Origin of the sequence: Lentzea californiensis, from assembly GCF_024648825.1 — a bacterium.
In the GTDB taxonomy this organism is placed as follows: domain Bacteria; phylum Actinomycetota; class Actinomycetes; order Mycobacteriales; family Pseudonocardiaceae; genus Lentzea; species Lentzea californiensis.
In genome coordinates this window covers 57,672-113,508 of record NZ_JANBBE010000003.1, presented here as the reverse complement: position 1 = coordinate 113,508, position 55,837 = coordinate 57,672, and the positions used below count along the sequence as shown (strand labels likewise).

At 69.8% G+C, this 55,837-nt stretch carries 56 protein-coding genes and 3 pseudogenes (2 of these 59 only partly in view); 22 read left to right on the top strand and 37 right to left on the bottom strand.

The genetic code is table 11. The features are described from left to right. Positions 1-274 carry the beginning of an FAD-dependent oxidoreductase gene (locus LX88_RS14810; protein ID WP_258948349.1) on the bottom strand. Its footprint begins 1,058 nt before the window's first position, so only the first 274 of its 1,332 coding nucleotides appear in the window; its start codon is at positions 272-274; the stop codon falls past the left edge of the window. Between the two features lie 99 nt (positions 275-373). Between LX88_RS14810 and LX88_RS14805 the strand changes: the two genes are divergently transcribed. Next, on the top strand, positions 374-1,210 hold the full coding sequence (locus tag LX88_RS14805) for a helix-turn-helix domain-containing GNAT family N-acetyltransferase (RefSeq protein WP_258948348.1): 837 nt from the start codon (positions 374-376) through the stop codon (positions 1,208-1,210). Between the two features lie 57 nt (positions 1,211-1,267). Beyond that, positions 1,268-2,299 (top strand): flavin-containing monooxygenase, encoded by a 1,032-nt coding sequence (locus tag LX88_RS14800; RefSeq protein WP_258948347.1) that lies wholly within the window; start codon positions 1,268-1,270, stop codon positions 2,297-2,299. Positions 2,300-2,314: 15 nt separating this feature from the next. On the opposite strand, the gene LX88_RS14795 is transcribed toward LX88_RS14800, so the two are convergent. Genes LX88_RS14795 through LX88_RS14785 form a run of 3 tightly spaced genes read right to left on the bottom strand, consistent with a single transcriptional unit; the run spans position 2,315 to position 5,384 of the window. After that, positions 2,315-2,944 (bottom strand): response regulator, encoded by a 630-nt coding sequence (locus LX88_RS14795; RefSeq protein ID WP_258948346.1) that lies wholly within the window; start codon positions 2,942-2,944, stop codon positions 2,315-2,317. Beyond that, positions 2,941-4,230 (bottom strand): sensor histidine kinase, encoded by a 1,290-nt coding sequence (locus LX88_RS14790; protein WP_307790319.1) that lies wholly within the window; start codon positions 4,228-4,230, stop codon positions 2,941-2,943. Before LX88_RS14790 ends, LX88_RS14795 begins: the two co-directional genes overlap by 4 nt. Positions 4,231-4,250: 20 nt before the next feature. Continuing rightward, the gene (locus tag LX88_RS14785; RefSeq protein ID WP_258948345.1) at positions 4,251-5,384 is read right to left on the bottom strand and encodes an acyltransferase family protein; all 1,134 of its coding nucleotides are present in this window, start codon (positions 5,382-5,384) and stop codon (positions 4,251-4,253) included. Between the two features lie 130 nt (positions 5,385-5,514). Between LX88_RS14785 and LX88_RS14780 the strand changes: the two genes are divergently transcribed. After that, positions 5,515-5,904: a MerR family transcriptional regulator gene (locus LX88_RS14780; protein ID WP_308203445.1), complete on the top strand. Its 390-nt coding sequence runs from the start codon at positions 5,515-5,517 to the stop codon at positions 5,902-5,904. Between the two features lie 6 nt (positions 5,905-5,910). Here the strand turns inward: LX88_RS14780 and LX88_RS14775 are convergent, their stop codons facing one another. Further along, entirely contained in the window at positions 5,911-6,828 is a 918-nt protein-coding gene (locus LX88_RS14775) for an NADP-dependent oxidoreductase (protein ID WP_258948344.1), read from the bottom strand. A gap of 88 nt (positions 6,829-6,916) precedes the next feature. Next, positions 6,917-7,354: an Lrp/AsnC family transcriptional regulator gene (locus LX88_RS14770; protein WP_090070429.1), complete on the bottom strand. Its 438-nt coding sequence runs from the start codon at positions 7,352-7,354 to the stop codon at positions 6,917-6,919. Between the two features lie 161 nt (positions 7,355-7,515). Between LX88_RS14770 and LX88_RS14765 the strand changes: the two genes are divergently transcribed. The 3 genes from LX88_RS14765 to LX88_RS14755 are packed head-to-tail and all read left to right on the top strand — an operon-like array spanning position 7,516 to position 10,822. After that, positions 7,516-8,592 carry a thiamine pyrophosphate-dependent dehydrogenase E1 component subunit alpha gene (locus tag LX88_RS14765; RefSeq protein WP_258948343.1) on the top strand — a complete coding sequence of 359 codons (1,077 nt, stop codon included), beginning with the start codon at positions 7,516-7,518 and terminating at the stop codon, positions 8,590-8,592. Further along, positions 8,592-9,581: an alpha-ketoacid dehydrogenase subunit beta gene (locus LX88_RS14760; protein WP_258948342.1), complete on the top strand. Its 990-nt coding sequence runs from the start codon at positions 8,592-8,594 to the stop codon at positions 9,579-9,581. Before LX88_RS14765 ends, LX88_RS14760 begins: the two co-directional genes overlap by 1 nt. Next, entirely contained in the window at positions 9,578-10,822 is a 1,245-nt protein-coding gene (locus LX88_RS14755; RefSeq protein WP_258948341.1) for a dihydrolipoamide acetyltransferase family protein, read from the top strand. The genes LX88_RS14760 and LX88_RS14755 overlap by 4 nt, the downstream gene beginning before the upstream one ends. Before the next feature lie 125 nt (positions 10,823-10,947). Here LX88_RS14755 and LX88_RS14750 read toward each other — a convergent pair whose 3' ends face one another. Beyond that, positions 10,948-11,508 (bottom strand): nucleotidyl cyclase domain-containing protein, encoded by a 561-nt coding sequence (locus LX88_RS14750; protein ID WP_258948340.1) that lies wholly within the window; start codon positions 11,506-11,508, stop codon positions 10,948-10,950. Between the two features lie 280 nt (positions 11,509-11,788). On the opposite strand from LX88_RS14750, the gene LX88_RS14745 reads away from it, so the two are divergent. Both LX88_RS14745 and LX88_RS14740 read left to right on the top strand, forming a co-directional pair. Further along, positions 11,789-12,865, top strand: coding sequence for a helix-turn-helix domain-containing protein (locus LX88_RS14745; protein WP_258948339.1), 1,077 nt, complete (start codon positions 11,789-11,791; stop codon positions 12,863-12,865). Continuing rightward, positions 12,862-13,995 carry a hypothetical protein gene (locus tag LX88_RS14740; protein ID WP_258948338.1) on the top strand — a complete coding sequence of 378 codons (1,134 nt, stop codon included), beginning with the start codon at positions 12,862-12,864 and terminating at the stop codon, positions 13,993-13,995. Before LX88_RS14745 ends, LX88_RS14740 begins: the two co-directional genes overlap by 4 nt. Here LX88_RS14740 and LX88_RS14735 read toward each other — a convergent pair. Further along, entirely contained in the window at positions 13,984-14,469 is a 486-nt protein-coding gene (locus LX88_RS14735; protein ID WP_258948337.1) for a GNAT family N-acetyltransferase, read from the bottom strand. The genes LX88_RS14740 and LX88_RS14735 overlap by 12 nt on opposite strands. A gap of 113 nt (positions 14,470-14,582) precedes the next feature. On the opposite strand from LX88_RS14735, the gene LX88_RS14730 reads away from it, so the two are divergent. After that, positions 14,583-15,695, top strand: coding sequence for a TIR domain-containing protein (locus LX88_RS14730; protein WP_258948336.1), 1,113 nt, complete (start codon positions 14,583-14,585; stop codon positions 15,693-15,695). A gap of 23 nt (positions 15,696-15,718) precedes the next feature. Then, positions 15,719-17,191, top strand: coding sequence for a 5'-methylthioadenosine/S-adenosylhomocysteine nucleosidase (locus LX88_RS14725; protein ID WP_308203444.1), 1,473 nt, complete (start codon positions 15,719-15,721; stop codon positions 17,189-17,191). 14 nt (positions 17,192-17,205) lie between these two features. Here LX88_RS14725 and LX88_RS14720 read toward each other — a convergent pair whose 3' ends face one another. Next, positions 17,206-17,973 carry an SDR family NAD(P)-dependent oxidoreductase gene (locus LX88_RS14720; protein ID WP_258948335.1) on the bottom strand — a complete coding sequence of 256 codons (768 nt, stop codon included), beginning with the start codon at positions 17,971-17,973 and terminating at the stop codon, positions 17,206-17,208. Between the two features lie 85 nt (positions 17,974-18,058). On the opposite strand from LX88_RS14720, the gene LX88_RS14715 reads away from it, so the two are divergent. Next, positions 18,059-18,901, top strand: coding sequence for a helix-turn-helix transcriptional regulator (locus tag LX88_RS14715; RefSeq protein WP_258948334.1), 843 nt, complete (start codon positions 18,059-18,061; stop codon positions 18,899-18,901). A gap of 41 nt (positions 18,902-18,942) precedes the next feature. Here the strand turns inward: LX88_RS14715 and LX88_RS14710 are convergent, their stop codons facing one another. From LX88_RS14710 to LX88_RS44590, 13 genes and pseudogenes are all read right to left on the bottom strand, one after another. Further along, positions 18,943-19,953, bottom strand: coding sequence for a hypothetical protein (locus LX88_RS14710; RefSeq protein WP_258948333.1), 1,011 nt, complete (start codon positions 19,951-19,953; stop codon positions 18,943-18,945). A 29-nt stretch (positions 19,954-19,982) separates the two neighbouring features. Then, entirely contained in the window at positions 19,983-20,537 is a 555-nt protein-coding gene (locus LX88_RS14705) for an RNA polymerase sigma factor (protein ID WP_258948332.1), read from the bottom strand. 123 nt (positions 20,538-20,660) lie between these two features. Further along, positions 20,661-21,353 (bottom strand): GntR family transcriptional regulator, encoded by a 693-nt coding sequence (locus tag LX88_RS14700; RefSeq protein ID WP_258948331.1) that lies wholly within the window; start codon positions 21,351-21,353, stop codon positions 20,661-20,663. Between the two features lie 77 nt (positions 21,354-21,430). Continuing rightward, positions 21,431-22,189: a DeoR/GlpR family DNA-binding transcription regulator gene (locus LX88_RS14695; protein WP_258948330.1), complete on the bottom strand. Its 759-nt coding sequence runs from the start codon at positions 22,187-22,189 to the stop codon at positions 21,431-21,433. 53 nt (positions 22,190-22,242) lie between these two features. Further along, the gene (locus LX88_RS14690; RefSeq protein ID WP_258948329.1) at positions 22,243-23,169 is read right to left on the bottom strand and encodes a carbohydrate kinase family protein; all 927 of its coding nucleotides are present in this window, start codon (positions 23,167-23,169) and stop codon (positions 22,243-22,245) included. Beyond that, the gene (gene melA, locus LX88_RS14685) at positions 23,169-24,455 is read right to left on the bottom strand and encodes an alpha-galactosidase (protein WP_258948328.1); all 1,287 of its coding nucleotides are present in this window, start codon (positions 24,453-24,455) and stop codon (positions 23,169-23,171) included. The genes LX88_RS14690 and melA overlap by 1 nt, the downstream gene beginning before the upstream one ends. A 3-nt stretch (positions 24,456-24,458) precedes the next feature. After that, positions 24,459-25,280 (bottom strand): class II fructose-bisphosphate aldolase, encoded by an 822-nt coding sequence (locus LX88_RS14680; protein ID WP_258948327.1) that lies wholly within the window; start codon positions 25,278-25,280, stop codon positions 24,459-24,461. A 3-nt stretch (positions 25,281-25,283) separates the two neighbouring features. Then, the gene (locus LX88_RS14675; protein WP_258948326.1) at positions 25,284-26,171 is read right to left on the bottom strand and encodes a 1-phosphofructokinase family hexose kinase; all 888 of its coding nucleotides are present in this window, start codon (positions 26,169-26,171) and stop codon (positions 25,284-25,286) included. Continuing rightward, positions 26,168-27,079, bottom strand: coding sequence for an SIS domain-containing protein (locus LX88_RS14670; protein WP_258948325.1), 912 nt, complete (start codon positions 27,077-27,079; stop codon positions 26,168-26,170). Before LX88_RS14670 ends, LX88_RS14675 begins: the two co-directional genes overlap by 4 nt. A gap of 23 nt (positions 27,080-27,102) precedes the next feature. Beyond that, positions 27,103-27,744, bottom strand: coding sequence for a carbohydrate ABC transporter permease (locus LX88_RS14665; RefSeq protein WP_504928583.1), 642 nt, complete (start codon positions 27,742-27,744; stop codon positions 27,103-27,105). Positions 27,745-27,905: 161 nt separating this feature from the next. Then, complete coding sequence (locus LX88_RS14660) at positions 27,906-28,793, bottom strand: carbohydrate ABC transporter permease (protein WP_258948323.1); 888 nt, start codon at positions 28,791-28,793, stop codon at positions 27,906-27,908. After that, entirely contained in the window at positions 28,790-29,020 is a 231-nt protein-coding gene (locus tag LX88_RS14655) for a hypothetical protein (protein WP_258948322.1), read from the bottom strand. The genes LX88_RS14660 and LX88_RS14655 overlap by 4 nt, the downstream gene beginning before the upstream one ends. An 86-nt stretch (positions 29,021-29,106) precedes the next feature. Further along, positions 29,107-29,997, bottom strand: a pseudogene (locus LX88_RS44590) (extracellular solute-binding protein); the annotation flags it as partial. A 233-nt stretch (positions 29,998-30,230) separates the two neighbouring features. Here LX88_RS44590 and LX88_RS14645 point away from each other — a divergent pair. Continuing rightward, on the top strand, positions 30,231-31,079 hold the full coding sequence (locus LX88_RS14645; protein ID WP_258948320.1) for an endo alpha-1,4 polygalactosaminidase: 849 nt from the start codon (positions 30,231-30,233) through the stop codon (positions 31,077-31,079). 46 nt (positions 31,080-31,125) lie between these two features. Here LX88_RS14645 and LX88_RS14640 read toward each other — a convergent pair whose 3' ends face one another. Next, positions 31,126-32,355, bottom strand: coding sequence for an extracellular catalytic domain type 2 short-chain-length polyhydroxyalkanoate depolymerase (locus LX88_RS14640; protein ID WP_258948319.1), 1,230 nt, complete (start codon positions 32,353-32,355; stop codon positions 31,126-31,128). Between the two features lie 295 nt (positions 32,356-32,650). Here LX88_RS14640 and LX88_RS14635 point away from each other — a divergent pair, with 295 nt between their 5' ends. The 4 genes from LX88_RS14635 (at position 32,651) to LX88_RS14620 (ending at position 36,945) form a co-directional block, all read left to right on the top strand. After that, entirely contained in the window at positions 32,651-33,481 is an 831-nt protein-coding gene (locus tag LX88_RS14635; protein WP_258948318.1) for a PhzF family phenazine biosynthesis protein, read from the top strand. 80 nt (positions 33,482-33,561) lie between these two features. Next, on the top strand, positions 33,562-35,022 hold the full coding sequence (locus LX88_RS14630) for a PP2C family protein-serine/threonine phosphatase (RefSeq protein ID WP_258948317.1): 1,461 nt from the start codon (positions 33,562-33,564) through the stop codon (positions 35,020-35,022). Between the two features lie 5 nt (positions 35,023-35,027). Beyond that, a complete protein-coding gene (locus LX88_RS14625; protein ID WP_258948719.1) occupies positions 35,028-36,044 on the top strand; it encodes a cobalamin B12-binding domain-containing protein in 1,017 nt (338 codons plus the stop codon). Between the two features lie 130 nt (positions 36,045-36,174). Then, on the top strand, positions 36,175-36,945 hold the full coding sequence (locus LX88_RS14620) for an MHYT domain-containing protein (RefSeq protein WP_258948316.1): 771 nt from the start codon (positions 36,175-36,177) through the stop codon (positions 36,943-36,945). 3 nt (positions 36,946-36,948) lie between these two features. On the opposite strand, the gene LX88_RS14615 is transcribed toward LX88_RS14620, so the two are convergent. Together LX88_RS14615 and LX88_RS14610 are read right to left on the bottom strand one after the other, a co-directional pair. Continuing rightward, positions 36,949-37,206 (bottom strand): Smr/MutS family protein, encoded by a 258-nt coding sequence (locus tag LX88_RS14615; protein WP_258948315.1) that lies wholly within the window; start codon positions 37,204-37,206, stop codon positions 36,949-36,951. After that, complete coding sequence (locus LX88_RS14610) at positions 37,203-38,399, bottom strand: MFS transporter (RefSeq protein ID WP_258948314.1); 1,197 nt, start codon at positions 38,397-38,399, stop codon at positions 37,203-37,205. The genes LX88_RS14615 and LX88_RS14610 overlap by 4 nt, the downstream gene beginning before the upstream one ends. 73 nt (positions 38,400-38,472) lie before the next feature. Here LX88_RS14610 and LX88_RS14605 point away from each other — a divergent pair, with 73 nt between their 5' ends. Further along, positions 38,473-38,913 carry a helix-turn-helix domain-containing protein gene (locus tag LX88_RS14605; protein ID WP_258948313.1) on the top strand — a complete coding sequence of 147 codons (441 nt, stop codon included), beginning with the start codon at positions 38,473-38,475 and terminating at the stop codon, positions 38,911-38,913. On the opposite strand, the gene LX88_RS14600 is transcribed toward LX88_RS14605, so the two are convergent. From LX88_RS14600 to LX88_RS14590, 3 genes are read right to left on the bottom strand one after another with little or no spacing between them, the layout of a single operon-like run. Continuing rightward, the gene (locus LX88_RS14600; protein ID WP_258948312.1) at positions 38,914-39,579 is read right to left on the bottom strand and encodes a DUF1345 domain-containing protein; all 666 of its coding nucleotides are present in this window, start codon (positions 39,577-39,579) and stop codon (positions 38,914-38,916) included. Further along, positions 39,572-39,913 carry an anti-sigma factor antagonist gene (locus LX88_RS14595; RefSeq protein ID WP_258948311.1) on the bottom strand — a complete coding sequence of 114 codons (342 nt, stop codon included), beginning with the start codon at positions 39,911-39,913 and terminating at the stop codon, positions 39,572-39,574. Before LX88_RS14595 ends, LX88_RS14600 begins: the two co-directional genes overlap by 8 nt. A 1-nt stretch (position 39,914) precedes the next feature. Next, positions 39,915-40,532, bottom strand: a complete 618-nt coding sequence (locus tag LX88_RS14590; RefSeq protein WP_258948310.1) for a DsbA family oxidoreductase — start codon at positions 40,530-40,532, stop codon at positions 39,915-39,917. 73 nt (positions 40,533-40,605) lie between these two features. Here LX88_RS14590 and LX88_RS14585 point away from each other — a divergent pair, with 73 nt between their 5' ends. Then, complete coding sequence (locus LX88_RS14585; RefSeq protein WP_258948309.1) at positions 40,606-41,619, top strand: GTP-binding protein; 1,014 nt, start codon at positions 40,606-40,608, stop codon at positions 41,617-41,619. Continuing rightward, positions 41,616-42,704: a GTP-binding protein gene (locus LX88_RS14580; RefSeq protein ID WP_258948308.1), complete on the top strand. Its 1,089-nt coding sequence runs from the start codon at positions 41,616-41,618 to the stop codon at positions 42,702-42,704. Before LX88_RS14585 ends, LX88_RS14580 begins: the two co-directional genes overlap by 4 nt. A 157-nt stretch (positions 42,705-42,861) precedes the next feature. Here LX88_RS14580 and LX88_RS14575 read toward each other — a convergent pair. Further along, positions 42,862-43,623 (bottom strand): annotated as a pseudogene (locus LX88_RS14575) (glycosyltransferase 87 family protein); the annotation flags it as partial. Positions 43,624-43,876: 253 nt separating this feature from the next. Here LX88_RS14575 and LX88_RS14570 point away from each other — a divergent pair. Continuing rightward, on the top strand, positions 43,877-46,240 hold the full coding sequence (locus tag LX88_RS14570) for an ATP-binding protein (protein ID WP_307790315.1): 2,364 nt from the start codon (positions 43,877-43,879) through the stop codon (positions 46,238-46,240). A gap of 8 nt (positions 46,241-46,248) precedes the next feature. Here LX88_RS14570 and LX88_RS14565 read toward each other — a convergent pair whose 3' ends face one another. Next, positions 46,249-46,434 (bottom strand): hypothetical protein, encoded by a 186-nt coding sequence (locus tag LX88_RS14565; protein ID WP_090070377.1) that lies wholly within the window; start codon positions 46,432-46,434, stop codon positions 46,249-46,251. Between the two features lie 210 nt (positions 46,435-46,644). On the opposite strand from LX88_RS14565, the gene LX88_RS14560 reads away from it, so the two are divergent. Continuing rightward, entirely contained in the window at positions 46,645-47,688 is a 1,044-nt protein-coding gene (locus tag LX88_RS14560) for a DUF1996 domain-containing protein (RefSeq protein ID WP_258948306.1), read from the top strand. Then, positions 47,664-48,236 (top strand): DUF305 domain-containing protein, encoded by a 573-nt coding sequence (locus LX88_RS14555; protein ID WP_258948305.1) that lies wholly within the window; start codon positions 47,664-47,666, stop codon positions 48,234-48,236. Before LX88_RS14560 ends, LX88_RS14555 begins: the two co-directional genes overlap by 25 nt. A gap of 43 nt (positions 48,237-48,279) precedes the next feature. On the opposite strand, the gene LX88_RS14550 is transcribed toward LX88_RS14555, so the two are convergent. From LX88_RS14550 to LX88_RS14520, 7 genes and pseudogenes are all read right to left on the bottom strand, one after another. Then, on the bottom strand, positions 48,280-48,570 hold the full coding sequence (locus LX88_RS14550; RefSeq protein ID WP_258948304.1) for a DUF4342 domain-containing protein: 291 nt from the start codon (positions 48,568-48,570) through the stop codon (positions 48,280-48,282). A 133-nt stretch (positions 48,571-48,703) separates the two neighbouring features. Then, on the bottom strand, positions 48,704-49,249 hold the full coding sequence (locus LX88_RS14545) for an RNA-guided endonuclease TnpB family protein (RefSeq protein WP_258948718.1): 546 nt from the start codon (positions 49,247-49,249) through the stop codon (positions 48,704-48,706). A 94-nt stretch (positions 49,250-49,343) separates the two neighbouring features. Beyond that, a pseudogene (tnpB, locus tag LX88_RS44585) lies at positions 49,344-50,072 on the bottom strand (IS607 family element RNA-guided endonuclease TnpB); the annotation flags it as partial. Positions 50,073-50,192: 120 nt separating this feature from the next. Further along, positions 50,193-51,593, bottom strand: a complete 1,401-nt coding sequence (locus LX88_RS14535) for a radical SAM protein (protein WP_258948302.1) — start codon at positions 51,591-51,593, stop codon at positions 50,193-50,195. Then, complete coding sequence (locus LX88_RS14530) at positions 51,593-54,103, bottom strand: glycosyltransferase (protein ID WP_258948301.1); 2,511 nt, start codon at positions 54,101-54,103, stop codon at positions 51,593-51,595. Before LX88_RS14530 ends, LX88_RS14535 begins: the two co-directional genes overlap by 1 nt. A gap of 130 nt (positions 54,104-54,233) precedes the next feature. Then, on the bottom strand, positions 54,234-55,139 hold the full coding sequence (locus tag LX88_RS14525) for a carbohydrate ABC transporter permease (protein WP_258948300.1): 906 nt from the start codon (positions 55,137-55,139) through the stop codon (positions 54,234-54,236). Then, on the bottom strand, positions 55,136-55,837 hold the 3' portion of the coding sequence (locus LX88_RS14520) for an ABC transporter permease subunit (protein ID WP_258948299.1). 594 nt of this gene lie beyond the right edge of the window; only the last 702 of its 1,296 coding nucleotides appear in the window; the start codon falls outside the window, past its right edge; the stop codon is at positions 55,136-55,138. The genes LX88_RS14525 and LX88_RS14520 overlap by 4 nt, the downstream gene beginning before the upstream one ends.

Sequence of the window (55,837 nt, the reverse complement as noted above, 5' to 3'; positions counted from 1 at the left end):
GCGTGAGGTACAGGTCGGCCCACTCCGCGCCGGTCGGGTAGACGTCGCCGTCCGGCCGCACCCACCCGGCCGGGACGAGCAGCCGCTCGGCGGCCGGGTCGACGAGCTCGCTCCACCGCGAGAACAGCCGCACGTAGTTCCACTGCGCCACAGCCGCACCCGCACGGTCACCCGCCTCCAGCACGAGCACCCGCTCACCCCGTTCGACCAGGTGTGCCGCCGCGGACAACCCCGCAGGCCCGGCACCCACCACGACGACTGGCAACTCACTCACGGCGCACCCCTTGTATCGACAGATTTCGAATCAACACCGCGGACTGTATCGACCGGGATCGATTGACGCAACCATCGATCTGTGTCGATACTTCGCCCCATGACGACGACAGCGGCCATGCCGTCCGTGCTGCCTGCCGAGGACGCCGCGACCTACGCGGACTGGTTCGCGTGCCTCGCCGAGCCGACCCGCGTGCGGCTGCTGCACGCCGTGGCGACCTCGGGCCGGGCGATGACCGTCGGTGAGCTGACGGAGCTGGCCGGCATCAGCCAGTCCACCTGCTCGCACCACGTGCGCAAGCTGGCCGAGGTCGGCTTCCTGCGGATGCACAAGGAAGGCACCGCCACCCACGTCAGCGTGAACCCGTCGTGCTGCACCGGCCTGCCGCACGCGGCCGACATCGTCATGGGCGTGCTCGCGCCCCGTCCGTGCTGCCCGGCGAACCTGCCGCTCGACGTGACCGTCCGTGCGATGCGCGACGACGACTGGGCCGCTGTGCGCCGCATCTACGCCGAGGGTATCGCCACCGGTGACGCGACGTTCGAAACCGAAGTGCCCCAACGCAGAGCCCTCGACGCCAAGTGGCTGCGCGAGCACCGCTGGATCGCCGAGGCCGACGGCGCGGTGGCGGGCTGGGCGGCCGCCACACCAGTGTCCACACGGGACTGCTACGCGGGCGTGGCCGAACATTCCGTCTACGTCGCAGCCGACTTCCGCAGCCGGGGCGTCGGCAAGACCTTGCTGCACGAGCTGGTCACCGCCGCCGACGCGGCAGGCCTGTGGACGTTGCAGACCTCGATCTTCCCCGAGAACCGCGCGAGCCTCGCCCTGCACCACGCGGCGGGCTTCCGCACCCTCGGCGTCCGCGAACGCATCGCGCAACACCACGGCGTGTGGCGCGACACCGTCTTCCTCGAACGCCGAGCCGCCAGCTAGCCCCTGACCATCCACAACCGTCGCCGGACACACGGCGACGGCTACTTCGAGGTGCCCATGAACAGCCACGACGCCATCGTCATCGGCGCCGGCCAGTCCGGTCTCGCCGCTGCCCACGCCCTTGTCGCACAAGGCCTGCGACCACTCGTGCTCGAAGCCGGCGACGAACCCGTCGGCTCCTGGCCGCACTACTACGACAGCCTGACCTTGTTCTCACCAGCCAGATACAGCGCCTTACCAGGCCTCAAGTTCCCAGGCGACCCCGAGCGCTATCCGCGCCGCGACGAAGTCGCGGCCTACCTCCGCGCCTACGCCGCACACCTCGACACCGACATCCGCACCGGCCACCGCGTCGCCGAGGTGGTGCGCGACAACGACTTCCGAGTAACCACGACGAACGGCAGCAGCTTCACCGCGCCGGTCGTGATCGCCGCCACCGGCGGCTTCGGCAACCCGCACCGGCCCGTCTTGCCCGGCCTCGACGACTTCCCCGGCACCGTCCTGCACGCCGCGCGGTACCGCTCCCCCGCACCGTTCCACGGCCAGCGCGTCGTCGTGGTCGGCGCCGGCAACTCCGCGGTCCAGATCGCGGCAGAGCTCGCCGAGCAGGCCCACGTCACCCTCGCGACCCGCAAGCCGGTGAAGTTCTCCGCCCAACGCCCGTTCGGCCGGGACCTGCACTTCTGGCTCGACCGCACGCGAGTCGACCATCTCCCGATCGGCCCGTGGCTGCCCGGCGGCTTCACCACCCCGGTGCTCGACACCGGCCGCTACCGCGCCGCCCTCGACCAGCACCGCCCGGACCGCCGGCCGATGTTCACCGCCCTGGAAGGATCGAAGGTCATCTGGCCGGACGAGCGGCGCGACCACGTCGACGCGATCGTCCTGGCCACCGGGTACCGCCCCGACCTGCCGTACCTCCGCGGACTCGGCACCGAGCACCACCGCGGCGTGTCCCGCCGGCACCCCGGTCTTGGCTTCGTCGGACTGGAATGGCAGCGCAGTCTCTCGTCGGCAACGCTGCGAGGCGTCGGCCGCGACGCCGCCCACGTGGTGCGCCGCCTGCTCAAACGCACGGAGAACAGCTGACGCCCGTAGCCGCCGTCAGTCCCGGGGCGTCAGGTAGCCGCGGGAGAACGCGGCGGCCACGGCGGCGGCCCGGTCGTTGACGCCGAGCTTCGCGTACACGTGCAGCAGGTGCGTTTTGACCGTCGTTTCGCTGATGTAGAGCCGTTTCGCCGCCTCGCGGTTCGTGGAGCCCTGGGCGATCAGCTCCAGCACCTCCCGTTCACGCGCTGACAGCGGCGCCGGGGCCGGTTTGCGCACCTGTCCCACGAGCCGGGTCGCGACGGCCGGGGAGAGCACCGCCTCCCCGCGTGCCGCGGCCTCCACCGCGCGGACGAGCTCCTCCCTCGGCGTCTCCTTGAGCAGGTAGCCGGTGGCGCCCGCCTGGATCGCCGGCAGCACGTGGCTGTCCGTGTCGTACGTGGTGAGCACCAGCACCCGTGACGGCACCCCGCGCTTCGCCAGCTCCCTGATGGCGGCGACACCGTCGGTCCCGGGCATCCGCAGGTCCATGAGGATCACGTCGGGACGGAGGCGCTCCGCGACCGCGACCGCTTCGGCACCGTCACCGGCCTCGCCGACCACCTCGAAGCGCGGATCGGCACCGAACATGCCCCGCAGGCCGTCCCGCACCACCGGGTGGTCGTCGACGATCAGCAGCGAGATCAACTCGTGCTCCCGGCGGGGATCGCCGGGACCGTCACCGTGATCGCGGTGCCCCCACCGGGCTCGGACTCGACGTCCAGCCGCCCCGCGAGGCGCTGCACCCGCTGCCGCATGCCGGCGAGCCCGAAGCCCCCGTCCAGGGAGCCGCCGGCGCGCTTGGTCCCGGGCAGGAACCCCACTCCGTCGTCCAGCACGTCGAGCGTCACCAGGTCCTCCATGTACGACAGGGTCAGGGCGACCCGACCGGCTCGTGCGTGCTTCGCGACGTTGGCGAGAGCCTCCTGCGCGGTGCGCAGCAGCGCCACCTCGACGTCAGTGTGCATCGGGCGGGCATCACCGGTCGTGGTCAGCACCGCCTCGACGCGGTGCACCTCCGACCAGCGCTTGGCCACGTCGCCGATCGCGTCCGGGAGAAGGGATTGCGCCAGTGCGGACGGTGCCACCGCGTGCATCGTCCGGCGGGCCTCGGTGAGGCTTTCGCGGGCCAGGTCCATCGCGTTCGCCATGTGCCGGCGTGACACCGCCGGTTCGCCCGGCGCCTGCTCGGCGGCCTGGAGCTGGGTGAGGATGCCGGCCAGGCCCTGGGCGAGGGTGTCGTGGATCTCCCGCGCCATCCGCTGCCGCTCGTCGAGCACGCCGGCCTCGCGGGCCCGCACCAGCAGTTCGGCGTGCAGGCGCACGTTCTCCGCCAGTGCGGTCTCCAGTTCGGCGTTGGCCTTGCGCAACTCGCCCAGCGCCCGCTTCTGCCCTTGGTTGCGCCGGTCGGACATCACGTCGGCGTAGAAGCCCGCCGTGGCCATCACCGTGGTGAGCACGCTGACGGCGGGCCACTTCCACCACTCGTCGGCGGTGATGTTGTCCGACCCGCCTATGTAGGAGACCGACGAGACCGCGGACGTGACGGCCACGCCGGCGTAGCGCCACCGGCCTTTCAGGTACTGGAAGGCGTGCACGTAGCCGATGAAGGCGAAGAATCCGAACCAGGGCGTGAGCAGCACCAGGCAGGCGGTCAACGCCACGAGCCCCGTGTAGTACAGGGCCATCAGCCGGCCGTTGCCGTGCGACTCCGGGTGGAACGTGTGGAACCACAGGACCCACGCGGTGAGCAGGGCCGCGAGCCCGAGCGCCTCCGGAAGGTGCACCGGCGCGTCCCAGAGCGACTGCAGCAGGGTGAGCACGACGCTGACCGCCAGCAACGGGTACGGGAGCACCTTCAGGACCGCGGTCTCCCTGCGCTGCCAGCGGTCGAACTCCTCGCGCAACTCGGCCTCGACACCCACGACCTGCATGATCGCACGCCCGCGCCCGGTTACACCGTTGCCCGTACGGCGGGCACGCGGCGCAGTGCGCCCGAGATCGCCCAGCTCCCGGCCGCGGCGATGACCAGGGTCAGCAGGAACTTCGGCACGGGTGCCGCGTCGAGTCGCAGCAGCAACGCCTCAGCTCCGACGATGACCGGCGCGTGCACGAGGTAGACGGCGAAGGCGTTGTCGGATAGGTAGCGGCTGAACCGCGACGTGCCGGCGACGAAGCGTTCGAAGACGCGGAGAAGGACCAGGACGACGCCGACCGCGAACAGCGACTCCGCCAGGGCCAGGGCCAGGTGGGCGAGGTCGTGACCGGCAAGTGCACCGGACGCCCCGAAACCCCGGTAGCCGCCCAGGGCCAGCGGCACGAGCGACACCACTACCAGGAGCACGCCGAACCAGCCCGATCTCCGCGGCAGCGTCGCGAGCCAGCGGTGGCGGTACGCCGCGACACCGGCGGCGAAGAGCAGCACGTACTGCGGCATGTAGGCGGGGCTGGGCAGTCCGAGCAACGGCTCTGTGGTGCCGTGGGGAACGAAGATCCGCCAGGCGTAGGTGAGCACGCTGAGGACGAGCGCGAAGGCGAGCACATCCCGCCGCCGCAACGGTCGTGGCCGCACCGGTTCCGCAGTCGGGCGCAGGTGCCGCAGCAGTGCGTACACGAGCGAGAAGATCAGCAGCACTTCGAGGAACCAGGCGGGCCCGACCTGCCAGGTGGTGAAGTAGTAGGCCGCGAAGGACGGCCGCGTCTCGGCCGGGAGGGTGACGTAGTCCGGCAGGACGAAGAACGGGCGCAGCAGCACGATGAACCCGAGGAACGGGATCCCGAGCCGCTTCAGGCGCTCGACCGCGAACTCGCGCGGCCCTCTTCGATCCACCGCGCCGGGCGCGAAGTACCCGGACAGCAAGAAGAAGAACCCCATGAAGAACGTCTGGTTGACCAAGAGCAACAGGTCCAGCGGCTCCGCCCCAGCTGACGGAACGGTGTCCTGCCACTTCGGCCAGGCGTCGAGATTGCTGTAGGGAACCGCGGAGTGGTGCACGACCACCAGAAAAGTCAGGAAGACGCGGAGGTTGTCGATGTAGGAGATGCGCGCCGGGCGCAAGGTGCTGATGACGTCAGGTTGTGCTCTCACAGCGAAAGCCTGCTGCCCGCGGGAGCGCGCCGGATCGACCACGCGGGCGGCAATCACCGCGGACGCGGTAGACCCCATCCATCCTCCGATCGGAGGACCCCTCCGCCGGCTTGCGGTTAGTCTGGGCGGGGTGACCACGACGTTTCTCGCCACCGCGATGAAGATCGGCGAACTGGCCCGGCGGACGGGAGTCAGCCCCCGATCCCTGCGCTACTACGAGCAGCAGGGCCTGCTGCACAGCACGCGGTCCTCCGGCGGGCAACGGCACTACGCCGCCACGGAGGTCGGGCGGGTCGAGATGATCCGCCGGTTGTTCGACGCGGGCCTGCACAGCAAGGTGATCGCCCGGTTGCTGCCGTGCGTGTACACCGACGACAAGGCCGTCGCCGAGGACGCCTTCACCACGATGCTGGGAGAACGCGACCGGCTGACCGCCGACATCACGCGGCTCGTCGAGGCCAGGGCCTCCCTCGACGAGCTGATCGAGATCAACACCCGGTATCGGACGGGTGCCGCGTGAACGCGGTCAGAGGCTGAGGTCGAGGACGACCTTGCCCGAGGCGTGCTGGGACTCGACGAGTGCCAGCGCCTCCTGCGCCTGGGCGAGCGAGTAGGTCCGCGTGATGTGCGGGTCGAGCCGCCCGGTGACCATGAGATCGGCGACGCGTTCGAGGCCTCGCCGGTCCACGCGGCGGTGGACCGATACGCCGCCGAGCTCGGTCACCGACGGGTCGCCGACCGAGATGAGCCGCGCTCCCAGCGGGGCGACCTCGCGCAGGGACTCGCCGCCGACGTTGTCGACCACGGCGTCGAAGCCGTTCGGGGCGTGCGCGCGGAGCCGGCCGGCGACGTCGCCCTCGGTGTAGTCGACGAAGGTCGCGGCGGTGGCCGTGACGAGGTCCCGCTTCGCCGTGCCGGCCGTGCCCGTCACGACCAGGTTCCGGTCGCGGGCGAGCTGGGCGAGCGCGATGCCGACGCCGCCGCCGATCCCGTTCACCAGCAGCGACGCCCCGGCGGGCAGGTCGAGCTGGTCGAGGACGTCCAGCGCGGTGGTGCCGGCGACGGGGATGGTCGCCGCCCAGGTGTCCGGCAGCGCGTCGGGGATGCGGGCGGTGGACTCGCCGAGCAGCAGAGTCGTCTCCGCGTACGTGCCCGCACCGGTCAGCGCGAACCCGGTGACCCGGTCGCCGACGGCCAGGCCGGTCACGCCGGCACCGACCTCCAGCACCGTGCCGGCCGCCTCCATTCCCAGGACCTGGGGAAAGGGCAGGTGGCCGTTGAGGGCTGCGGCGTGCCCGGACCGCAGCTTGTGGTCGAGCGGGTTGACTCCCGCGGCCGTGACGCGGACGAGGACCTCGGCGGGACCCGGCGAGGGAGTCGGCCGCTCGAAGAACCCCTGCACTTCGGTACCACCGAAAGCCTTGTACCCCAACGCCTTGCTCATGACGAACAGCTCCTTCACCGTGTGTTGCGAACGGTTCGACGCTATTCGTTGACACCGGCGTCAGCTTCCACCCGATGTGACGGGCGCCTCAGTTGTCGGCGTCCTCGAAGATCAGGAACGTCTTGGTCGACAGGACGCCCGGAATCGTCTGCAGCTGCTCGAGCACGACGCGCCGCAACGCGTTGTTCCCCTCCGCCCTGACGAGCAGCATCACGTCGAACTCGCCGCCCATGAGTGCCATGTGCCGCACCTCGGGGATCGCGCGGAGCTGCGTCTGCAGGTCGCGCCAGTTGTTCTGGCGCACCGTCATCGCCACGTAGGCCGACGTGGTGAGCCCGACCTTGACCGGGTCGACGCGCGCGGTGAAGCCGGTGATCACCCCGTCGGCCACCAGGCGTTCGAAACGGGCGTAGGCGTTCGCGCGCGAGATCGTCACGCGCTCGGCCAGGGCTCGTCCGGACAACCGGCCGTCCGCCTCCAGTTCACGCAGGATCCGGCGGTCGATCTCGTCCAGCTCCGCGTCCACGTGTCTCGCTTCCCAGGTCGAATGCGCGCGATGGCGAGCCAACTGGACCTGCTGAATCGGAGCAGTTGACCATTCGTCTCGCACTCGCGCGCGGATGTGGCCGAACGGCCACAACTCTAGGCAACATTCCGACCAACTGAAACTGCTCGCAGGAGGTGCGGATGAGTGCTGGTCAGCTCAAGGCGGCCATCACCCCGGCCCGGTGGCTGGACGAGTCCGGGCGGCTGGTCCGGGGCACGTCGGCGCCCGACGCCGAGGCGCTGCTGGTCGGGTACCGCAGGCTCGTTTTCGCGCGCAGGCTGAACGAACAGTGCGGGGCGCTGGTCCGTCAGGGACGGCTGGCCGTGTACCCGTCCTCACGCGGTCAGGAGGCCTGCCAGGTCGCGTGCGCGTCGGTGCTCGCGGACGGCGACTGGTTGTTCCCGACCTACCGCGACACCGCCGCGATCGCCGCCCGCGGGGTCGATCCGGTCGAGGTGCTCACCCTGCTGCGCGGGGACTGGCACTGCGGCTACGACCCGGTGCGGCACAAGGTCGCCCCGCAGGCGACGCCGCTGGCGACCCAGCTGCCGCACGCGGTCGGCGTCGGTCACGCGGCGCGTCTCAAGGGCGAGGACACGGTGGTGATGGCGCTGTGCGGAGACGGCGCGACCAGCGAGGGCGACTTCCACGAGGCCTGCAACTTCGCCGCCGTCTTCCGCTCCCCGGTGGTGTTCTTCGTGCAGAACAACAAGTACGCGATCTCGGTGCCGCTCGCCCGCCAGTCCGTCGCGCCGTCGCTCGCGGTCAAGGCGATCGGGTACGGCATGCCCGGCGTGCGCGTCGACGGCAACGACCTGCCGGCCCTCGAGAAGGTGCTCGGCGAGGCCGTCGCGCGGGCACGTGCGGGTGAGGGGCCGACGCTGGTCGAGGCCGACACCTATCGCATCGAGTCCCACACCAACGCCGACGACGCCAGCCGCTACCGCACCGACGACGAGGTCGCGGACTGGCTCCCGCGTGACCCGCTCCTGCGGGTGCGGACCTACCTGACCGCCGTCGGCGCGCTCGACGACGAACGGGAGCGGGAGATCACCGCCGCCGCTGAGGCGATGGCGGCAGCGGTCCGGACCGGCGTCGGCGCCGAGTCGACCGCCGACCCCGAGGAACTGTTCGCCCACCTCTACGCCACCCCCACGCCGCAGCTCGCCGGACAGCGCGCGGCTCTGCGGGCCGAGCTCGACTTCGAGGAGGCATGATGACGACCCCGAAGATGACCATGGCGCAGGCGATCAACACCGCGCTGCGGGACGCCATCGCCGAGGACGACTCCGTCGTGGTGTTCGGCGAGGACGTGGCCCAGCTGGGCGGGGTGTTCCGGGTGACCGACGGACTGCACCGCGACTTCGGTGAGAACCGGGTGTTCGACACCCCGCTGGCCGAGTCGGGAATCGTCGGCATGGCGGTGGGAATGGCCATGAACGGCATGCGCCCGGTCGTCGAGATGCAGTTCGACGCCTTCGCGTACCCGGCCTTCGAGCAGATCGTCAGCCACGTCGCGAAGATGGGCAACCGCACGCGCGGCAAGGTGCGGCTGCCCATCGTCATCCGCATCCCCTACGCCGGCGGGATCGGCGGTGTGGAGCACCACTGCGACTCGTCCGAGGCCTACTACGCGCACACGCCCGGCCTGACCGTCGTCGCGCCGGCCACCAACGCCGACGCCTACGGCCTGCTGCGCGCGGCGATCGCCAGCCCCGACCCGGTGATCTTCCTCGAACCCAAGAAGCACTACTTCTCGAAGGAGGAGGTCGACGTGTCGGCCGCCGTCCCGCCGATCGGGCGCGCGGTGGTCCGCCGTCCCGGCAAGGACGCCACGCTGATCGCCTACGGCCCCTCGGTGCCGGTGGCGCTGGCCGCCGCCGCGCAGGCCGCGACGGAGGGCCGGGACCTGGGCGTGGTCGACCTGCGGTCCATCGTCCCGTTCGACGACGAGACCGTGTGCGCCGAGGTCCGCCGGACCGGCCGGGCCGTGGTGGTCGCCGAGGCACCCGGTTTCGCCTCGGTGGCCTCCGAGATCGCGGCACGGGTGGGAGAACAGTGCTTCCACCACCTGGAGGCGCCGGTCCGCCGGGTCACCGGGTTCGACGTCCCCTATCCCCCGCCGAAGCTGGAGCACCACTTCCTGCCCGGTGTGGACCGCGTCCTGGACGCCGTCGACACGCTGCAGTGGGAGGACGCCGCATGAGCTCCCAGGTGTTCGCCCTGCCCGACCTCGGCGAGGGACTGACCGAGGCGGTGCTGGTCCGATGGCTGGTCAAGACCGGTGACGCGGTCGCCGTGGACGAGCCCGTCGCCGAGGTGGAGACGGCCAAGGCGATGGTCGAGGTGCCCTCACCGTTCGGCGGTGTGGTGGCGCGGCTGCACGGAAAGGAAGGCGCCACCCTCCAGGTGGGCTCCCCGCTGATCTCGGTCGACGCCGCACGGCTGGAGACCTACGCCGAGGAGGAGCGCGCCGGTTCCGGCAACGTCCTGATCGGCTACGGAACCTCCGAGGCGACCACGTCCCGCCGCCGGCGGAAAGCGGTTCCCCGCTCCGCCGTGACGCCGCCGGCGCGCAACGGGGAACGCCCCGCCGTGCAGTCGCCGATCGTGCGCCGCCTCGCCCGCGACAACGGCGTCGACCTCCAGGCTTTGACGGGCACCGGCCCGGACGGCCTGATCACGCGCCGCGACGTCGAGGCCGCCTTCGCCGCACCGGTGGCCGTCGCGAGCGACGTGGACCAGCGCACGGGCTTGCAGATCCGCACGCGCGTGCCGTTGACGGGCATGCGCAAGGCGGTCGCCACGACCTTGACCCGCAGCCGCACCGAGATCCCGGAAGCGACGACCTGGGTGGACGTCGACGCGACCGCACTGCTGGAACTCCGCGCCGAACTGAAGGAATCCGGCACGGCACCGGGAATCCTGGCCATGGTCGCCCGCTTCGTCGTGGCGGGGCTCGCCCGCTTCCCGGAGCTGAACTCGCGGGTCGACACCGAGCGGGGCGAGATCACACACCTCGACGGCGTCAACCTCGGCCTAGCGGCACAGACCGACCGCGGTCTCGTGGTCCCGGCGATCAAGGACGCGCACCGCCTGAGCATGCGCGGCCTCGGCACCGAGATCCGCAGGCTCACCACCGCCGCACGCGAGGGCACCGCCACCGCGGCCGAACTGAGCTCGGGTTCGTTCACGCTGAACAACTACGGCGTGCTCGGAGTCGACGGCAGTGCCGCGATCATCAACCACCCGGAGGTCGCGATCCTCGGCATGGGCCGGATCCTGCCCCGGCCCTGGGTGGTCGGCGATGACATCGTGGCGCGGCACATCGTGCAGCTGTCGCTCGTGTTCGACCACCGCGTGTGCGACGGCGGCACCGCGGGCGGCTTCCTGCGGTTCGTCGCCGACTGCGTCGAAGCTCCGGTGTCGGCGATGGCGGACCTGTAGTGGCGGAAGGCGGGGACGGTGATCGCCGTTCCCGCCCCCAGCATGGGGTTCGCCGGACTACCGCAGCATCGATGACGGCTGTCGTGGCCGGTGACTTTCGCCGCGATCGCGAGCAGGCCACAGGCCTACGCAGGCTCGCCGGGAACGTGCACCCAGCCCCGGCACTCGAGTCCGGCCACCCTGAGTGTGATCAGCGGAGCGAATGCACCCGCGTCGATGCCGTCATAGTCGTGCCTGATCACCGAGCGATGGATTTGTTCGGACACTACGAGAACAAGTGGTGAGGAAGTCTGCTGAGAGCGGATCCTGAAGGCAGGGGCGGCGAGCAGCCTGTTGGCGATCTCGATCTCTTCGCCGAACCATCCCGTGTCGTCGCACGCCACGTCTCCGGCGTGGATGGCGATCCCGAGCCGCAGCGGGTGGCGCTGGCCCGCGTTGTGCTCGTCGAGCAACTTCCTGAGCCTCGGCGCGAATCTGGTCAGCAGCCAGGTTTTCGGGAAGCGGTCGGCGGGATGGATGAGGACCATCGGCCCATCGACGCGATCGACGTAGCGGTCACGGAGATCCGTGGAGCTCCCGCTGTCCACCAACGCCTGTTCGACGAGGGCGTACGTGTCCCAGCGCCACTGGGCCTTCACTGAATCGCTGCAGGCCGCGGTGCCCTGGATGGCCGCCGCGACGATCACTCGCGGTATCGGGTGGATCGACTGGACCGACGACAGGGTACTCATGCTCCCCGCCTCCTGACTTCGTCAGCTGGGAGGGCACTTCAGAAAACTTCAGTTTGATCTAGCTATTAGGTCTATACTTCAGGGTAAGGCTCGCGTGAAGTCCTAGCAAGAGGCGAGACGTGTCGTCCCAGCTGACCGAGAGCGACTGAAGTCGGCTGTAATGCGGGGGTGGTGTGCCGCGATGAATCAGCGTTGCAGTACCTTGCACTGAAATTCAGCTGAAGGACGTGATGACGTGACCTCCGCTGAGGATCCGGCTGTGGAACTGGCACGGCGGCTGCGGTCACTGCGCAAGCAGGCCTGGCCCGGTAAGCGCATCACGCAGGAGTGGCTGGCCCAGGCGTTCGAGGTCAGCGTTCCGTTGATCTCCTCGTGGGAGCGACCGCGAGACCCGGCGCTGCCTCCCCAGCACCGCCTGGACGCCTACGCGACCTTCTTCGCGACCGTCCGCTCCGCCGAGCGGCAACCGTTCCGGCTGATCGACGAGCTGATGGAGGACGAGGAAGCACGCAGGGTCTCGTTGCTGGCCGAGCTCACCGAACTGCGCAACCGGGCGGCGGAAGCGACTCCGGCCGGGAGCACCGCACCGGCCACCGACAACCTCTGGCGATTTCCCGACGACGAGAACATCACGATCGTCTGTTCCGAACTGCCGCCGCGACTGTTCGCCGCGCTTCCCTTCACCGATCCCGAAGATCCCGACTACGTGGAGTCGTACCAGTACTCGGACCTCGACTCCCTGCTGGAGTTGCACGGGCACGTCCGCGCACTCAATCCCGGCAACAACGTGCAGATTCGCGGCGGATCGTTGTCGCTCCTGCCGGACGAGTACACGAGCCACCTGGTGTTGCTGGGCGGTGTCGACTGGAACCAGGTCACGGCCGAGGTGCTGCACCGCATCGACCTGCCGATCCGGCAGCAGGCCCGGCCTGAGGACTCCGACACGGGCGGGTTCGAGGTCGTGGGGAACGGTGTGCGCGAGACGTTCCGGCCGGTGCTGCGCGAGGTGGGAGGCCGACGGGTTCTCGAGGAGGACGTCGCACACTTCTACCGTTCGCCCAACCCGTTCAACAGGAAGCGCACCGTCACCATCTGCAACGGCCAGTTCTCCCGCGGAACCCTGGGCGTGGTGCGCGCCCTCACGGACGCCCGGTTCCGCGATCGCAACAACGCTCACGTGCTCAGCCGCTTCGCCGGCCACGACACGTTCAGCATCATCAGCCGCGTGCTGGTGCTGCAGGGATCTGTGGTGACGCCGGATTGGACCATCCCCGAAATCCTCCTGCACGAATGGCCAGTGACCACTACGTGACCAGAACCGCCCGAATCCGTTCCCGGCATCACCACGGCTCACACCGCGGTCTGCTGCACACCGCGCCGATGAACTCGCCCGAGGCCGACGTGGACGCGATCATCGTGCCGACCGCCCGCACCCCGCAGGCGTTGGAGCACGCCATCGCCCTCGCGGCAGAACTCAAGTGCACCGTCGTCGCGTTGTGCAGCAAGGATTCGTCAGCCGACGCGGTGGCCGAGCTCGCGGTCGGGGCCGATGCCGAACTGCTCGCCATCGACACGGGCAGGCTCACCGAAGGCCTGCTGCCGCGGTTCCAGACATGCGATCTGCTGGCGGCGACGGAGTTCAGCCGGCACACCGACACCAGCCACAAACGCAATCTCGGTCTGGAGATCGCACGGCTGACAGGCTGGGAGAAGATCGTCTTCCTCGACGACGACATCGAGATCCCAGACCCGTCAGACCTCCGCAGGGCGTCGGCGCTCACCGGCCGGTTCGCAGGGGTCGGCCTGAACATCCACGGATATCCCGACAACTCCGTCGTCTGTCACGCCTACCGCGAAGCCGGCGGAGAGCAGACCATGTTCATCGGTGGCGGCGCGCTCGTCGTCGACACCAGCACGCCCCCCTCGTTCTTCCCCAACATCTACAACGAGGACTGGTTCTTCCTGCTCAACGGCGATCAGCTCCGTCCGACGACTGTCACGGGTATCGCGCGCCAGAAGCCCTACGACCCGTTCGCCCGCGAGGAGCGCGCCCAGACGGAGGAACTCGGCGACCTCCTCGCCGAGGGCCTGCTCTGGTTGCTCGACGAAGGAAGATCACTGCACGAGGCCGACGCCGCCTACTGGAGGCAGGCTCTGGCCAGGCGCCAGAACTTCATCATCGACACCATGACCCTGGTCCGCCGCATGGATGGATCAGTCGAGTCGCGGGACCGGATGCTGAGCTCGCTGCAGGTTGCGCACAGACGCTCCCTGCACATCGAGCCTGAGTTGTGCGAGGCATATGTGCGGGCCTGGCGGGAAGATCGCTGGACCTGGCGGCAACACCTCACGGAAGCCCAGCAGAACCATCGCTCTGGTGACGTCCTCAAGGTGATGGCCGAACTGGGCCTGGAGTTGCACAGCAGGTACCTACCCCGTTAGGTCCTTGACCAGCACGGTGCAGATCTCCGCGGCCCGATGCCCGTTGCCGTCACTGGACGCGTAACACTTCACGTGCCCATGCGGCCACTCCTGGAAGCCGAGCCGGGTGTAGAGCCTCTCCACGTCCACGTTCCCGACCACCACCGCCAGTGCCACGTCCCGGTATCCCCTGCCTGCCAGCAAACGCTCCGCAGCGCGGATCAGCCTGGTCCCGACTCCCTTCCGCCGCAGGTCGGAGTGGACCTCCAAATGGGTGAGCAACGGCGTGCCCGGCAGGTGCGCCTGGATCTCCGGCTCCTCGGCTTCTTCCAGCCACAGGTAGACGTCACCGACCACCACATCGCCCTGCCACGCGGTGAGCAGCACTCCACGGCGTCTCCGCTGCCGGTCGAGGCGATCGGCGAAATACCGTCGCTGGCCCAGTCTCGCGGCCAGCGACGGGAGGTCCTCGGGACGTGCCCGTCTGATGCTCAAGCCTCGCATGACACCTCGCAACCAACTGTACAGAGGCGTGTCAGTTGATCTGCCGAAGCACGCGTTCAGTCCACAATGGACACCAGCGTGCGGAATCACCGTACGCTGAACACATGGCCGCCGTGTTCGTCAACTACCGCGTCCAGGACCAGCCCGGGTACGCCACGCTGGTCCACCAGGCGCTCGCCCGGCACTTCGGCTCTGATCAGGTGTTCCTCGCCTCTCGTTCCATCCGGCTCGGCGACGACTTCGTCGACCAGGTCTTCGACACCCTCCGCCGTTGCCAGGTGCTGATCGCCGTCATCGGATCCGGATGGCGGAACCTCCTCGGTGACCCCCGGCAGGACTGGGTCCAGAGGGAGATCAGCGATGCGTTCTCGCGGGGAATGAGGGTGATCCCTGTTCTGATCGAGGACGCGGAGCTACCGGACGAGGCCGATCTCCCCGACGGCATCGCCGCATTGGCACGCTGCCAGCACCTCCGGCTCAGGCACTACACCATCGAGAACGACCTGGCTCATCTCGTGCAAGAACTGCGCGGTCTCCTGCCTCTTCTGGCGGACGAGACACGAGCCTCGGGCGCGAGTTTCTCCTACCGTCTCGATGAGAGCTCACCGTGTGAACTCACGATCGTGCCCGGCGACATCCTCCGTTGCACCACCGCCGACGTCTGGGCCAACAGTGAGAACACCGAGATGCGCATGGCCCGCCCGACCGACTTCAGCGTGTCGGGCGTCATCCGGTTCTGGGGATCCCGGCGCGACGAGGCCGGCCGGGTCGTCGACGACCTGATCTCCTCCGAGTTGGACGAACTGGTGAAACACCGGCCGGTCGCACCCGGCACCGCGATCGCCACCGGAGCCGGCGAACTGACGCGCAGCCACAACGTTCAGCACGTGATCCACGTTGCCGCCGTGCACGGCGAACCTGGCGCGGGCTACCGCCAGGTGGGTGACGTAGGCGGCTGTGTGCGCAATGTTCTCGCGGTGGCCGAAGAACTGGAGCACCTGCCGTTGCGCAGCGTCTTGTTCCCCATGCTGGGAACGGGTGCCGCCCGCGCCGATGTCGCGGCCACCGCCGAGTCGATGGTGTCCGCGGCAATGGACCATCTCGTCGATCACCCGGACACCCGGCTGCGGCGCATCCAGTTCCTCGGCTACACCCGCCGCGAGCACGACGCTCTCACGAGGACTTTCCGACTGCACTCGCTGACCGGACTTCCTTGACAAAAACCTGACACACAAGAGAAGTGCAGCGCACAGCGGGTAGCTTCCCGACAGGAGTGAACGGTCTAGGCAGGATCAGGGTGACGACTGAACCGACAGACACCGTTGTAGTGCTGACGGCTCTGGAAACCGAATACATCGCTGTGCGGGACCTGCTCGAGTCCCCCACAACGCATCGCCACGCCGCTGGCACCCATTTCGCGGTGGGCACGATCAGGGGACGGGCGGGCCGGGTCGTCCTGGGTCTGGTCGGCGCCGGCAACCAGTCCGCGGCGGTGCTGACCGAGCGCGCGATCGCGGAATTCCAGCCACGCGCGGTGTTCTTCGCGGGAATCGCCGGTGCGCTGCACAACGACCTTGCTCTCGGCACCGTGGTCGTCGGCACCAAGGTGTACGGCTACCACGGCGGCTTCGAGGAGAGCGCGGGCTTCGGCGCCCGGCCTCAGGCCTGGGACGCGGATCACGAGTTGGAGCAGATCGCGCGCGTCGTCAGCCGCGACGACGCCTGGCACGGCGGACGACTCGACGCACCAGCCGTGCTCTTCCGACCGATAGCGGCCGGCGAAGTGGTGCTCGATTCCCGTGAGACACCGCTGGCTCACCAACTGCGGCGGCATTACGCGGACGCGGCCGCCATCGAACTGGAGAGTGCCGGCACCGCGAGAGCCGCGCATTTGAACCGCGCCCCGTTCCTGACCATCCGCAGCATCAGCGACAAGGCGGACGGGCACAAACACGAAACCGACGGCAAGGGTTGGCAGTCGATCGCCGCGAAGAACGCCGCCGCCTTCACCATCGCCGTCGCGGCCCATCTGCTGCCGCTGAAACCGAACCCGTTGTCTTCACGAGTCATCGCAGGGAATGGGTTGCGCGGGCCGGTGAACCTCGATTGGCGCACGGACCTCACCGGTGCCAGGTCGGCTGTCGAACGCTGCGCCGTGGAGACGCTCATGGTCCCGGCAGATGAGTCCGGACGCCTGCAACCACACCGGCTGGAGCACATCAGAGACTCGCTTCCCGCTCACGGCAGAGCAGGCGGCCTCTTCAAGGCCACCGATCAGCTCACCACCGCCGTCACGAACGAGGTCGCTTGGGTGCGGTCGGCACCGAGCCCGTCCGGCCACAGCGGGCTGGCCGTGCACCACACCGGCCAGCGCACGACCTGGTCGCCTCTGCCCAGCGACCATCTCGGCTCGGTGCTCGACCGCGACGACCTGGCCGAGCAGATCGAACGGTCGCTGCGGTTGCTGGCAGAGATTCCCGATCTCCCAGCACCCGCCTCCGTGGCCCTGGCCGCCGGATTGGAGCCGGTGGCCGGACTCACCGAGGACAGCGCACGTGCACCAAGACGGCAGACGAGCAGCTCACGCGTGGCACCGCACGTCAGGGTTCATCCCGTGAACGTGTTGCCGTTCACCACATTGCTGGCTCACCTGGCCGAGGCCGCGGACGAGCTCTCGACCAGGTTGCACCTGGCGTTCCAGCAGACCCGCTGACAGCCGTGACCTGATCAGGCGCCCGCCCCGCCGTCCACCGGCACCGATGCACCGCTCACCATCGAAGCCCGGTCGCTCAGCAGCCACGCCGCCACCTCGGCGACCTCGCGGGGCTCGGCCATGCGCCCCACCGGGCTCGTGGCGGTGATGTGCGCCTTGACGCCGGGCGTCGCGGCCTCCCACTGGTCGATCATCGCCGTCGCGGTGCCGCCGGGGGTGATGCCGTTGACCCTGATGCCGTCCTTGGCCCACGTGACGGCCGCGGTCTCGGTGAGGCTGTTGAGTGCGCGTTTCATGGCGCCGTAGGCGGGCAGGACGGGGTTGGCGCGGCGGCTGCCGATGCTCGACGTGTTCACGATGGCGCCGCCGCCGTGCCGGCGCATGAGGGCGGCTTCGGCGGTCATGGCGGTCCAGTGGGCGCGGAAGTTCACCTCGAACTGTTCGTCGATCTCGTCGTCGCTGGTCGTGTCGAGCGGGCCGGGTTGCTGGACGACGGCGGCGTTGTTGAAGGCGCCGTCGAGGCGTCCGTGCAGTTGCTCGACCTGGTCGATCGCGGTGCGGATGCCGGCGCGGTCGGCGAGGTCCAGCGTGATGGCGTCGGCGGTGCCGCCTTCGGCTCGGATCTCGTCGACGATGCGGGTCAGCGTGCCGGTGCTGCGGGCGGCCAGCACCACGGAGGCGCCTTCGTGGGCGAAGAGCCGGGCGGCGGCCTCACCGATTCCCCTGCTGGCGCCGGTGATCAGCACGATCTTGCCGGCGAGGAGTCCACTCGTGTTCGTCATGGCACCAGCCTCGGCCGTGTCCGGCGGCGTAGGCAGGCACAGGCTGTACCAGGCTGGGCGGCCACCCGCGGCTCATACTCGGGGTATGGACAAGCAGCAGCTCGGAGCGTTCCTGCGCAGCCGTCGTGAGCGGTTGCGGCCGCAGGACGTCGGGTTGACCGCGGGACCGCGGCGGCGGACGTCCGGGTTGCGGCGGGAAGAGGTGGCCGTGCTCGCGCACATCTCCACCGAGTACTACGTGCGGCTCGAACAGGGGCGGGCACCGCGGCCGTCCGCCGAGGTGCTCGCCGGGATCTCCGCGGCGTTGCGGCTGACGGACGCCGAGTCCGACCACCTCCACGTGCTCGCGGGAACGGCGCCCAGTCGCAACGGCAGGGTCCGGCGCGATGTCCGGCCGAGCATCCTCGCGCTGCTCGAACGGCTGCCGCGGACGGCCGGGTTCGTCACCTCGGCGATGTTCGAAGTGCTGGCGTGCAACGACCTCACGGCCGCGTTGATGGAGGACTTCCGCGAACTCGAACCACGGGAGCGCAATCTGGCGCGCCTGGCGTTCCTGGACCAGCGGCCGCTGTACGGGGTCTCGGATGCCGCGGAGTTCCGGCAGCACGTCGTCATGCAGCTGCGCAGCGCGCTCGCGCGGTACCCGGCCGATCCCGCGGTGTCGGAGCTGGTCGACGAGCTGCGCGCAGGCAGTCCCGAGTTCGCCCGGCTCTGGGAGCGGCACGACGTGCAGGCGGCGGTGGTGCTCACGAAGACCTTCCGGCACCCGAGGGTCGGGGAGATCACCATCGACTGCGACTCGCTCGCGCTCACGGACCGGGACCAGCACCTCGTGCTCTACAGCGCGCCGCCGGGATCGCGTGACGCGGAGGCGTTGGCGCTGCTGGACGTGCTGGGAGCGGAGGAGTTCACGACCGGGCAGCACTAAGAGGACCGAGACGTCCTCTCGGTCCTCTTAGGACTGATAGCTCAGATCTTGCCCGCCGCCACGTCGGCGAGGGTCACGCGCGACGACTTGTAGTCGGCCACGAAGGGCTTGCCGTCCGATCCCGCCGCCGGGATGGTCTCGGAACGGATCGGCAGGCCGTTGTCGGCGTTGACGGTCAGCACGTGCGTACCGTTTCCGCCCTGCAGGGCGGGCCCCGCGGTGAGGGTCAGCGCGGGCCGGCCCTCGGCGTCGGTCCTGCCGATGGTGACGTCCTTGATCGTGGCGAGCAGCTTCAGCACGCCCGCGCGGACCTCGGCGTTGGCCGCGCCGATGAACAGCGCGTACGTGGTGTTGCTCCACAGAGCGTTGTTGACGCCGTCCTCCAGCTCCTTGCCGGTCGGGCGCGGCTTGGGCGCGGGCACCGGCAGGCCCTTCAGGCGGAAGACCTCGGCAGTCGCCTCCTGGCGCTGCGCCCACTCCTTCTCCTGCTCGGCGGTGCTCTTGCCGAGCGCCCAGCCGGGCGAGACGTTGACCATCGCGTTCTTGGCCTTCTCCACGTCACCGTTCGCGGCGAGACGGGCCGCCGCCATCACGTTCGCGTCGTACTCGGTGGCCAGGTCCTGGCCCTTGGCGGCCGCCGCCGACAGGGTCTTCGCCGAGTCGCCGTGGAAGGTCTGCCCCTTGTCCGTGTAGACGGTGTAGAAGACGTAGGGCGAGTTGTCCGGCGCGATCGTCGAACGGACGATCAGCGACGCGTCACCGGGCTGCTCGCTCGCCTTGACCTCGGAGGCCAGCTTCACCAGCGGCGAGTCGACCACCTGCGGGGCCGCGACCGGCGGAGCGGCCGGAACGCTGCCCCTCGTCGTGCCCATCACCACCGCCGTCGCCACGGCTGCCGCGCCGACGGCGGCGATACCGGCCTTGGGCCACGAGAACCAGCGCTTCGGCCGCAGAACCGTGGCGGTGGGTTCGGCCATCGCGGCGCTCAGCGCCGTGCGGGCACTGTCGTACGCCTCAGGGCGTGGGGACGGCACGTCACGCATCTTCTTCATCAGATCCATCTCATCCATGGGGTGTCTTTTCACGTTGTCGGGACTTGCAGCAGCGCGACCACCTCGGGTGCGTCACGCAGTGCCTTGCGCGCTTGGTGCAGCAGGCGACGGGCCGTGCCCGCCGGGATGGCGAGCACCCGTCCTGCTTCGGCGACGGTCAGGTCCTCCCAGGCGACCAGGCCCAGCACTTCGCGCTCGTCCGGCTTGAGCCGTGCCAGTGCCTGCCGCAGCAGTGCCTGCGTGTCCACGCGGGCGTCCACTTCGGGCCAGGGATCCCACTCGTCCGCCAAGCGGGTGATATCTGGGGCCGGCTCCTCCGCCGGTCCGGACCGCCAATGCCGTCGCAGCCTGTTCAGCGCGACGCCGTACAGCCAGGGCCGGGCCTCGGGGTACGAGCGGTCGTAACTCGCCCGCGACTCGAAGGCCGCCACCCACACCTCACCGAGCACGTCCTCGGCGGTCTGACGTCCTACTCGGCGCGCGAGGTAGTTCCCGATCGCGGTCTCGTGCCGGCTGACCACTTCGACGAAGGCATCGGTGTCTCCGCTCAGCGATCTGCCGATCAGTTCCGCGTCTGACGACATGAAGCTCCTCGGGTTTCGCTTCGCCTTACACCCCGTCTTTGCCAACGCGCGCCGAAACCGTTCAGGTTGCTTCGGCCGCGGACGAAGATCGCAGGTCAGCGGAGGTAGAGGAGCCGGCAGGGCCTAGCCGTGTGCCCGCATTCGCCTGAGCAGGTGCTGTTCGGCGACGTCGAAGTACTTCCGCAACGCCTCTTCCGCCTCGCGGACGGCACCACCATCGGCGAGTTCGAGGATGTCGCGGTTGAGCTGCACGTAGTTCTCGTAGAACTCGCGCTGGTCGCCCATGTGGTGGAACACCAGGCGCATCTCCGCGAGCAGCCGCCGCACCTCCTCGTCGAGGCGGGCGCTGCCGGCCAGACCGGTGATCGCGAGGTGGAACCGCACGTTGCCGGTGGCGACGTCGCTCCAGCGCTCCGCCTGCGCGGACTCCCGCTGGAACCGCACGGCGTCGCGCACCGCCTGACGCTTCTCCTCCGGCGCCGTCGGCCACGCGCTGAGCGCACCGCCCTCGATCACGCGCCGGGCGGCGTAGAGGTCCACGATGTCCGCCACGCCGGGCGTGCGCACGAAGACGCCCCGGCTGTGCTCGTGCACCAGCAAACGTTCGCGCGTAAGGAGTCTGAACGCCTCTCGCAGCGTGTTGCGGGCGACGCCCAGTGCGGTGCGCAGTGCTTCCTCGGACAGGCGGGTGCCCGGCGGGAGGTCACCCTCCATGACACGGGTCCGGACGAAGTCGGCCACGCGTTCCGCTGTGCTGACCCTGCCGAGCGCGTCGCCGTCGGCGGTCAGTGAGGCAAGCCAGTCCGCGCCCGTCATGCGGTCACTTTATGGGCTCGGCGGTGCGGAAGCCGTTCGTCCAGAAGCCACCAGTCGCAGAACGGTCCGGCGCCCACCTAGGCGACGACCACCTCGACACCGGCCGCGCGCAACCGGTCCAGTTCCGCGGTGGGTGCCGAGGAGTCGGTGATCACGACGTGGACGTCCGTGATCCCGGCGATGCGCGAGAACGCGCGCTTGCCCACCTTGGAGCCGTCCGCGAGCACCACCACGCGGTCCGCCGTGCGCAGCAGGCAGTGGTCGGTGTGGGCCTCGACCTCGTCGTGCGTCGTGATGCCGCCGCGCGCGTCGATGCCGTCGACGCCGAGGAAGACGAGATCGAGGCTGATGCCGGCGAGAGCCCGGTCGGCGATCGGGCCGACCAGTTCGTAGCTCTCCGGGCGCACGCCGCCGCCGGTGACGACCAGGTCGATCGTGGGGCGGGGGCACAGGTCCGAGGCGATGTTGAGGGCGTTCGTCACGACCTTCAGCTGCCTGGTGCCGGCGAGGAGGCGGGCGAGCTCGGTCGTCGTCGTGCCGCCGTTGAGGCCCACCGAGTGGACGGACTCGGTGACGAACTTCGCGGCGGCCTCGGCGATCTGGCGCTTCTCCTCGCGGCGGCCCACCCGGTAGCGCAGCGGCAGTTCGTAGATGACCTCCGCCGCCACCGCGCCGCCGTGGGTCCGCTTGAGCAGCTTCTGCTCTTCGAGCGACTGGAGGTCCCGGCGGATCGACGCGACCGACGTGGCCAGGTCCTCCGCGAGCCCGGTCACCGTCACCGAGCCCGCGTCCGCGAGCTTCCCCAGGATCGCCGCCAGGCGCTGCTCTTGACGCATCCGATCAGCATAACGCACTAATCATGCTCGGTTTGGCACCACTTGAGCACTAATCACGCACTTTGCGTGCTCGTTATCTCGACGCGCTGTGCCAGGTCCGTCGCCTCGGCCCAGGTCGGCTGCGTCGCGACTCCCCCGGCGCCGCGCGTCGACAGCGCTCCCGCCGCCGCACCGAGCGCCAGTGCCGCACGCAGGTCGCCGTTCCGCAGCCAACCGGCCAGGAAACCCGCGTCGAACGAGTCACCCGCGCCGACCGTGTCCACCGGTTCCGCGACGGGTGGGCGTGCGGTGATCCGTTCGCCGCCGGACAGCGCGACGCAGCCGTCCCTGCCCGCCTTGACGACCGGAAGCGTGCCGGCGGCGGCGAGCACGGGCAGCGGGTCCACAGCACCGGTGAGCGCGACCGCCTCGGCCTGGTTCGGCAGCACGAAAGTGCACTGCTCCACCAGGTCCTCGGACAGCTTCCACGTTCCGGACGGGTCGTCGTTCGTGTCGAGCGAGGTGGTGGCACCACGAGCGCGCACCGTCCGGAACACCTCGGGCAGACCGGCGGCGAGGCGGGGCTGCAGGAAGTACGACGCCGCGTGCACGTGCCGGGCCGCGACCGCCGGAACGTGCTCGGGGCCGAAGGCGGCCAGGCATCCCGGCGCCGTCAGGATCGCCCGGTCTCCCCCGGCCTGGTTGAGGCACAGGGTCAACGCCGTCGGCAACGACTCGTGCCGGACGCACGCGCTGATGTCCACGCCTGCGGACTTCAGCGCGTCCAGCACGAAGTCGCCTGCCGCGTCCCGGCCGACCATCGCGGCGAGACCGACCTGCAGCCCCAGCCGCGCGGCGCCGTGCGCGACGATCGCCGCAGACCCGCCGAGTGCGAGAACTCCCTGTTCCACCAGCGTTTCCGACTGCCCGTACGCGGGAGTGGCGGGGGCACCGAACACGAGCACGTCCGGGTTCGCGTCACCGATCACGAGGAGGTCCATCAGGCGCCTCGCAGCGTGGCGGGCAGCAGGTCGCCGTGTGCCGCGGTCATGGCGGCGACGAGGTCGTCGATCTGGGTGACGGTGAGCGCGGCGGCCGTCGCCGGGTCGCACAGGGCCGCGTGCCGGACGTGCCGGGGGTCGCCCTCGACCGCCGCCGCCACGGTCAGGTCGACCACGTTGAGGAAGTTGCGGTTCAGGGCCGCCAGCTGACGGGGCAGGGCGCCGACGTGGTGCGGGTGCACGCCGAGCCGGTCGAGCGTCGCGGGCACCTCCACGGCGGCTCCCTGCGGCAGGTTGGAGATCAGGCCGTGGTTCGCGACGTTCACCTGGATCGTCCGGCGCTGCCCGGTGACCAGGCTGTGGATCACCTGCGGCGCGTACTCGACGGCGTCGTCGGACAACGGCGGCGGTGGATCGCCGGCGGCCAGCGCGGCACGGGTCTTCTCGTACGTGGCCACGTTCTCCGCGCTGATCGTCGCGTAGTCGCGGACGGGCAGGCGCAGTCGCTCCACTTCGGACTGGTGCCGCAGGTACCACGGCACGTACTCGGACGAGTGCTCGCTCGTCTCGGTCGGGTAGAAACCGAACCGGCGGTACAGGTCGACGCGCGTCCGCCGGGTCAGCCCCGGATCGGCCTCGATCGCGGCGTCCAACGCCGGGTACAGGTCACGTCCCCCGTGCTGCCACCGCAGGATCCACGCCTGGTGGTTCACGCCGGCGGAGAGGAAGTCCACCTCGTCGTGCGGCACCCCGACGAGCGCGCTGAGGTCGTGGATGGTCCAGTGCACGGAATGGCACAGCCCCGCCACCTTGAGCCGCGGCGCGACGGTCGCCAGGTACTGGATGTTCATGGCCATCGGGTTGGTGTAGTTCAGCAGCCACGCGTCCGGGCAGACGGCGAGCACGTCCGCCGCGAGCCCGTCCAGGAACGGGAACGTGCGCAGCCCGCGGAAGATCCCGCCGATCCCCAGGGTGTCGCCGATGGTCTGGCGCAGGCCGAACGACTCCGGCACGTCGAAGTCCGTCAGCGTCGCCGCGTGGCCGCCGATCGCGACCATGTTGACCACGACACCGGCGCCCTCCAACGCTTCCCGGCGCGACAGCGAGGTGCGGACGTGCGCGGCACCGGCCAGGCGGGTCAGTGCCGCCGCGACGTCCAGCCGTTCGGCGTCGACGTCGTGCAGCGAGATGGTGACGTCCGCCAGTTCCGGGAACGACAGCACGTCGCGCAGGAGCTGCCGGGTGAACTCGACGGAGCCCGCGCCCACGAAGGCGATGGTGAGCATGGATCAGCCTTTCAGTACGCGGATGAGCCGGGCGACCTCGGCGGACACGGCCTCACGTCCGGCGCCGAGGTAGCGCCGGGGGTCGACGAGAGCGGGGTCGTCGTCGAGGGCGGTCCGCACGCTGGCGGTGAAGTGCTTGTTGAGCTGCGTGGCGATATTGATCTTCCACATCCCCGCCCGCACGGCCGCCGCGAGGTTCTCGTCGGCGACACCGGACGACCCGTGCAGCACCAGCGGCACCGGCACCGCCTTGTGCAGCAACGCGATCAGCTCGAAGTCCAGCTGGGCGTCGCGGCTCAGCATCGCGTGCGAGGAGCCCACGGCGACGGCGAGGAAGTCCACCGCGGTCGCCTCCACGTACGCGGCGGCCTCGTCCGGGTCGGTGCGCGCACCCGGCGCGTGCACGCCGTCCTTCCCGCCGATCTCACCGAGTTCCGCCTCGACGCCGACGCCGGCCTCGTGACACCAGCGCACGACCTCCGCCGTGCGGGCCACGTTCTCGTCGTGCGGCAACGCGGAGGCGTCGAACATCACCGACCCGAACCCGAGCTCGACGGCCTCCCGCACGAGCTCCTCCGAGGTGGCGTGGTCGAGGTGCACCGCGATCGGCACGGTCGCCGCGGCGGCGACGGAGAGCGCGGCGGCACCGATCGGGCGCAGAGAACCGTGGTAGCGCACGGCGTTCTGGCTGATCTGCAACACGACGGGTCTTCCGGTCTCCTCGGCCGCGGCGGCGATCGCCTCGGCGTGCTCGACCTGGATCACGTTGAACGCGGGCACCGGCGCGGGTCCGCCGATCATCTCGCGAAGCTTCCCCAAGGGCATGTTCTAGTCCTCTGGAACTGGTCTGGGCGTGACGTCCGCCCGGTGCTGGTCGTAGAAGGCGCGGTCGAAGTCGCCGGCGAGCGGGGCGCGCACCGCCGCGGCGGACAACGCCACCGCCGCGGCGAGGCGTTCCGGCCACGGCAGGTCCCAGCCGGCGACCAGCGCGGCCACGGCGGCGTCACCGGCACCCGTCGGGTTTCCGCTGATCACCTCCGGCGGAGCCGCCGCCCACACGCCATCGGCGGTGTGAGCGGTCATTCCGCGCGCACCGTCGGACACCAAAGCCGCCGTGGCACCGAGAGCGAGTGGATCGTCCACTTCGGACGCTGCCGCGAGCTCGCCGCGGTTCGGGGTGATGACGGCGGGCCCGGCGGCGGCTCCGAGGGCCAGCGCCGGTCCGCCGGCGTCCAGCACCACCGGCACGGGTGCGGCGCGCACGAGCGTCGCGTAGGCGTCGTCCGGGAGCCCTTGCGGCAGTGAGCCGGACAGCACCACCACGTCGGCGTTCGCGACGAGTTCCGAGTAGCGACCGAGGAATCCCGACCACTCCTCGGGCGTGACGACCGGTCCCGGTTCGGCGAAGAGCGTCGCCTGGCCGGAGCCGGTCACGACGGTGACCGTGCGCCGGGTCTCTCCCGCGATCGCGAACATCGCGTGCGGCACGTCGGATCGGCTCAGGTCCTCCCGCAACGCGGCACCCGCCGCCCCGCCCACGAGCCCGGTGGCGACCACCGGGACGCCGAGAGTGCGCAGCATCCGGGCCACGTTGACGCCCTTGCCACCCGCGCGCACGGCCACGTCGGAGACGCGATGGGTGTCGCCCGGCACGAGCGCGGCGACGCGGTAGGTGACGTCGAGCGCCGCGTTGAGCGTGACGGTCAACGCCCTCACGGCGTGCCGTTCAGGATCACCGACCGGGTGAGGTTGCGCGGGGTGTCGGGCGTGAGTCCGCGCAGCAGTGCCACCTCCACGGCGAGCCGGTGCACCGCGACGAGTTCGGCGAGCGGGTCGCGGTCGCGGGCGATCCACCGGCCGCCCGCCCCGGCGACGTCGAGGCCGAGGCCCTCGGGAGGGGTGCCGAGCACCCAGACCAGCGAGCCCTCGTCGGTGATGGCGATCGGCCCGTGCCGGTACTCGGCGGCCGGGTAGGACTCGGCCCAGCTCAGCGATGCCTCACGCATCTTGAGCGCCGCTTCGGCGGCGAGACCGGTCGTCCAGGGCGCGCCGCCGAGGAACGTGAACTGGTTGCGTTCCACCAGGTCCGCGCCCAGCGGCTCGGCCAGTGCCTGCTCCGCGTCGAGGACCGCGCGGTCGAGCCGTTCGCCCAGATGAGCGCGCAGCAGCACGAGTGCGGTGGTGGCGAACCGCGTCTGCACGACCGAGCGCTCGTCGGCGAACTCCAGCGCGACGACATGATCGGCCAGTTCGGTCACCGGTGTGCCGGGGGTGCCGACGATGGCCGTCGTCGGCACGTTCAGCCGCCGCAGCACGTCGATCACCTCCGTGGTGGTGCCCGAGCGGGTCAGCGCGACGACCCGGTCGTAGGTGCGGCCGAACGGGAACTCGGAGGCGGCGAACGCGTCGGTCTCCCCCAGCCCCGCGTCCTCGCGCAGCCGGGCGTAGGCCTGGGCCATGAACCACGACGTGCCGCAGCCGACGACCGCGACGCGTTCGCCGGGCGCGGGAAGGGCGGCCACCACACCGGGTTCGGCGGCGAGGGCGATCGCCCGGCGCCAGCAGGCCGGCTGGGACGCGATCTCGGCCGTGGTGTGCAGCTGCGCGGCGGAGGTGCTGTGCATGGCGGATTCCTTTGGTTGTTCAGTCACTTGATGCCCGCTGCGGCCACCGACCGCACGAAGAACCGCTGGGCGAAGAAGAAGACGAGCAGGACGGGCAGCTGGCTGAGCACCGTGCCGGCCATGAGCTTCGGCCAGTTCGTGGTGTGCGCGCCCTGGAAGCTCTGCAGTCCCAGTTGGACGGTCATGGTGCCCGGGCTCTGCACGACGATGAGCGGCCACAGGAAGTCGTTCCAGGTCTGCAGGAACGTGAGCACCGCGAGGGTCGCGAGGGTGGGCCGCATCAACGGCAGCAGCACCTGCAGCAGCGTCCGCAGCCTGCCCGCGCCGTCGATCCGCGCGGCCTCCTCCAGCTCGCGGGGCAGCGTGGTGAAGAACTGCCGCATCAGGAACACGCCGAACGCGGTGGCCAGGTTCGGCGCGATCAGCGCACCGAGCGTGTCGACCAGCCCCAGCTCCCGCATCATGATCAGCAACGGCAGCATGACGATCTGGAACGGCACCATCAGCGTCGCCAGCATCAGGAAGAACGCGACCCTGCCGCCGAAGAACGGGATGCGCGCGAAGGCGTACCCCGCCAGTGAGCAGAGCAGCAGGTTGCCGGCCACGCAGACGATGGAGACGACGAAGCTGTTGACCAGCCACGAACCCAGTGGCGCGTCCCGCATCGCCGCGAGGTAGTTCTCCCACTCGATCCCGCTCGGCAGGCCTGGAGGGAACCGCCTCGACTCCTCCTGGGTGGACACCGACACCAGCAGCATCCAGACCAGCGGCGTGACCATCAGCGCCGAGAGCGGCAGCAGGACCAGGTGCAGTGCGCTGGGCCTTCTCATCGAACCTCGTAGTGGGACCGGCGGTTGAATCGCAGCTGCAGGAGGGTGAAGGCGGCGATCAGCAGGAACACCGCGCAGCCGATGGCCGCCGCGTAACCGCCGTCGAAGCTCACGAAGGCCTCGTTGTAGAGGTGGTAGACGAGCACGGTGGTCGCGCGCAGCGGCCCGCCCTTGGTCGTCACGTACACGGCGTCGAAGAGCTGCAGGCCGTTGATCGTGAGCCACACCAGCAGGAAGCCGGTGGCGGGTGACACCAGCGGCAGCTCGACGTGCCAGAACGACCGCACGCGGCCGCAGCCGTCCAGGGAGGACGCCTCGATCAGGTCCTTCGGCACGTTCTGCAGCGCCGCCAGGTAGATGATGACCGCGAACCCGAGCCAGCCCCACACCGTCATCGCCACCACGGCGAACAACGCCTGGCCCGGATCGGAGAAGAAGCCCTGCTTCGGCAGGCCCGCGGCGTCCAGCGCCGCGTTGACCAGCCCGAACTGCGGGTTCGCCAGCCAGCTGAACATGATGCCGGTCGCGACCGTCGAGGTCACCAGCGGCACGGACACGGCGAGCCGGTACAGCACGACGCCGCGGATCGCCTGGTTGAGCATCACCGCGATCGGCAACGCGAGCGCGAGCGTGACCGGCACGAACAGCGCCACGTAGACGATCGTGCGGCGGGCGGCGTCCCAGAACAGCGGGTCGGCGACGAGCTTCGCGTAGTTGTCGCCACCCGCGAACGTGCCGGGCGAGGTGAGATCGGTGTGCTGGAAGGAGAGCACGAACGACCACACGACGGGGACGAGCCCGAACACCCCGATCAGCACCACGGCGGGGGCGGCGAACCCCCACCCGGCCGCGTGGTCGGCGAGTCTGCGCCGGTCGAGCGTCATGAGCCCGCCAGCGCCTGGTCGACCTCGCCGCGGGCCTGGTCGAGCGCGGCCCGCGGTTCGGCCTGGCCGAGCAGGACCGACTGCACGGCGGTGCCGAGCACCTGCGAGATCTTCGGGTACTGCGGGATGTTCGGCCGGGACTTCGTGACGTTCTTCGCGAGGTTGTCGACGAACACCTTGGTGCCGGGGTACTTGGCCTCGAACTCGGCATAGCCGGAGAGATCCACCTCGGACTGCCGGATCGGCAGGGGCCGGTCTCCATCGCGAACTCGAGGTGGATCTCCGCGGAGAGCAGCCACTTCAGGAACGGCAGGGCGTTCGTGCGGCCGTTCTCACCGAACACGACGAAGGTGTCCGGGCCCGCGATCGTCGCGTGGGTGACCTTGCCCGGCAGGACCTGCACGCCGTACGACACGTCCTCGTTGATCGAGCCGAGGTCCCACGGCCCGGTCCAGAGCATCCCGATCCGGCCGGAGTTGAAGAGGTTGAGGTACTGCTGGTCGCCCGCGTCCAGGTACACCGACTTGTCCGTGACGGCCATGTCGCGCAACAGCTGCATGGCCTGCGTGCCGGCGTCCGAGGCGAACGCGGCCTTCTTGCCGTCCGCGGACAGCAGGTCGCCACCGGCCTGCCACAGCAGCGCGAGGAACCGCCACACCGTGTCCTCGGTGCCGTCGTTGACGTAGGCCCAGCCGAACCGGCCGTCACCGCTGAGCTTCCGCGCCGCGGACCGAAAGTCGTCCCACGTCCAGGTCTCGGTGGGGTGCGCGATCCCGGCCTCGTCGAACAGCTTCTTGTTGTAGACGAGCGAAAGGTTGTCGACGAGCGCGGGGACGCCGTAGACCTTGCCGTCGACGGTCGCGGCCTCGCAGCCCGCCGGGAAGAGGTCGTCCCAGTCGAACGCCGCGTCGCCGCGCAGCAGGTCGGTGAGGTCCTGGGTCTGCGGGCGGCCGGTGAGCCCGGTGATCGAGGAGCCGTACTGGTAGGCGACCTCCGGCGGGTTGCCCGAAGCGAACGACGCCAGCGTCTTCTGCAGCGCGTTGTCGTTGCCGCCGTTGAAGACCAGCTCGACCTGCAGGTCGGGGTGCGTGGTGTTCCAGCGCGCGGCGAGCTTGTCGAACGCCGCGGCCTCCTTGTCGGTGTAGCCGTGCCACACCTTCACCTTGCCGTCGCCGCCGGAACCCGTTCCGCAGGCCGCCGTCATGACCAGTGCGGCGCCCATCGTCAGCACCGTCCGGCGACTCAGCCCTCTGCCGTGTGCCATGTCGACTCCTCAGGGGTGGGGGCGGCTCTGTGGTGGGGGACCCTAAGCGGAAATCGCTCAAACAAGCAAGCATTCTGACCGGATGAGATTGCTTTCTGGCCTTCAGTGCCTGTTCTCGCTACAATCGCTCAGACCCAATCACCTTTCGTGAGCGATCAAGGAGTCAGGCGCTTATGACCTCCCCTGCGCGCGCCCTCACCGGGACCGCCCTCGCCGCACTCGCCCTCGCGGCCTGCGTCGCCGGGCCACTGGCCTCGTCCAGTCAGGCCGACGGCATCTCGGCGGCGGCCATCGAACTGCCCCCGGTCGGCGCGGTGCTCGACTACCAGCTCGGTGCCGCGTACACGCCGCCACAGGGCGTGAACCTGGTGACCCGCGACAGCACCGCCTCGCCCGCCGCCGGTGTCTACAACATCTGTTACGTCAACGGGTTCCAGTCCCAGCCCGGGGACCGCGACGTCTGGCTGAACCAGCGCGGCCACCTGGTGCTCAAGGACTCGTCCGGCAGGCCGATCATCGACCCGAACTGGCCGGACGAGTTCCTGCTCGACACGTCGACCGCGGCGAAGCGCACCGAGCTCGCCTCGATCATCGGCCGCACCATCGACCAGTGCGCCGCCAAGGGCTTCAAGGCCGTCGAGGTGGACAACCTCGACTCCTACCTGCGCTCCCGCGGCAAGCTGAGCGTGAACAACAACCTCGCCTACGCGAAGCTGCTCGCCGACCGCTCGCACGCCAAGGGCCTCGCGATCGGCCAGAAGAACTCCGCCGAACAGGCGGCCCGCGGACGCTCCGAAGTCGGGTTCGACTTCGCGGTCTCCGAGGAGTGCCACCGGTGGGAGGAGTGTTCGTCCTATTCGGACGTATACCTCGAGCACGTGATGGACGTCGAGTACACCGATGACCTGCGCGGCACGTTCGAGGACGTGTGCAACGACCCGGACACCCCTGCCACCACGACGTTGCGCGACCGCTACCTCGTCGGGCCGGGCCAGTCCGGGTACGCGTTCGACCACTGCTGACGGGTCCGGGGTGGCGGTGCTCGCCGCCACCCCGGAGCTCAGCCGGTCAGCACTTCACCCAGTGGTTCGGCGAGGTCTGCCGGACGGTGCTGGTGGTGAAGGTGTTCCACAGCCCCAGCGACTGGTTGGAGCCCAGCGCGTAGGTCTGGCCCAGCGTGACGTAGGCGCGACCGGCGACGGTGTGGGCGTAGTTGCTGGCGGTGACGCAGTCAGAGGTCGGCGGCGTGGTGGTGGTCGTGGTCGTTGTGGTGGGCGGTGGTCCTCCGGCGCTCAAGGCCTTGACCATGTTCATGACGGCCGTCATCTGCGGACCGGTCTTCAGCGCGTACTGCGGCGACTGGTAACCCCACCAGTCCCAGCAGCCGCGCGGATTCCCGGTCATCGTGGTGGCCTGCGGGTAGAGCACGATCATGTTGTTGGTGTCGGCGTACTCGTTGAGGTACGCCTTGTCCATCAACGCGTTGCCGATCAGCCCGAAGTACTGGTAGCAGCCGTGGAGCGTGACCATCAGCTTGCACGGCCCCGTCTCGCACGACCGTGGCACGTAGGCGAAACCCTCGCGTCCCATGCTGATCGACGCCGCGTTGCCGCCGGGCACGTAGGCGTTCTGGTCGAACTGGACGAGCTTGCCGGACAACGTCGAGGCGGCCGCGTTCACCGGACCGGTCAGGTGTCCCAGCATCTCCCTGACCACGTCGGTCCCGCACTTGTTGACGTACGGCGAAGCCGTGGCACCGCAGGCGTTCGGGCCGATCGGGCTGATCCAGGCGTGCCCGGCCGCGGTGGTGTTGTTGTACGCGACCCGTGCGCCGAAGTCGCGGTAGTAAGTGGCCAGATCGTCGTTCACCACACGGGCGACGGTGTTGTCCGAGCTGCCGTGGAACAGCCAGACCGGGTCGCCCGAGAGGTTCTGCGGCGGATCGAGAGTGCCCGCCGCCGCCCGGTTCCTGGTCAGCTGCTCCAGTTCGGCCGGCGTCTTGCGCGCCTGGAAGGTGTCCATGCACGCGTACAGCGCGGTGTTCAGGTTGTTCTGCGCGCAGTCGTAGGCGCCGGCGGAGAAGATGCCCGCGCCCTGGAAGACGCTCGAATACGCGACGTGGAGCTGGTTGGCGAGGTAGCCGCCGGACGACACGCCGCTGACGTAGGTACCGGTGATGTCGTACTTGGTGAGCGTGCCGGGCTGCGGCGGCGGAACCGCCGCGAGCGAGATCGACAGGGATGCCGCGGCCAGACCTGTGGCCGCCGCGAGTGCCACGAGCGCGTTCCTCAATCGCATGTGTTCGCCTCCGTCATTGCAGGCAGGACATGTGATCGAGGTTAAGAGCCGGTAACTGGACGGCACCACGTGTGAGCCCACCACCTCGCGCACTCACCAGACGTCGACACGCACCATTGACTAGTGGTGCGACCCGGCCCGTTGGCGAGCGAATGCACGCTCAGCAGGGCACCTCGCGGCGCCGCCCCCACGCCCCCGTACAACCGTACGAGGACGTGGGGGCGACACCACGATGCACCCGTCTGACCGCACATTCCCCCGGCAACCTTCCGGGCCACACCACTACCTTGACCGTATGCGGACGTTCAGCCAGGTCGACGTGTTCACCGACGAGTTCACCAAAGGCAACGCGCTCGCGGTCGTGCACGACGCGGAAGGCCTCACCACCGAGCAGATGGCGGCGTTCGCGAACTGGACGAACCTCGCGGAGACGACGTTCCTCCTCCCTCCGGAGAACCCCGCCGCCGACTATCGGCTACGAATTTTCACGGTGAGCCGCGAGCTGCCTTTCGCGGGCCACCCGACGCTCGGATCGGCCCACGCGTGGCTGGCCGCCGGGAACACCCCGCGCGACCCGGACCGGCTGGTGCAGGAATGCGGTGCCGGTCTGGTGGAGGTGCGCCGCGACGGCTCGCGGCTGGCGTTCGCCGCCCCACCGCTGCTGCGCGGCGGTCCGGTCGAGGACCACTCGGCTCTCGCCGCGGCGCTGGCGATCACACCGGAGGAGATCGCCGGTGCGCAGTGGGCCGACAACGGGCCTGGGTGGGTCGCCGTGCTGCTGCACTCGGCCGCGGCCGTGCTGGCGTTGCGGCCCGACTACCAGCGGTTCGGTGAGTTCACGGGCATCGGGGTGGTCGGGCCGCACCCCGACGGTGGCGAGGCGGCGTTCGAGGTGCGGGCGTTCATCAACGAGGGCGGCCGGTTCGAGGAAGATCCGGTGACGGGCAGCCTCAACGCGTCGATCGCGCAGTGGCTCATCCCGGCGGGGATCGCCCGGCAGCGCTACGTCGCGGCCCAGGGCACCGCGCTCGGCCGCCGGGGCCGGGTGCACCTCTCGCAGGACGGCGGCGAGATCTGGGTGGGCGGGAACTCCGTGACCGGCATCACCGGCCGGGTGATCTTGTGACCGTCCCATGAGGACCAGTACCCCGCTCGGGGAGGTCTCAAACGTTGTTCTTGATCGGCTTCGGGTGAGACAATCGCAGCGTGGTCACGGTTTCCAGCTGGTTGCGTGCTCCGTGTCCCGCCCTCGTCGTTGACGCCGTCGGTGCGGTGCACGGCATGAACGACGCCGCAAAATCGCTCATCCCCGAACAGGTCTCGCCGTCGCAATGGCGGCACGGCGAGTCCGTGCACATCGCGGAACGCAGCTACACCACGCACCGGGTCGACAACGAGGACGACTCGGTCACCTGGTGGCTGCTCGACGAGACCGACCTGGTGCTGGAACGGGAACGGGCCGCACTGCTGTCACGGGTGTCCAGCGCCCTGATGACGTCGCTCAACCCCGAGCGCTGCATGACCGTCGTGGCCGAGATGGCCGCCGAGCACCTCGCGGACGAGGTCCTGGTGATCGCGCCGCGGTCGGGCGACGGGCACCCCGTCACGCGCTGCCGCCGGGGTGAGGCGCCGACCTACGAACTGCGGCACGTCGACGTCGAGGCCGTGATCGGGCTCAGCGAGGCGCTGCGCGGGTTCCCGCCGGTGCCGTCGCGGTGGATCGACCCGGCCGCGGCGCCGGACTGGCTGGCGGGCGACGTGTCGTCGATCGTCGTGACTCCGCTGCCGGGGCACGGCGTGCCGGCGGGTGCGTTGATCCTCATGCGCCGCGACGCGCACTTCACCGAGGACGAAGAGGCGTTCGCGCGGCTGTTCGCCTCACGGGCGGGCGTGGCGATCTCGGCGGCGAGCCTGTTCACCCAGCAGGCCGTGATCACCGAACGGCTGACCAACGACCTGCTGCCGCCCACGCTGCGCCGCTACGAGCACGTCGAACTGGCCGGCCGCTACCGCGCGGCGGCCGACACCGAACGCGTCGGCGGCGACTTCTACGACGTGCACGAGCTGCCGGACGACGAGCTGTTCGTCGTGCTCGGCGACGTCTGCGGCAAGGGGCTCGACGCGGCGGCGCAGACCGGCAAGGTGCGCACGGCCGTGCACGCGCTCCTGCAGGTCGTCACCGACCACGACCAGATGCTGCACGCCCTCAACCAGGCGCTGCTCACGACGGACAAGTCCCGTTTCATCACCACCGTCGTCGGCACCGTGCGGCCGGTGGACGAAGGTCTCCGCGTGAAGCTGACCTCGGGCGGGCACCTGCCGCCGTTGATCGTGCGGGCGGACGGCCAGGTCGAGGCGGCCAGGACGAAGGGCACGCTCGTCGGCATCCTGCCGCGGATCATGACGTCGACCGACGAGGTGGTGCTGGCGCCCGGTGACTCGTGCCTGCTCTACACCGACGGCATCACCGAGGCCCACGGTGGCCCGCTGGGCGACGAGGAGTTCGGCGAGGAACGCCTGCGCCGCGCCCTGACGGCCTGCGGCGGCATGCCGGCCGAGGCGCTGGTCGAACACGTGCACATGCTCGCCGCGCAGTGGGTCGGCCAGAACGAGCACGACGACATGGCGGTCCTCTCGATCACCGCGCCGCGCAGGAGGTCTTCTTGAACAGGGTGGTGACCACGGCCGACGCCCTGTGGGAGGCCGCGTTCGCCGGCGACGAGCACCTCGCGGCGGACGTCGTGCTGGACGCCGCCGCCGAGCTGGGCCACGAGACCGTGCTGCTCGACGTGATCGGCGCGGTGCAGCACCGGGTGGGCCGGGAGTGGGCCGCGAACCGGATCAGCGTGGCCCAGGAGCACGCGATCACCGCCATCAACGACCGCGCCGTCACCGCGCTGTCGATCACCAAGCCCCGGCGGCAACCGGAGCACGGACGCGTGACGGTGGCCTGCGTCGACGGCGAGTGGCACGCGCTGCCCGCGCGCCTGCTCGCGGAAGTGTTGTCGTTGCGCGGTTTCGCCGTCGACTACCTGGGCGCGCAGGTGCCCACGCCGCACCTCATCACCTACCTGCACCGCACGGGTCCGGACGTGGTGGCGCTGTCGAGCTCGATCGCCACCCGGCTGCCGGTGGCGCACTCCACGATGACGGCGTGCCAGGCGACCGGCGTGCCGGTGATGGTGGGCGGCGCGGCGTTCGGCGTGGACGGTGCGTACGCGCGGCGGTTCGGCGCGAACGCCTGGGCCGCCGACGCCCGGTCCGCGGCCGACATGCTGCTGTCCCGGACGCTGACGGCGCCGGGCACGCCCCATCAGCCCGTCGACGACCTGCCGCACCTCGCGGACCAGGAGTACACGCTGGTGTCCCGCAGCGCACGCGACCTCGTGCGGTCGGTGTACCGGGGGCTCGAGGACCGTGTGCCCGCCATGCGGACCTACAGCGACGAACAGCGGCAGCACACGGCCGAGGACCTGGCGCACATCGTGGACTACCTCGCGACCGCGCTGTACGTGGACGACGACGCGTTGTTCCGCGAGTTCCTCTCGTGGACCGGCGCGGTGCTCGACGCCCGCGGGGTGCCGTCGCAGGTGCTGGAGCCCGCGCTGGAACTGCTCGCCGCGCAGCTGCGTGATTTCCCGCGCGCCCAGCGAATGCTCGCTCAACCGGCCAGATCGCTGTCCGCGTAGACGCACTGTAGTCCTATGTGGACGGTTTTGGTGCACTGCGCGTGCCCGGCCGGTCGCCCTTCGTGTTAGTGGATTTCATTGTCCACAACAGCCTTGTGTCCAATAGATTTGAAATGTTTTCATCTCGCTCATGGACATGGGGACCTTCACGCCGCTCGCCGCCTATGCCGTGGCGTTCCTCGGCTCCGTCCTGGGTCTCCTGTCCGCGGAACGAGCGCGGCACGCGACCAGGACGACGCGCAACTGGTGGATCGGCGTCGCCGCGGTGTCGATCGGCGGGCTCGGCATCTGGGGCATGCACTTCACCGCGATGCTCGGCACGTGGATGGGCGCGAACGTCTCCTACGACATCCCGATCACGTTGCTGAGCATGATCGTCGCCATCGTGGTCGTCGCCGCCGGCCTCTTCCTCGTGCGGCGCTACGGCATCAACGGCGACACGCGCTTCTGGCCTCTCGCCGCGGGCGGGCTCGTCACCGGGCTCGGCGTCGCCGCGATGCACTACACCGGCATGTCCGCGATCGTGATCAACGCCGACGTCAGCTACAACCCCGGTCTCGTGGCACTGTCCGTCGTGATCGCCGTGGTCGCCTCGACCGTCGCGCTGTGGTTCACGCGGAAGGTCAGCGGCCTGCTGGCCGTCATCGGCGCCGCCCTGGTGATGGGCGTCGCCGTCACGGGCATGCACTACACCGGCATGTACGCCATGAGCATGGCGCACGACCACAGCGCGTCGATCGTCGTCGGCAACTCGCAGGAGCTGATCACGTCGCTGATCATCGGCGGCGCCGGCGTCAGCGTGGTCATCATCTTCCTGCTCGCCCTCACCACGGACGACCAGGAGAGCCGCGAGGAGGCCGAGCTGCTCGACCGCGTGATGCGGCGCACCAGCCAGGGCTGAGCTCTACTTCAAGTGCACCAGCACCATTCCGTCGTTGCCCGGCGCGATTTCCACGCGCCGGTAGAGCTTCTTCACGTGCGGCTGCTTCAGCATCGCGAGCACGCGGCTCTGGAGCTTGCCGGACCCCTTGCCCGTGATGATCTCGACCAGGGGCACCTTCTGACCGGCCGCGCGGAACAGCGCGTTGCGGACGGCCTGGGCGATGTCCTGGTCGCTGCGGAAGATCGGGTGCAGGTCCACGGTCAGCTTCTCCAGGCTCACACCACGCATTCTGCCTGAGCCACGCGGGGCATCACCGCGAGTCCCGCCAGCGCGCCGCCCGCGGTGACCACGCAGGCGACCACCACGGCGGCGGACAGCGACACCGCCTGCGCCAGCAGCGGTCCGGCCAGTGCGCCGATCAACGTCGCCAGCGCCTCCGCGGTCAGGAACACCGCGCTGATCCGGCCGAGCGCCTCGTTCGGCACCGCCCGCTGCAACGCCGTCTGCGGTGTCACGAGCGTCATCGAGCCGAACACGCCGATCGCGACACCGGCGGGCAGCGCGACGACCAGCGAGGTCGAGCTGAAGAGCACGAGGAACGCCACGGCGGTCGCCAGCTGGCTCGCCGCGAGCAGGAGCCGCGGCCGCACCCGGTCGACCAGCCCGCGGATCACCACGGCGCCGAGCAGGAACCCGGCGCCGAGTGCGGACACCACGAGCCCGATCTGTTCGCTGCCACCGAGTTGCCGGATGCCGAACGGCACGAGCAGCGCGCTGAGCGAGGCGTTCGCCATGAGGAACACCGCCGTCAACGGCAGCAGTGCCCTCGCGATCGGCAGGCCCCGCAACACCTTCCAGCCGCCGGCGAGATCGGCGAGCACCCGCTTGCTCACCGCCCGCGCCGTGGTGCGCCTGGTCGACGCGATCGCGACGGCCGACACGAGATAGCTCGCGACGTCGATCCAGATGAGCGTCTGGAAGCCGGCGAACGTCAGGATCACCGCACCCAGTGGCGGCGCAACGAGGCGGACCGTGCCGTCGACGGCCGCGTTCAGCGAGTTCGCGCTGCTCAGGCCTCTGCCGGTGCCGACGATGGCCGGGACCTGCGCCTGTGCGGCCGGGCGGAACAGCACGGCGCCCGTGCTCTCCGCGATCAGCGCGGCGTAGACCAGCCAGAGCGAGTGCCCGGCCGTCGCGAACAGCATCAGCGCGACCGCGGCGGCGCGGAACAGGTCCGCGGTGATCATCACCCTCCTGCGGTCCCAGCGGTCGGCCACCACGCCCGCGAACGGGCCGAACAGCAGCGGCGGCAGGTACTCGGCGACCAGCGTGAGACCGGTCGCGAGCAGGGAACCGGTGAGCGCGTACACGTGGGCCGGGATCGCGATCACCAGCAGCCACGAGCCCAGCAGGCTCACCGTTCGCCCGATCCACAGCAACCGGAAATCACGGACCTTCAGCGCTTCGAGCACTGCCCACCCCCAGGTAGTAGTCTTGAGAGAATAGGAGCGCTACTTGAAGTGTTCTGTCAAGATAGGAGCGGTCGTGCCGAACGAGCCCATCGGGCCGAGACTGCGCGCGCTGCGGCAGGCGTCGGGCCGGACCGTCGCCTCGGTCGCCGCCGACGCCGGGCTGTCCGTGCCCTACATCGCGAACCTGGAGAACGGCAGGGGGAACCCGACGACGAACGCGTTGGGCAGACTCGCGTCCGCGCTCGGCACCGAGCTGTCGATCGGGTTCTCGTCGGACCCGCTGGCGACGGCCGGACCCACGCCTCAGAGCGTGGTGAAGCTGAGCAGGAGCAGGCGTTTCCGGGCGACCGCCGCCGCTCTCGCCGAGAAGTCGGGCCAGGACCCTCAGGACGTGGCCGCGCGGCTGATCGGCGCGTGCGTCCTGCTCACGGAGGCGCTCGGGCACGAGGCGGGCGAGCACGACTGGTGGCGGGTGCTCGACGCGCTGGTGCTCATCGCGGAGCACCCGGCGTGATCACTGACTGCTGATGCTCGCGACCAGGTTGATCGTCGTGGCCAGCACGCCGGTGCCGAACAGGTACGACAGCAGGGAGTGCTTCAGTGCCGTGCGGCGCATTTCGCGGCAGGACAGGCTCGTGTCGGACACCTGGAACGTCATGCCGATGCTGAACGCGACGTACGCGAAGTCGCCGTAGTCCGGCGGTTCGGGCTGGTTGAAGTCGATGCCGCCGTCGGCGCCGTAGTAGTAGAGCCGCGCATAGCGCAGGGTGAAGATCGTGTGCACCACGGTCCACGACAGCACCACGGACAGCACGCCCAGCCCGACGCGCAGCAGTTCGGACGCGCCGCTCGTGTGTGCCGCACGGGCCAGCACGAAGCCCACGGACACCAGGCTCGCCAACGCCGCCACGATCAGCACGACCTCGGCCACCCGGCGGGTGGGGTCGTTGCGGACGGCGTGCTGGGCGGTCTCCTCGGCGTGCATCGGCCAGATGACCAGCCACGCCCGCACGAGGTACACCAGGGTCGCGACGTCCCAGCCGACCAGCAGGCCGAACTCGCCGTGGCCGGTCAGCGTGACGGCGAGACCGCTGACGAGGCCCGCCGCGATCGCGACCACGACCTTGGTGCGGTCCAGCACGAAGCCGGCCGGCATCGGCCGGGACGGCAGGTCAGGCACGCAACGCCGCGTCCAGGTCGAGGTACAGGTCGAGGGTCTCGGTCAGCGTGGTGGCCTTCAGCGCGCGCAGCACGCTGCCCCTGGGCGACACCAGGCGCAACGGGACGCCGCGGTCCTCGCCGATCAGGTGGTACTCCACGAGCACCGAGAGGCCGGCCGACGCGAAGAACTCGACGGCGCTGAGGTCCAGCACCACGGGGAGCCCGGCGCCGAACGCCTCGGAAAGCTTGGCGCGCAACAGTTCCGCGGTGTAGGAGTCAACCTCGCCCTCGGCGCGCAGCACGACCGCGCCGGGGACGTTCTCGGACTCGACAGTCAACGTGGTCTCTTCCACCTCAGGCCTCCCATGCCTGCGTCAGCGCCCGCCCGAACAGTTCCGCCGGCTGCGCACCGGCCACGGCGAGACGTCCGGCGACGACCACGAACGGGACGCCGGAGACACCGATCTCCCGTGCGCGCTGCTCGTCGGCCCGCACCTCGCCGGCGTACACCGCCGGGTCTTCGAGAACGGTCTTCACGTCGGCGGCGTCGAGCCCTGCCTCCGTCGCGATCTCGGTCAGCGACTCGGGCGTGAACAGCGACCGTGCCTGCCCGAAGTTGGCGTGCAGCACGGCGTCGAGGACCTCGGCCTGGACGCCGCGCTCCCCCGCCAGGTGCAGCAGCCGGTGCACGTCGAACGTGTTGCCGACCTCCCGGTCCAGCCGGTACTCGAGGCCCTCGTCGCGCGCGAGCTGGGCGACGGAGTCCTCCATCTCGGCGGCGCGCGGGCCGAACTTGGTGGCGAGCATCGCCTGCACGGACTCGACGCCGTCCTTGTCCGGATCCAGCTCGAACGCGCGGTGCACCACGGTGACCTCGGCGCGGTGCTCGAACCCGGCCAGCGCCTTGTCGAAGCGCGCCTTGCCGATGTAGCACCACGGACAGATGACGTCAGCCCAGAACTCGACCTGCATCGTTCGATCATGTCACGCCCGCGCTGCCACGTCCGTTCAGAAACGATAATCGTTGTCATGTAGGCTCCCGGTCATGGCAGCACGGGTCGTATTGGTAGCCGGGTTCACCCACCACGACGTGGCCGACGAACTCTGGCGGGCATCACCGGAATCATCGCTGGTCAGGCATGATCTGAGCAGCCTGGCCGAGGGTGTGGTGCGGCGCTGGGCGGACGGCCGGCTCACGGTGCTGGAGCTCGCGCACGGATGCGTCTCGTGCACATTGCGACTGGACCTCGTGCCGTTGCTCGAAGGGCTGGACGGGCGGGTCATCGTGCAGCTCGACCCGATGCTCGAACCGGAGGCCGTCTGCTTCGCGCTGAGCGAGACCGAGGTGGAGGTCGAGGCCGTCGTGACGGTGATCGACACCACCACCTGGCTCGAGGACGCGACCGGCGCCGACTCGCTCGCCGACCGCGGGATGCGCGCGGCCGAGGGCGACGAGCGGACCGTCGCGCAGGTCGTGGTGGGACAGGCCGAGTTCGCGGACGCGCTGGTGCTGACCGGTCCTGGTGACCCGGTGCTCACCGCCGTGCTCGACCGCCTCACGCCCGGTGCGCCACGCCAGCTGCTGCCCGAACTCGACGTCGTCACGTTGCTCGGCGCCATTCCCGCCACCTCACGTCGCGGCGAGATCGACGACGGCTTCGGCTCACTGCTGTTCGGGCGGCCGTCGCTGGAAGCGGCGCACGGCGTGTCCGTCGTCCACTTCACCGACCGGCGCCCGTTCCACCCCATGCGGTTGCACAACTGCATCGACGTGCTGCTCGACGGCGTGGTGCGCGTCCGCGGCCGGGTGTGGGTGGCGAGCCAGCCCGAGGCGGCCCTGTGGGTGGAGTCCGCGGGAGCCGGGCTGCGCGTGGGCAACCTGGGGCCGTGGGAGGGCGAGCGCGACCAGGAGGTGGTCGTGATCACCACGTCCGCCGACGCCGCCGGGATCACCGCGGCGCTGAGGGACGCCCTGGTCACCGACGAGGAGCTCGGGCTGATCAGCGAGCTCGACTTCGCCGACCCGTTCGCCGACTGGCACGAGGAGTCGGAACTGTGACGCGCACTCCCGTGACCGTGCTGTCCGGTTTCCTGGGAGCCGGCAAGACCACACTGCTCAACCACGTGCTCACCAACCGCGAGAACAGGCGGGTGGCGGTGATCGTGAACGACATGAGCGAGGTCAACATCGACGCCGCGCTCATCGACCGCTCCACCGAACGCCTCGTCGAGCTCACCAACGGCTGCATCTGCTGCACGTTGCGCGAGGACCTGCTCGACAGCGTCGGCGAACTGGCGCGCTCCGGCCGGTTCGACACGATCCTGGTCGAGTCGACGGGCGTCTCCGAGCCGATGCCGGTCGCGGCGACGTTCGAGTGGACGTTCTCCGACGGCACCAGCCTGTCCGACCACGCGCGGCTCGACACGATGGTGACGCTGGTCGACGCGGCGGGGTTCCTGCGCGAACTGGCCAAGGGGGATGTCTCCGACCTGCTCGTGGACCAGGCCGAGTTCGCCGACGTGCTGGTGGTGAACAAGACCGACCTCGTCACCTCCGGCCAGCTAGCGACGCTCGACGCAGTGCTGCGACGCCTCAACCCGTCCGCACGGCTGCTGCACGCGCGCCGGGGCGTCGTCGAGCTCTCCGACGTGCTCGACACCGGCCGCTACGACCCGGTCGCCGCCGCGCAGGCACCGGGCTGGGCCCAGGAGCTGGCCGGCGGGCACACCCCGGAGACCGAGGAGTACGGCATCCGGTCGGTCACCTACCGCGCGTCGCGCCCGTTCCACCCCGCCCGGCTCGCGGACGCGCTGGCGGACTGGGAAGGTGTGTTGCGCAGCAAGGGTTTCTGCCACATCGCGACCCGGCCAGGCGTGCTGGCCGTGTGGTCGCAGGCGGGCCCGCACCTGGTCATCGAGCCGGGTCAGCTGCTCGACTCCCCCGCCGCACGCCAGGAGCTGGTGTTCATCGGGGTGGACCTCGACGTCACCGGGCCGGCCCGTCGCCTGGATCCCGCGCTGCTCACCGACTCCGAGCTGGCGGCCGGGCCACAGGTGTGGCGGACGTTCCCCGATCCGTTGCCGGAGTGGGACTACAGCGATCTGCACGACCACGGGCACATGCCAGCGCTCCCAGCACGATGACCGTCAGCCACACGTAGGTGTCGAACTCGTGCAGGCGGGTCACGAACACCAGGAACACGGCGGCGAAGGCCGGCCAGGCGTTGCCGCGCAAGGCGAGGAACACCAGCACCGGCACGCACCACACCCAGTGGTGCAGCCAGGAGACCGGTGAGGCCAGCAGACCGGCGCCCGCGACGACGAACAGCGCGACGAGGTCGTCGCGGGTCCGCCGGGCGACGAGGACCGCGACGGCCACGACGACCGCGGCGAGTGCCGCCCACAGCAGCGTTTCGGCGCCGGGTGCGAGGCCGAAGCCGCGCAGGACGCCCCGGATCGACTGGTTGGTCGACAGCGACATGTCGCCGATGCGGTCCGGGTTCAGCAGCGAGCGCAGCCAGTACTGCAGCGAATCCCCTGGTGCGATCAGGAATCCCGCGACCGCGAGGCCCGCGAACGTGGCCACCGTGGTGATCGCCGCCCGCCAGTCGCGCCTGGCGACGAAGTAGAGCACGAAGATCGCGGGCGTCAGCTTGATCGCCGCGGCGACGCCGATCAGCACGCCGCGGAAGCGCTCGTCCTTCACCAGCACCACGTCGGTCACGACCAGCGCCAGCAGGAACAGGTTGATCTGACCGTAGCCGTACGTCGTCCACACCGGGTCCAGCACCAGCGCGCCGATCGCCGCGAGCAGTCCGGCCGTCCACTTGAGACCAGGACGGAGCTCGCCGGCGACCGCGACGCACACCGCGGTGAGCGCGACGAAACCGGCCGCAACCGTGAGCGGGTTCTGCAGCGCTCCCGGCACGAGGGTCAGGCCGCTGAACAGCATCGCCGCGACCGGCGGGTAGGTGAAGGGCAGCTGGGGGTCGAGCGGCGGGCCGGTGAACCCGACGTAGAGAGGCCGGCCCTCGAGCCAGGCGAGGCCGCCGAGCCGGTACACGTCCAGGTCGATCGGGTAATGACCGGACCACGTCACCAGCAGCCACACCAAGGCGGCAAGCCAGAGCACAACGGCCAGTGGAGAAACAAATCTTCGCGGAACCAGATCGGTTTTCCGCGTCAGGGAAGCTGTTGACACCTATTCGAAATTAGCGACGGCTCCGGTTGTTCACCTTGCTGAACAACCGGCAGAACCACCAGCAGAAGTGCTCTTGCCAGCAACGACGAGCGTGCCCGGACGTCTATCAGGGCGGATGATGCGCAGGAGGAAGAGGGGGTGCGCAGTGAGCACATCAGTGTTCGGGGACTTTCTCCGCTTTTACCGATCGCGTGTTCCGCTGACGCAGGAAGAACTCGCGGAACACACCGGATTGAGCACGCGGGCGATCAGCGACATGGAACGCGGCCGCACGCTCAGCCCGCAGTTCCGCACCGTGCAGCTGCTCGTCGGCGGGCTCGGGCTGCGTGACGAAGAGGCGGCGGAGTTCACCGCGCTCGCCCGTGCCAGCCGGGTCGTCGCGGTGCGGGAACGGCCCGGTGCGCCGTTCGCCGTGGCGTCCTCCTCGCTGCCTCCGGTGCTCATCGAGCTCACCGGCCGGGAGGCCGAGAAGGACCTCCTGGATGGATTCGCCGCTGACGCCGCGTCGTCGTCCCGGCTGCAGATCGCGGTGGTCCACGGCTCACCCGGTGCGGGCAAGACCGCGCTGGCCGTGGACGCGGGCCATCGGCTGGGCGCGCGGTTCCCCGACGGTTGCGTGTTCCTCGACCTGCGCGGCACCGACACCGAGCCGCTGACGCCGGAGAACGCCGCGTACCGGCTGCTGCGGTCGTTCGGCTTGGACGAACGCCAGATCCCAGCCGACCCCGACGACAGGCTGTCGCTGTACCGATCGCAGCTGCGCGACCGGACGGTGCTGCTGGTGCTGGACAACGCGGCGAACGAGGCGCAGGTGCGTCCGTTGCTGGCGTCCAGCCCCGGCACGCTCGTCCTGCTGACCAGCCGCCGCATCCTGACCGGTCTCGACGCCCGGCACCGCCTCGCCCTGGGGTTGCTGCCGCTGGACCGTTCCGTCGAGCTGCTGCGGGCCGTGACGGGCTCCGAACGGCTCGACGCCGAACCCCAGGCGGCGCAGCGGGTCGCCGAGTTGTGCGGCGGCACGCCGCTGGCGTTGCTGATCGCGGGCAACCGGCTCACCAGCAGACCGCAGTGGACGGTCAGTCACCTCGCCGGGCAGCTGGAGGACGAGGGCCGCCGCCTCTCAGTGCTGCGGGCGGGCGACCTGCAGGTGCGGGCGGCGTTCGAGATCTCCTACGACCAGCTCAGCGCGGGCGCCGCCGCCCTGTTCCGCAGGCTGGCCCTGGTGCCGAGCCCCGACACGAGCGCCGCCCTGGCCGGTGTCCTCGTCGACGACGCCGAGGAGGCGCTGGACGAACTGGCCGACGCGAGCCTGCTCGGCATCAGCGACACACCCGGCCGCTACACGCGCCACGACCTGCTGCACGTCTTCGCCGCCGAACGGCTGGAGCTGGACGAGGACCCGGCCGCCGTGCTCGAAGCACGCACACGTTTGCGCCACTGGCTCCTGGGCACCGCGACCACGGCCGCCCGGTTCTTCGACCACGACGTGCCGGCCGAGCGGTCGGGTCCGGTGCGAGACAGGGAGTCCGCGTCCCGGTGGCTCGAACTCGAGCTCGACAACTGGCGCACCGCCGTGGAAGCAGGCGTGAAAGCCGGCGAGCACGAACGCGTTCTCGCGCTGGCCCAGGCAATGCACTGGTACTCGGACATGCACGGCGTCGGCGAACTGTGGCGCGAGATCTTCACTGCCGGAGTTCACTCGGCCCGCCGGCTGGGCAACGCCGAGGACGCCGCGGAGCAGCTGAACTACCTGTCGTGGGCGCTCTACGCGTTGTGCGGCCAGCCGCACGAAGCGCTGTCCGTGCACGAGGAGGCCGCGGCGATACCGGTCGACGACACCGTCACCGAGGCATGGACCTGCTACTACGGCTCGGCGATCCGGCGGCGGGTCGGCGAACCGGACAAGGCGGTGTGGCTGGGCCGCCGTTCCGTCGAGCTGTTCGAACAGGCGGGCTACCGGATCGGCGAGAACCTCGCGCTCTCCCTGCTCGGCGTCATGCTGCACACGACCGGCGACCTCGCCGAAGCCGCCAAGGTGCAGCAACGCAGCGTCGACCAGCACCGCGAAGACGGTGGTGACGACGAACTGCTGTCGATGCTGCTGATCCGGCTGGCGACGACCCTCGCGGCCGCGGGCCAGGTGATCGCCGCGATGGACCTCCTCGACGAGGCGGAGGCGTTGTTCCGCAAGCACTCCAACACCGCCGGAACCGCCCGCGTGCAGCACAACCGCGGTCTGGTGCTGATGGACGCGGGCCGCCACGGCGAGGCACAGGAACAACTGCTGGCGGCCCTCGGCGAGGCGCGGCTGTCCGACCACCGGGTCGAGATCATGGCCAGGCTCGCCGACCTCGCCGACGCCGCGGGCGACGCGGCGCAGGCCCGCGAGCACCGGGTGCGGGCGCTGGCGGAGTGCGACCGCTACGACACACCGGCGGTGCGCGTCACGGCGGCGAAGCTGGTGGCCGCACTGGGATGACGCGGGCGTCAGCGCCTCTTCGGCCAAGGGATCAGCAGCATGACGCCGGCGCCCATGCACAGCAGCCCGATGGTCGTCCACAGCTGCTGCCCGGTCATGAAGCTGCCCTCGAGGTAGCCCAGCCCCTGCGCCGTCCACACCCCGCCGAGCAGGAGCAGCACGACGCCGATTCCGACCAACAGTTTTCTGCTCATGCCGGCGCAGCCTACCGGCGGTATTTCCGCTGGTCGTCCGCGTGGCCGCAGAGCCTGTTCCGCGCGCGCCGAAAAGATTCGGCGAAGTTTTCTGTTATCGCCGGGCGCCCCGGACATCTCCTGGTCAGAGGACACCTGGACCGGCTGGCGAGGTGAACGCCGGGCCGGAGTCCTCGTCTCCCTGTGCCAGTTCTGCCCGAAAGGAACTCCATGCCTCACGTCCCCAGTTCACGGTTGCGGCGGCGCGTGTGGATCGCCGCCCTCGCCGTGGCGGGCGTCGCGGCGTCCGCGGTGACCGCGAACGCGATGTTCTTCACCCCGCCCGCACCGCCCAAGGCGATCCAGACTTCCACGCCCGCGGCCACGACGCCGGCGCCGGTGACGACGGCGGACACCACGACGCCACCGCAGGCCGGCACGACCACGCCCGCGGCCGAGACGACGAAGGCCGCCGTGGTCGCGCAGCCGAAGCCGCAGGAGCCGATCCCGCCGAACGCGGTGCGCGTCGCGGAGTTCGTCGCCGAGTGCCCGTTCACGCACCGGCTCCCGGACGACCCGATCGTCCTGCCGAACCTGCCCGGCGCCTCGCACATGCACAGCTTCTTCGGCAACGCCTCCACCAACGCCCGCTCGGACGTCACGAGCCTGAGCGCGGCGACCAGCTCGTGCAGCCCGAAGGTCGACCTCTCGTCGTACTGGGTGCCGACGCTGCTGGTCGACGGCCAGCCCGTCGAACCGACCGGCACGACGTTCTACTACCTCGGCGAGGGCGTGCGCGACGACGTGACCGCGCGCATCCAGCCGCTGCCGTACGGGCTGCGCATCGTCGCGGGCAACGCCAAGGCCACCGCTCCGGACAACAGCACGATGTCGCGCTGGTCGTGCCTGCACGCCGGCCACGTCGGCGCGTCCAAGGACTTCGTGAACTGCCCGGCGGGCACGATGATCGAGTCCTACCTGGACTTCCCGCAGTGCTGGAACGGCAAGGACCTGGACTCCGCGGACCACAAGAGCCACATGTCCTACCCGGTCGCGGGCGACTGCCCGTCGACGCACCCCGTGCCCGTGCCGAAGCTGCGCCAGGTGCTGCGGTACCCCGCGAGCGGTGACCCGGCGCGGTTCAAGCTGTCGTCCGGTCCCGGGTTCACCATGCACGGCGACTTCTTCAACGTCTGGCCGGAAGCCGAGATGGCGCAGCGCGTGCGCGACTGCATCAACCGCATCGTCAAGTGCGGACCGGACGGCCGCCCGTAGTGCGGATCCTCGTCCTCATCGCGGCCATCGTGGTGGCGACGGGCTGTGGGGCACCGGCCGGCGACTCCCCGCCGGCCAGTGCCCCGCCGGACGGCCTCAGCGCCACCGGTCTCAGCGCCACCGACCTGGCGTTCATGGATCTGGTGATCCCCCAGAACGAGTCCACGCTCGCCGCTCTCGACCTCACGGCGAGCCGGCCCGGCTCTGAGCTGCGCCCGGTGGCGGCTCGGCTGGAGGCCCGCTACCGGGCAGAACTGGCGCAGGTGCGGGAGTTGCTCGCCCAGAACGGCAAACAAGAGAGTGACCAGCACGCCGGGCACGACATGCCCGGCATGATCACGCCAGCCGAAGTCGCCGCCATCGGGTACGCCGAGGGCACCGCCTTCGACCAGCAGCTGACGGCGTTGCTGCGCACCCAGTTCGAAGAGGCGCGCACTGTCGCCCGCGCGGAGCTGTCGTCGGGCACGAGCAAGCCGGTGGTGGAACTGAGCGCACGCATCGACAGCACGCGTGCGGAGTTCCTGGCGCTCCTGGAAGACGCCTCGTGACGAGGTGCCGTCGCCACTACCGGCGACGGCACCCGTCCGCTTGCTACGCCTGCCCGGCCTCGGCGGGAGCCGCGGTCTGACCGGCGGGCGCCGGGCGGTTCTCCAGCTTGATCCCGCACTTGCCGACCAGCGCGACACCGGCACCGATGGTCGTGGCCACCGGAGCGGCGAACGCCGCGACCAGCCCGAGAGCCAGCGGCACCTCGAGCACCACGTCGTCCTTGCTGTCACGCACGACAACGCGGCGGTTGATGCCCTCGTTCACCAGCCCGCGCACGGCGTCGACCACCGAGTCGACGGCGGTACGGGCGGACTCGGACGTGGATTCGCTCATGACTCTCCTAGAACTGCGGATCTTCTCGACAACTCCAGCTTGCCCGCGACCGGACAACCTGCCATCAGGGTTTCCCCTGATCCCTGCCTGATCTCCCGTTGCCTGAGGTGTGGGTGAATGTGAGTTCACGGGTTCAGGCAGTCGTCGCCTTGCGGCGGCGGCGTTGGCCCGTACCGGGTGGTGCGGGTCTTCCCGTGGCGGTACCCGCTGCCCACACGGTGTGGGTCTGACAGGGGTTTCCATCGGGCGTGTTTAGCGTCCCGGCGCAACTTGCCGTGGACGTGTCGCCCGCCAGCTCGTCGACGAGTGCGGCGAGGTTGCGGGCGGCGTTGAGGTCGCGATCGAGCATGAGGCCGCACTCGTCGCAGTGGTACACCCGGACGCGCAGCGGCAGTTTGGCTTTCACCGCGCCACAGTCCGAGCAGGTTTTCGAGGACGGGTACCAGCGGTCGGCGACGACCAGCCGGCCACCGGCCCAGGTGGTTTTGTAGGTGGTCTGCCGCCGCGGTTCGCCCATGCCGACACCGGCGATGTGCCGGGCCAGGCTGCGGTTGCGCAGCATGCCGGCCACGTTGAGATCCTCCAGCACAATCGTGCCGAAGCCGCGGACCAGGCGGGTGGTGAGCTTGTGCAACCCGTCCCGGCGCGCGTTCGCGACCCTTGCATGGAGTCTCGCGATGCGGGTTTGTGTCTTGCGCCACCGGTGCGACGGTTTCCGCCCGGTGCGTGTCGGGACTGGTGCGGCGGGCGGCCTGGCGTTGCAGGCGGCGTAGCTCCCGCTGCGCGACTTCGAGGTGCTTGGGGTTGGTGAAGACCTCCCCCGTGGACAGCACCGCGAGCGAGGTCACCCCGAGGTCCACGCCGACCACCGTGCCCGGCCGGGTGGGGGCCGGGTCGGCACGGGTGATCTCCACCGAGAACGAGCAGAACCAGCGCCCGGACCGGCAGGACACGGCCGCCGACCGGATACGGGCCGTGCCGCGCTCCACGTGCCGGGCCAGCTTCCGTGTGGACTCGCAGGTGCGCACCGTGCCGATGCGTGGCAGCGTCACATGCCGCCGATCATCGGTGAGGCCGAACGCGCCGGTGGTGAACCGGCACGACACCCCGCCGCGCTTGCCCTTGAACCTCGGGAACCGCACCGGCGCGCCCCGCCGCCCGCCGGTCCGGGAGCCCTGCCAGTTCGTCAGCGCGGTGGCGAGGTTGGCCAGCCCCGACGAGTACGCCTCCTTGGAGTTCTCGCCCCACCACGGAGCCACCTCGTACTTGGCCTGGTTCCAGTCCTTGCGCAGGCTGTACGCCGACCACGACACCGACGCGGTGCACTGATCGACGGGGATGTCATAGGTCTTCTCGGCGGCACGCTGATCCAGGTTCGCCTTGATCCGCGCCAAGCCCCAGTTGAACGCGTACCGCTGCGCACCGCAATGCGACCGCAGAGCCGCGTGCTGCCCCGCGGTCGGATCGAGCGCAAATCGGTACGCCTGGATCACTGTGACCATCTCACCGTCACGGTAACGAACGACACCGACAGTCCCAGCCCACCACGCACAGACACTCACACAATCCGCGTTCACCCACGATTCACCCGGCAGCTGCGAACCCCTCAGAGCACCGGGTGGTCAGAGCTCGGTGTTGATGATGGCCTCCACAAGAACCTCGCCGTCCTCGGTCAGCGAGACTCCCCCGTCGTCGACGGAGACGAGGCCGCGTTCGGCCAGGGAACCGAACTTCTCCCCCCACGGGCTGTCGTGCAGTGACGTGCCGTACCGAGCGTAGTGCAGGTCCGAACGCACCGGTTGCAAAGTGGACAACGCCATCTTGACCGCCCTCGCCTCCTGCGCTCCCACGTCGAACCCGGTGGCGGAGCCGAGCGGTATGCGGCCCGCCTCGACGGCCTGGGCGTAGTTCTTCCAGTTCACGTCGGTGATCGCCTCGGAGGCGCGGCAGCTGGAACTGCCGCCCAGGCCGATCGCGACCTCGGCCTCCTGCTTGTCCTGGTCCACCATGATGGACTTCCACTTCTCCGGGCCGAGGCCGTCGCGGGCGAAGTACATCGTGGGGTGCTCGGTGTAGCCGGCGGCGCGCAGGCCGTCCGTCAGCACCTCGCGCATCCGGTACTGCTCCTGCAGCGCCGGCCAGAAGTGCCCGTCGTGCACGAGCTTCTCGCGGTACTGCGGCAGCTGCCACGGCGCGGGCTGCTCCCCCGCCACCCCGGTCCTGGTCTCGGCGTAGGACTTCAGGTGCAGCTTGGTGCACACCACGGCGGTGACCTCGTTCTCCAGCACCACGTCCAGGTCGCGTTTGACGCTGTCGACGGTCTGGTCCAGCAGGCCGTACATCAGGTCGATGCTGACCCACTCGAAGCCGGCGGCCTGGGCGTTGCGCACGAAGTCGACGCACATCTGCGCGCTGTGCTCGCGGCCGCACTCGCGCAGCACGTCGTCGTCGAACGACTGGACCCCGCTGGAGAGCTTGGTGCAGCCCAGTTCTCGCAGGGTCTCGAGCTTCGCCGGGGTGAACGTGCTCGGGTCGCCCTCGAACCGGATCGTCGTCTCCCCGGTGAACCCGAAGTTCTCCCGGTAGAAGTCGAGGAGCCGGCGGATGTCCTTCTCCGGCAACAACGACGGCGTGCCGCCGAAGACGTTGAACTCACCGATCGGCGCGTTCGCGAGCTCCGGCACGCGCTGCAGCCAGAGTTCGGCCTCCCGGATGTTCCAGTCCACCCACTGCGACAGCTTCTCCTCGTTGCGTCCGCCTTTGACGAGCACGACCGGGTACTGGCAGAAGCGGCACTTGTAGGCGCACGTGGGGATGTAGGACCAGAGGTGGATCGGCGCCGTGCCGGTGAGCTGGTCGCTCAGGTCGGCGAGGAAGTCGTCGACGCCGTAGCCGGGAACGTTGCCGGGGAACACGTGCGCGCCGAACGGGTCCTCGGTGACGTAGTCGAGAAGGTGCGCGTTGGCGGGATTCTGCAGTGCCGCCCACACCCTGGGTTCGGAATCGGTCAGAACACGGTTCATCAGAACACGCCCCCATTGCCGAAGTAGTTGTGCGCCTCCCCTGACTCGCGGTCCTCGCAGTAGTACTTCACGAACTCCGCGAACCGGTCCTCCGGCACCGTGTCGAAGCACTCCGGCAGCGGCGGCGGGTAACCGATGTCCTCACCGACCGCGGCGCGCAGCCGGGCGAAGATCTCGTCCCGGAACTCGAGGTAGAGCCGGTAGGACGGCGTCTTGTACGAGTGGATGGGGAGGAAGTCGACGACGCTCATCTCGGCCTTGATCTCCGCGACGCGCGTGGCGAGCCTGGCCGCCAGGTCCTCGCCGAAGAACGCGATCACGGCGTCCTCGTCGAGGAAGGACGGTGTCAGCAGGACGGGCAGGATGGTGTTCTTCGGCGTGAAGTCCTTGATGGAGAACTCCCAGGCCTGCACCGCCTCGGCCTCGGTGAGGTCGGCCGTCTTGGGCGGTGCCTCCGGCCGGATGTCCCGCATGACGATGATGCCGTCGTTGCCGTACGCGCGGCCGGAGATGACCTCGTCGATCGCGTGGTTGACGCGCCTCGGGTTGATCTCGACGCGCGACTTCGGGGCGTAGGCGATGTCGTGACCGGAGCCCGCGACCCTGATGCCGAAGTCCCAGTCGTCCGACAGGTGGTTGACGAACTTGCCGTTCTGCAGCTGGTAGAAGATCTCGATGCCGCCGACGTCCTCGTAGGCCTCGCGTTCGACCGCGAAGCCCTTGCCGTCGGGGAACCCGCCGAACAACGAGAACGTCACCGCGCGGCACCGCAACGTGCGCTGGATCGCGTCCCAGAGCCGTGGCCTGCCGACGAAGTGCTCGGCGTTGTAGTAGTAGTCGCACACCCCGATCGCGGCCTTGTCCTTCTCCATCACCGCGAGGAGCTCGACGAGCCAGCGGCGGTCGACCCGGCAGTCCGCGTCGGCCGACACGAGGTAGAAGCGCTCGCCGGGGTCCTTGCGGTTGCGGCTCCTGCGCACCGCGAACTCCATGCCGGCCCTGCGCGCACACGCCACGCCCTGCTCGCGTTCGCTGATGACGTGGATGTCGACCGGTGAGCTCTCGGCGAACCGGCGGGCGATCTCGACCGTGTCGTCCGTGGAGTTGTTGTCCACCAGCACGATCTCGTAGGTGGCGTGGTCGATGTCCTCCTGGTCGCGCAGGGACTGCAGCACGGCCTCGATGTTCGCGGCCTCGTCGAACACCGGCAGCACCACGCTGAGGCGGGTGCGCGGTCCCATCGCGGGAGGGAACAACGTGCTCACCAGGCCGGTCGCGGCCTCACGGGTGTGCGTGCCGAGCTGCCTGTTGTGCGCCACCACTTCCGCCCGCCTCTCCGCGTTCGTCATGAGTTCGTGGACCTGCCGGGCGAACTCCGGCGTCGGCAGGTCGTGCTCCAGGATGTCGAGCACCGGCGCCTCGTACCCCGCGTACACCGTGTCGTAGAGGGCGTAGCGGCTCGCGATGTACGGCACACCGGCCGCGATCGCCTCGCCGATGGGATTGCCGAAGCTCTCGTAGTCGTAGGACGTCAGGAACGACACGACGTCGGCGTGAGCGAGCAGGTCTCGCACCGAGAACCCCGGACCGGCCGACTCGCACGGCTCCAGGACACCTCCGAAGACGACCGGCACCCGGAGCTCCTCGGCGAGCGCGCGGAGCTTCCTGGTCTCGGCCGGGTCCTCCTCGGTGTCGCCGGCGACGAACAGGCAGGTGCCCGGCAGCAGGGCCACCAGGTGCAGGTCGCGGTCGATGCGCTTCTGCGGAATGATCCTCGTGGACCTGGCGATGATCCTCGTGCCCGGCGCGATGCCGTGGTGCTGCAGGAAGTCGGGCCTGCCGGGGCGGTCCGGTTCGGTGAACGTGTTCGGCAGCAGGTCGAGGTTGCGCAGCTGCGGCATCCATTCCAGCGTGCGCCGTCTCGCCTCGTCGTGCAGCGCGAAGTAGTGGATGTGCGGCGAGTTCACCATCGGAGGCGTTGCGGGATAGGGGAAGCTGCCGTACTTGGCCGGCTCGCTCTGCCACATCAGGTCGTGGTCGCGCCACAGCACGAACCGGCCGAGGTCGTGTGCGGCGCCGTACCGGGCGATCGCCAGGTAGAGCGCCTTCGTGTAGGCGACGTTCTCCGGCAACGTGCCGTTCTCGACCATGACGAGCGTGACGCCCCGGGCTTCCCAGGTGCGCACGATCGCGTCGGCGAGCTGCTCGGAGATGCGATCGGTGTCGGGGATCTCGTCGCGGCGCACGCATTCCAGCGTCGCCGCGACGAATTCCCGGTCGTATCCGGCAATGTTCTCGATGCCGTCGACGCGATCGAGTCGCACCCAGTCAGGCACGCGTTCGTGCCGGTATTCCTGGAAGAATCGGCCTTTGTCGGCCTTGATGTCGTAACCGAGGTCGAGGTGAACGCGAAATCCCTGGTCAGCGAAGGATCTGGCGGTCTTGAGAAACTCGACGACCACGCCGGACATGGCCGTGGCATCGAACGAGACACCCCAAAGAGCCGGCATAGGCTGCTCCGTTTCGAGTGATTCACTCTCACTCGAACCTAGCATGAAAGCGCTCTCCCGCCAGGTCGCGTCTCAATCGGCTCCGATTCGGGCAGAGCTTGCGCGGCAAGGCACCCCGTCGCGCTGGCGGCTACTTGGTCGACCCCGCCAGCACGCCCTGCACGAAGTACTTCTGGAACACCAGGAACACCGCGAGCGGCACGACCATCGACAGGAACGCGCCCGTCGAGAGCATGTCGATGTTCGTGCCGAACTGCCGCAGCTGGGCCCGCAGCGCCACCGTGATCGGCGCCGAGTCCTGGTCCGCGAACACCAGCGCCACCAGCAGGTCGTTCCACACCCAGAGGAACTGGAAGATCGTCAGCGAGGCGATCGCCGGCTTGGCCACCGGCAGGACCACCCGCTTGAAGATCACCCACTCCGTCGCGCCGTCCATCCGCGCGGCCTCGATCAGGTCGCGCGGGATGCCGGCGAAGAAGTTGCGCAGCAGGAAGATGGCGAACGGCAGCCCGAACGCGACGTGGAACAGCACCACGCCGGTGATCGTGCCGAACAGCCCCAGCGCGCCGAACAGCTTCGCCACCGGGATCAGCGCGACCTGGATCGGCATGACCAGCAGCCCGACGACGACCACGGTCAGCGTCTCGCGGCCGGGGAACTCGATCCACGCCAGCGCGTACGACGCCAGCGACGCCATCACGACGACCAGGACCGTCGCGGGAACGGCGATGTAGAAGGTGTTCAGGAACGACTGCCACACCGCCTGGTTCGCGACGAGCTCGGCGTAGTTGGCCAGCGTCAGCTCGGCGGGCTTGGTGAACACCGTCCACCAGCCGTCCGCGGTGTTGGCCGACTCGTCGCGCAACGACGCGATCAGCAGGCCGAACACCGGCACCATCCAGAACACCGCCACGAGGGCGAGCACGACCTGCACGACACCGTTGCCCAGCCGGGCGACGAGCCGCGTCAGCACACCCCGCCTGGGCGCGCCGGACACCGGCACGTCGATGCGCACCTCCTCGGCCACCAGGGTCATGACCGCTCCCGTCGGAATCGGCGGATGTTGAACAGCATCGCCGGGGCCACCAGCAGGAACAGGATCACCGCGAGCGCACTGCCCGCCCCCTGGTCGCCGCCCGTGCCGAAGGACACCTGCCACATCTGCAGGGCCAGCACGTTGGCCTCGGACTGCACCGAGCCCGGCGCGATGACGAACACCAGCTCGAAGATCTTCAGCACGTTGATCACGAGCGTCACGAACACCACCAGCAGCACCGGGGAGAGCAGCGGGACGGTGACGCGCCTGAACACCTGCCACTCGGTCGCGCCGTCGACCCGCGCGGCCTCCAGCGCGTCCCGCGGGATCGCCGAGAGGCCCGCCGCGATGAACGTGATCGCGAACCCGGTCATGATCCAGATCCAGGACGAGATGATCACCGGGGTGATCAGCGACGCCCCGAGCCAGGTCAGCCCGCGGAACGGCAGCGTGAAGTTCTCCGCCGGCAGCCGCACGGTCACGTCACCCGCGCCGAGATCGGGGAACGTGAACCTGCCGTCGTCACCGGTCGTCGTGCGGGCGACGACCTGCCCGTCCCGCACGGCCTCCACCGCGACGCCGGGCAGCCCGCGCTCGGTCGGGTCGACCGAGCCGGCCCTGCCGCCGACCGACACGTCGAGCCACAGCACACCGCGCAGCTCACCGGTGCCCGCGGCCGGCGGAGAGGCCGGAAGCGC

Excerpts from the sequence above, each read along its gene's own strand:
- LX88_RS14760 (WP_258948342.1), top strand. The coding sequence starts at position 8,592 with ATGACGACCCCGAAGATGACCATGGCGCAGGCGATCAACACCGCGCTG.
- LX88_RS14525 (WP_258948300.1), bottom strand. The coding sequence starts at position 55,139 with ATGACCCTGGTGGCCGAGGAGGTGCGCATCGACGTGCCGGTGTCCGGC.
- LX88_RS14585 (WP_258948309.1), top strand. The coding sequence starts at position 40,606 with ATGGCAGCACGGGTCGTATTGGTAGCCGGGTTCACCCACCACGACGTG.
- LX88_RS14765 (WP_258948343.1), top strand. The coding sequence starts at position 7,516 with ATGAGTGCTGGTCAGCTCAAGGCGGCCATCACCCCGGCCCGGTGGCTG.
- LX88_RS14680 (WP_258948327.1), bottom strand. The coding sequence starts at position 25,280 with ATGCCCTTGGGGAAGCTTCGCGAGATGATCGGCGGACCCGCGCCGGTG.
- LX88_RS14775 (WP_258948344.1), bottom strand. The coding sequence starts at position 6,828 with ATGAGCAAGGCGTTGGGGTACAAGGCTTTCGGTGGTACCGAAGTGCAG.
- LX88_RS14705 (WP_258948332.1), bottom strand. The coding sequence starts at position 20,537 with ATGTCGTCAGACGCGGAACTGATCGGCAGATCGCTGAGCGGAGACACC.
- LX88_RS14730 (WP_258948336.1), top strand. The coding sequence starts at position 14,583 with ATGGCCGCCGTGTTCGTCAACTACCGCGTCCAGGACCAGCCCGGGTAC.
- LX88_RS14665 (WP_504928583.1), bottom strand. The coding sequence starts at position 27,744 with ATGCGGGACGCGCCACTGGGTTCGTGGCTGGTCAACAGCTTCGTCGTC.
- LX88_RS14530 (WP_258948301.1), bottom strand. The coding sequence starts at position 54,103 with ATGCCGGCTCTTTGGGGTGTCTCGTTCGATGCCACGGCCATGTCCGGC.
- LX88_RS14670 (WP_258948325.1), bottom strand. The coding sequence starts at position 27,079 with ATGCACAGCACCTCCGCCGCGCAGCTGCACACCACGGCCGAGATCGCG.
- LX88_RS14570 (WP_307790315.1), top strand. The coding sequence starts at position 43,877 with ATGATGCGCAGGAGGAAGAGGGGGTGCGCAGTGAGCACATCAGTGTTC.
- LX88_RS14645 (WP_258948320.1), top strand. The coding sequence starts at position 30,231 with ATGACCTCCCCTGCGCGCGCCCTCACCGGGACCGCCCTCGCCGCACTC.
- LX88_RS14720 (WP_258948335.1), bottom strand. The coding sequence starts at position 17,973 with ATGACGAACACGAGTGGACTCCTCGCCGGCAAGATCGTGCTGATCACC.
- LX88_RS14805 (WP_258948348.1), top strand. The coding sequence starts at position 374 with ATGACGACGACAGCGGCCATGCCGTCCGTGCTGCCTGCCGAGGACGCC.
- LX88_RS14640 (WP_258948319.1), bottom strand. The coding sequence starts at position 32,355 with ATGCGATTGAGGAACGCGCTCGTGGCACTCGCGGCGGCCACAGGTCTG.
- LX88_RS14550 (WP_258948304.1), bottom strand. The coding sequence starts at position 48,570 with ATGAGCGAATCCACGTCCGAGTCCGCCCGTACCGCCGTCGACTCGGTG.
- LX88_RS14565 (WP_090070377.1), bottom strand. The coding sequence starts at position 46,434 with ATGAGCAGAAAACTGTTGGTCGGAATCGGCGTCGTGCTGCTCCTGCTC.
- LX88_RS14800 (WP_258948347.1), top strand. The coding sequence starts at position 1,268 with ATGAACAGCCACGACGCCATCGTCATCGGCGCCGGCCAGTCCGGTCTC.
- LX88_RS14535 (WP_258948302.1), bottom strand. The coding sequence starts at position 51,593 with ATGAACCGTGTTCTGACCGATTCCGAACCCAGGGTGTGGGCGGCACTG.
- LX88_RS14710 (WP_258948333.1), bottom strand. The coding sequence starts at position 19,953 with ATGAAGAAGATGCGTGACGTGCCGTCCCCACGCCCTGAGGCGTACGAC.
- LX88_RS14755 (WP_258948341.1), top strand. The coding sequence starts at position 9,578 with ATGAGCTCCCAGGTGTTCGCCCTGCCCGACCTCGGCGAGGGACTGACC.
- LX88_RS14590 (WP_258948310.1), bottom strand. The coding sequence starts at position 40,532 with ATGCAGGTCGAGTTCTGGGCTGACGTCATCTGTCCGTGGTGCTACATC.
- LX88_RS14700 (WP_258948331.1), bottom strand. The coding sequence starts at position 21,353 with ATGACGGGCGCGGACTGGCTTGCCTCACTGACCGCCGACGGCGACGCG.
- LX88_RS14635 (WP_258948318.1), top strand. The coding sequence starts at position 32,651 with ATGCGGACGTTCAGCCAGGTCGACGTGTTCACCGACGAGTTCACCAAA.
- LX88_RS14620 (WP_258948316.1), top strand. The coding sequence starts at position 36,175 with ATGGACATGGGGACCTTCACGCCGCTCGCCGCCTATGCCGTGGCGTTC.
- melA (WP_258948328.1), bottom strand. The coding sequence starts at position 24,455 with ATGCTCACCATCGCCTTCGTGGGCGCGGGCTCCGTCGAGTTCACCCGG.
- LX88_RS14660 (WP_258948323.1), bottom strand. The coding sequence starts at position 28,793 with ATGACGCTCGACCGGCGCAGACTCGCCGACCACGCGGCCGGGTGGGGG.
- LX88_RS14560 (WP_258948306.1), top strand. The coding sequence starts at position 46,645 with ATGCCTCACGTCCCCAGTTCACGGTTGCGGCGGCGCGTGTGGATCGCC.
- LX88_RS14690 (WP_258948329.1), bottom strand. The coding sequence starts at position 23,169 with ATGGACCTCCTCGTGATCGGTGACGCGAACCCGGACGTGCTCGTGTTC.
- LX88_RS14695 (WP_258948330.1), bottom strand. The coding sequence starts at position 22,189 with ATGCGTCAAGAGCAGCGCCTGGCGGCGATCCTGGGGAAGCTCGCGGAC.
- LX88_RS14790 (WP_307790319.1), bottom strand. The coding sequence starts at position 4,230 with ATGCAGGTCGTGGGTGTCGAGGCCGAGTTGCGCGAGGAGTTCGACCGC.
- LX88_RS14715 (WP_258948334.1), top strand. The coding sequence starts at position 18,059 with ATGGACAAGCAGCAGCTCGGAGCGTTCCTGCGCAGCCGTCGTGAGCGG.